The 57,671-nt window shown below is 74.4% G+C and carries 49 protein-coding genes and 4 riboswitches (2 of these 53 cut by a window edge); of the genes, 34 read left to right on the top strand and 15 right to left on the bottom strand.

Annotated elements, in window-relative coordinates; all coding sequences use genetic code 11:
• Both ACFP6A_RS07550 and mce read right to left on the bottom strand, forming a co-directional pair.
• Positions 1-2,062: the beginning of an FtsK/SpoIIIE domain-containing protein gene (locus ACFP6A_RS07550; protein WP_379602835.1), read on the bottom strand. 2,330 nt of this gene lie to the left of the window's left edge; only the first 2,062 of its 4,392 coding nucleotides appear in the window; the start codon lies at positions 2,060-2,062; its stop codon lies beyond the left edge, outside the window.
• Positions 2,063-2,313: 251 nt separating this feature from the next.
• Positions 2,314-2,778 carry a methylmalonyl-CoA epimerase gene (mce, locus tag ACFP6A_RS07545; protein WP_379602833.1) on the bottom strand — a complete coding sequence of 155 codons (465 nt, stop codon included), beginning with the start codon at positions 2,776-2,778 and terminating at the stop codon, positions 2,314-2,316.
• A 148-nt stretch (positions 2,779-2,926) separates the two neighbouring features.
• Between mce and ACFP6A_RS07540 the strand changes: the two genes are divergently transcribed.
• The 5 genes from ACFP6A_RS07540 (at position 2,927) to ACFP6A_RS07520 (ending at position 7,163) form a co-directional block, all read left to right on the top strand.
• The gene (locus ACFP6A_RS07540; protein WP_379602831.1) at positions 2,927-4,126 is read left to right on the top strand and encodes an acetyl-CoA C-acetyltransferase; all 1,200 of its coding nucleotides are present in this window, start codon (positions 2,927-2,929) and stop codon (positions 4,124-4,126) included.
• Between the two features lie 2 nt (positions 4,127-4,128).
• Positions 4,129-5,103 carry a methylmalonyl Co-A mutase-associated GTPase MeaB gene (gene meaB, locus ACFP6A_RS07535; RefSeq protein WP_379602829.1) on the top strand — a complete coding sequence of 325 codons (975 nt, stop codon included), beginning with the start codon at positions 4,129-4,131 and terminating at the stop codon, positions 5,101-5,103.
• A gap of 135 nt (positions 5,104-5,238) precedes the next feature.
• Positions 5,239-6,261: a winged helix DNA-binding domain-containing protein gene (locus tag ACFP6A_RS07530; protein ID WP_379602827.1), complete on the top strand. Its 1,023-nt coding sequence runs from the start codon at positions 5,239-5,241 to the stop codon at positions 6,259-6,261.
• Between the two features lie 5 nt (positions 6,262-6,266).
• Positions 6,267-6,587: an MTH1187 family thiamine-binding protein gene (locus tag ACFP6A_RS07525; protein ID WP_379602825.1), complete on the top strand. Its 321-nt coding sequence runs from the start codon at positions 6,267-6,269 to the stop codon at positions 6,585-6,587.
• A 216-nt stretch (positions 6,588-6,803) separates the two neighbouring features.
• On the top strand, positions 6,804-7,163 hold the full coding sequence (locus ACFP6A_RS07520; protein WP_379602823.1) for a VOC family protein: 360 nt from the start codon (positions 6,804-6,806) through the stop codon (positions 7,161-7,163).
• A 7-nt stretch (positions 7,164-7,170) separates the two neighbouring features.
• On the opposite strand, the gene mug is transcribed toward ACFP6A_RS07520, so the two are convergent.
• Positions 7,171-7,740, bottom strand: coding sequence for a G/U mismatch-specific DNA glycosylase (gene mug / locus ACFP6A_RS07515; RefSeq protein ID WP_379602821.1), 570 nt, complete (start codon positions 7,738-7,740; stop codon positions 7,171-7,173).
• 92 nt (positions 7,741-7,832) lie between these two features.
• A complete protein-coding gene (locus tag ACFP6A_RS07510) occupies positions 7,833-9,905 on the bottom strand; it encodes a beta-propeller domain-containing protein (RefSeq protein ID WP_379602819.1) in 2,073 nt (690 codons plus the stop codon).
• A 125-nt stretch (positions 9,906-10,030) separates the two neighbouring features.
• Here ACFP6A_RS07510 and ACFP6A_RS07505 point away from each other — a divergent pair, with 125 nt between their 5' ends.
• Positions 10,031-10,558 (top strand): MarR family winged helix-turn-helix transcriptional regulator, encoded by a 528-nt coding sequence (locus ACFP6A_RS07505; RefSeq protein ID WP_379602817.1) that lies wholly within the window; start codon positions 10,031-10,033, stop codon positions 10,556-10,558.
• A 9-nt stretch (positions 10,559-10,567) separates the two neighbouring features.
• Positions 10,568-12,295, top strand: a complete 1,728-nt coding sequence (locus tag ACFP6A_RS07500) for a methylmalonyl-CoA mutase (RefSeq protein ID WP_379602815.1) — start codon at positions 10,568-10,570, stop codon at positions 12,293-12,295.
• A 23-nt stretch (positions 12,296-12,318) separates the two neighbouring features.
• On the opposite strand, the gene ACFP6A_RS07495 is transcribed toward ACFP6A_RS07500, so the two are convergent.
• A complete protein-coding gene (locus ACFP6A_RS07495) occupies positions 12,319-12,759 on the bottom strand; it encodes a cupin domain-containing protein (RefSeq protein ID WP_379602813.1) in 441 nt (146 codons plus the stop codon).
• A gap of 313 nt (positions 12,760-13,072) precedes the next feature.
• Here ACFP6A_RS07495 and ACFP6A_RS07490 point away from each other — a divergent pair, with 313 nt between their 5' ends.
• The 14 genes from ACFP6A_RS07490 to cobM all read left to right on the top strand — a co-directional run bounded on the left by ACFP6A_RS07490 (position 13,073) and on the right by cobM (position 25,827).
• Complete coding sequence (locus tag ACFP6A_RS07490) at positions 13,073-13,741, top strand: hypothetical protein (RefSeq protein WP_379602811.1); 669 nt, start codon at positions 13,073-13,075, stop codon at positions 13,739-13,741.
• Positions 13,738-14,730, top strand: a complete 993-nt coding sequence (locus ACFP6A_RS07485) for a hypothetical protein (protein ID WP_379602809.1) — start codon at positions 13,738-13,740, stop codon at positions 14,728-14,730. Before ACFP6A_RS07490 ends, ACFP6A_RS07485 begins: the two co-directional genes overlap by 4 nt.
• Before the next feature lie 89 nt (positions 14,731-14,819).
• Positions 14,820-15,743 (top strand): tetratricopeptide repeat protein, encoded by a 924-nt coding sequence (locus ACFP6A_RS07480; protein ID WP_379602807.1) that lies wholly within the window; start codon positions 14,820-14,822, stop codon positions 15,741-15,743.
• Between the two features lie 39 nt (positions 15,744-15,782).
• Positions 15,783-15,893, top strand: a riboswitch (TPP riboswitch).
• The gene (gene thiE, locus ACFP6A_RS07475) at positions 15,888-16,499 is read left to right on the top strand and encodes a thiamine phosphate synthase (protein ID WP_379602805.1); all 612 of its coding nucleotides are present in this window, start codon (positions 15,888-15,890) and stop codon (positions 16,497-16,499) included. It overlaps the preceding riboswitch by 6 nt.
• Entirely contained in the window at positions 16,496-17,611 is a 1,116-nt protein-coding gene (gene thiO / locus ACFP6A_RS07470; protein ID WP_379602803.1) for a glycine oxidase ThiO, read from the top strand. Before thiE ends, thiO begins: the two co-directional genes overlap by 4 nt.
• Positions 17,608-17,856: a sulfur carrier protein ThiS gene (gene thiS / locus ACFP6A_RS07465; RefSeq protein ID WP_379602801.1), complete on the top strand. Its 249-nt coding sequence runs from the start codon at positions 17,608-17,610 to the stop codon at positions 17,854-17,856. Before thiO ends, thiS begins: the two co-directional genes overlap by 4 nt.
• Positions 17,857-17,861: 5 nt before the next feature.
• On the top strand, positions 17,862-18,620 hold the full coding sequence (locus tag ACFP6A_RS07460; RefSeq protein ID WP_379602799.1) for a thiazole synthase: 759 nt from the start codon (positions 17,862-17,864) through the stop codon (positions 18,618-18,620).
• Positions 18,617-19,201: a thiamine phosphate synthase gene (locus ACFP6A_RS07455; protein WP_379602797.1), complete on the top strand. Its 585-nt coding sequence runs from the start codon at positions 18,617-18,619 to the stop codon at positions 19,199-19,201. The genes ACFP6A_RS07460 and ACFP6A_RS07455 overlap by 4 nt, the downstream gene beginning before the upstream one ends.
• A complete protein-coding gene (gene thiD / locus ACFP6A_RS07450) occupies positions 19,198-20,019 on the top strand; it encodes a bifunctional hydroxymethylpyrimidine kinase/phosphomethylpyrimidine kinase (protein WP_379602795.1) in 822 nt (273 codons plus the stop codon). Before ACFP6A_RS07455 ends, thiD begins: the two co-directional genes overlap by 4 nt.
• Complete coding sequence (thiC, locus tag ACFP6A_RS07445; protein ID WP_379602793.1) at positions 20,019-21,758, top strand: phosphomethylpyrimidine synthase ThiC; 1,740 nt, start codon at positions 20,019-20,021, stop codon at positions 21,756-21,758. Before thiD ends, thiC begins: the two co-directional genes overlap by 1 nt.
• Positions 21,759-21,780: 22 nt before the next feature.
• Positions 21,781-21,976, top strand: a riboswitch (cobalamin riboswitch).
• Positions 21,977-22,074: 98 nt separating this feature from the next.
• Positions 22,075-22,878: a nitrite reductase gene (locus ACFP6A_RS07440; protein ID WP_379602791.1), complete on the top strand. Its 804-nt coding sequence runs from the start codon at positions 22,075-22,077 to the stop codon at positions 22,876-22,878.
• On the top strand, positions 22,875-23,543 hold the full coding sequence (locus tag ACFP6A_RS07435; RefSeq protein ID WP_379602789.1) for a precorrin-8X methylmutase: 669 nt from the start codon (positions 22,875-22,877) through the stop codon (positions 23,541-23,543). Before ACFP6A_RS07440 ends, ACFP6A_RS07435 begins: the two co-directional genes overlap by 4 nt.
• Positions 23,540-25,060, top strand: a complete 1,521-nt coding sequence (locus tag ACFP6A_RS07430) for a precorrin-2 C(20)-methyltransferase (RefSeq protein ID WP_379602787.1) — start codon at positions 23,540-23,542, stop codon at positions 25,058-25,060. The genes ACFP6A_RS07435 and ACFP6A_RS07430 overlap by 4 nt, the downstream gene beginning before the upstream one ends.
• Positions 25,060-25,827, top strand: a complete 768-nt coding sequence (gene cobM / locus ACFP6A_RS07425) for a precorrin-4 C(11)-methyltransferase (RefSeq protein WP_379602914.1) — start codon at positions 25,060-25,062, stop codon at positions 25,825-25,827. Before ACFP6A_RS07430 ends, cobM begins: the two co-directional genes overlap by 1 nt.
• On the opposite strand, the gene cbiE is transcribed toward cobM, so the two are convergent.
• On the bottom strand, positions 25,812-27,035 hold the full coding sequence (gene cbiE, locus ACFP6A_RS07420) for a precorrin-6y C5,15-methyltransferase (decarboxylating) subunit CbiE (protein WP_379602785.1): 1,224 nt from the start codon (positions 27,033-27,035) through the stop codon (positions 25,812-25,814). The genes cobM and cbiE overlap by 16 nt on opposite strands.
• A 48-nt stretch (positions 27,036-27,083) precedes the next feature.
• Positions 27,084-27,226: riboswitch (cobalamin riboswitch) on the top strand.
• Between the two features lie 28 nt (positions 27,227-27,254).
• Here cbiE and ACFP6A_RS07415 point away from each other — a divergent pair.
• From ACFP6A_RS07415 to ACFP6A_RS07385, 7 genes are all read left to right on the top strand, one after another.
• Positions 27,255-29,312 (top strand): VWA domain-containing protein, encoded by a 2,058-nt coding sequence (locus ACFP6A_RS07415; protein ID WP_379602783.1) that lies wholly within the window; start codon positions 27,255-27,257, stop codon positions 29,310-29,312.
• Entirely contained in the window at positions 29,312-29,926 is a 615-nt protein-coding gene (gene cobO, locus ACFP6A_RS07410) for a cob(I)yrinic acid a,c-diamide adenosyltransferase (RefSeq protein ID WP_379602781.1), read from the top strand. Before ACFP6A_RS07415 ends, cobO begins: the two co-directional genes overlap by 1 nt.
• Before the next feature lie 16 nt (positions 29,927-29,942).
• Positions 29,943-32,399, top strand: coding sequence for a cobyrinate a,c-diamide synthase (locus ACFP6A_RS07405; RefSeq protein WP_379602779.1), 2,457 nt, complete (start codon positions 29,943-29,945; stop codon positions 32,397-32,399).
• 10 nt (positions 32,400-32,409) lie between these two features.
• Entirely contained in the window at positions 32,410-33,450 is a 1,041-nt protein-coding gene (gene cobT / locus ACFP6A_RS07400; protein ID WP_379602777.1) for a nicotinate-nucleotide--dimethylbenzimidazole phosphoribosyltransferase, read from the top strand.
• Positions 33,450-34,481 (top strand): cobalamin biosynthesis protein, encoded by a 1,032-nt coding sequence (locus tag ACFP6A_RS07395; RefSeq protein ID WP_379602775.1) that lies wholly within the window; start codon positions 33,450-33,452, stop codon positions 34,479-34,481. The genes cobT and ACFP6A_RS07395 overlap by 1 nt, the downstream gene beginning before the upstream one ends.
• Before the next feature lie 142 nt (positions 34,482-34,623).
• Entirely contained in the window at positions 34,624-34,821 is a 198-nt protein-coding gene (locus tag ACFP6A_RS07390; RefSeq protein ID WP_379602773.1) for a CbtB-domain containing protein, read from the top strand.
• Between the two features lie 8 nt (positions 34,822-34,829).
• Positions 34,830-35,558, top strand: coding sequence for a CbtA family protein (locus ACFP6A_RS07385; protein ID WP_379602771.1), 729 nt, complete (start codon positions 34,830-34,832; stop codon positions 35,556-35,558).
• Here ACFP6A_RS07385 and ACFP6A_RS07380 read toward each other — a convergent pair.
• The 4 genes from ACFP6A_RS07380 to cobN are packed head-to-tail and all read right to left on the bottom strand — an operon-like array spanning position 35,482 to position 42,069.
• Positions 35,482-36,267, bottom strand: a complete 786-nt coding sequence (locus tag ACFP6A_RS07380; protein ID WP_379602769.1) for a cobalt-precorrin-6A reductase — start codon at positions 36,265-36,267, stop codon at positions 35,482-35,484. The genes ACFP6A_RS07385 and ACFP6A_RS07380 overlap by 77 nt on opposite strands.
• Positions 36,264-37,742, bottom strand: coding sequence for a cobyric acid synthase (locus ACFP6A_RS07375; RefSeq protein ID WP_379602767.1), 1,479 nt, complete (start codon positions 37,740-37,742; stop codon positions 36,264-36,266). The genes ACFP6A_RS07380 and ACFP6A_RS07375 overlap by 4 nt, the downstream gene beginning before the upstream one ends.
• On the bottom strand, positions 37,739-38,455 hold the full coding sequence (gene cobF / locus ACFP6A_RS07370; RefSeq protein ID WP_379602765.1) for a precorrin-6A synthase (deacetylating): 717 nt from the start codon (positions 38,453-38,455) through the stop codon (positions 37,739-37,741). Before cobF ends, ACFP6A_RS07375 begins: the two co-directional genes overlap by 4 nt.
• On the bottom strand, positions 38,452-42,069 hold the full coding sequence (cobN, locus tag ACFP6A_RS07365; protein WP_379602763.1) for a cobaltochelatase subunit CobN: 3,618 nt from the start codon (positions 42,067-42,069) through the stop codon (positions 38,452-38,454). The genes cobF and cobN overlap by 4 nt, the downstream gene beginning before the upstream one ends.
• A 36-nt stretch (positions 42,070-42,105) precedes the next feature.
• A riboswitch (cobalamin riboswitch) is annotated at positions 42,106-42,235 on the bottom strand.
• Here cobN and ACFP6A_RS07360 point away from each other — a divergent pair.
• Both ACFP6A_RS07360 and cobA read left to right on the top strand, forming a co-directional pair.
• The gene (locus ACFP6A_RS07360; RefSeq protein ID WP_379602761.1) at positions 42,234-42,812 is read left to right on the top strand and encodes a histidine phosphatase family protein; all 579 of its coding nucleotides are present in this window, start codon (positions 42,234-42,236) and stop codon (positions 42,810-42,812) included. (Overlaps the previous riboswitch by 2 nt.)
• Before the next feature lie 5 nt (positions 42,813-42,817).
• Positions 42,818-43,570 carry a uroporphyrinogen-III C-methyltransferase gene (cobA, locus tag ACFP6A_RS07355; protein WP_379602759.1) on the top strand — a complete coding sequence of 251 codons (753 nt, stop codon included), beginning with the start codon at positions 42,818-42,820 and terminating at the stop codon, positions 43,568-43,570.
• 21 nt (positions 43,571-43,591) lie between these two features.
• On the opposite strand, the gene glgB is transcribed toward cobA, so the two are convergent.
• The 4 genes from glgB to ACFP6A_RS07335 are packed head-to-tail and all read right to left on the bottom strand — an operon-like array spanning position 43,592 to position 50,996.
• Positions 43,592-45,799, bottom strand: a complete 2,208-nt coding sequence (glgB, locus tag ACFP6A_RS07350) for a 1,4-alpha-glucan branching protein GlgB (protein ID WP_379602757.1) — start codon at positions 45,797-45,799, stop codon at positions 43,592-43,594.
• Positions 45,800-45,844: 45 nt separating this feature from the next.
• Positions 45,845-47,236, bottom strand: a complete 1,392-nt coding sequence (locus tag ACFP6A_RS07345) for an aminoglycoside phosphotransferase (RefSeq protein ID WP_379602755.1) — start codon at positions 47,234-47,236, stop codon at positions 45,845-45,847.
• Positions 47,233-48,927, bottom strand: a complete 1,695-nt coding sequence (treS, locus tag ACFP6A_RS07340; RefSeq protein WP_379602753.1) for a maltose alpha-D-glucosyltransferase — start codon at positions 48,925-48,927, stop codon at positions 47,233-47,235. Before treS ends, ACFP6A_RS07345 begins: the two co-directional genes overlap by 4 nt.
• A gap of 2 nt (positions 48,928-48,929) precedes the next feature.
• Positions 48,930-50,996: an alpha-1,4-glucan--maltose-1-phosphate maltosyltransferase gene (locus ACFP6A_RS07335; RefSeq protein WP_379602751.1), complete on the bottom strand. Its 2,067-nt coding sequence runs from the start codon at positions 50,994-50,996 to the stop codon at positions 48,930-48,932.
• Between the two features lie 168 nt (positions 50,997-51,164).
• On the opposite strand from ACFP6A_RS07335, the gene glgP reads away from it, so the two are divergent.
• Positions 51,165-53,723 (top strand): alpha-glucan family phosphorylase, encoded by a 2,559-nt coding sequence (gene glgP, locus ACFP6A_RS07330; RefSeq protein ID WP_379602749.1) that lies wholly within the window; start codon positions 51,165-51,167, stop codon positions 53,721-53,723.
• A 24-nt stretch (positions 53,724-53,747) separates the two neighbouring features.
• On the opposite strand, the gene glgX is transcribed toward glgP, so the two are convergent.
• A complete protein-coding gene (glgX, locus tag ACFP6A_RS07325; protein ID WP_379602747.1) occupies positions 53,748-55,910 on the bottom strand; it encodes a glycogen debranching protein GlgX in 2,163 nt (720 codons plus the stop codon).
• 62 nt (positions 55,911-55,972) lie between these two features.
• Between glgX and ACFP6A_RS07320 the strand changes: the two genes are divergently transcribed.
• The 3 genes from ACFP6A_RS07320 to ACFP6A_RS07310 all read left to right on the top strand — a co-directional run.
• Positions 55,973-56,476: a hypothetical protein gene (locus ACFP6A_RS07320; RefSeq protein WP_379602745.1), complete on the top strand. Its 504-nt coding sequence runs from the start codon at positions 55,973-55,975 to the stop codon at positions 56,474-56,476.
• A gap of 92 nt (positions 56,477-56,568) precedes the next feature.
• Positions 56,569-57,348 carry an enoyl-CoA hydratase/isomerase family protein gene (locus ACFP6A_RS07315; protein ID WP_379602743.1) on the top strand — a complete coding sequence of 260 codons (780 nt, stop codon included), beginning with the start codon at positions 56,569-56,571 and terminating at the stop codon, positions 57,346-57,348.
• Positions 57,349-57,583: 235 nt separating this feature from the next.
• Positions 57,584-57,671: the 5' portion of an electron transfer flavoprotein subunit beta/FixA family protein gene (locus ACFP6A_RS07310; protein ID WP_379602741.1), read on the top strand. It continues 704 nt past the right edge of the window; the window shows 88 of its 792 coding nt (coding positions 1-88); it begins with the start codon at positions 57,584-57,586; its stop codon lies beyond the right edge, outside the window.

Raw genomic sequence — 57,671 nt, 5'->3', positions numbered from 1 at the left:
CCAGCAGGGTCCGCAACAGCTCCGACTTGCCGGCACCGGTCGTGCCGCCGACGAGGGCGTGCGGTCCGTCGACTCGCAGGTCCGGGGCCAGCGGCCCGTCCGTCCCCGCGCCGATCAGCGGCTGCAGCGCGCCGCTGCTGCGTGACCACACCGCGGCGACGGCCTCGGCGTCCAGCGGGTCGGTCCCGGTGTGCCGCAACAGGTCCACGAGACTGACGGAGTCGGGCAGCGCCGGGCCGTCCTGGCCGGTGCCGTCCCGCAGCGGCGCCAGCGAGCGGGCCACGGCGTGCGCCCAGCCGGCGCTCACGACGTCCGCGACGACGTGCCCGCCGTCGGCTGTGTCGATGGGGTCGTCGGGGTCGTGAGGGTCGGCTGTGTCGATGACGTCCGGTCGGTCGGTGGCCAGCCGGACCCGCAGACGGCCGCGGCTAGTTGCCACCGCCTCCACCGTCGCGGTGCACTCGATCGGCAGGCCGGCGGGGTCGGTGTCCCGGCAGACGACGAGGACGCCGACCGCCGGACCGTCTCGCAGCAGGTCGGTGACACCGGGCACCTGGGCCAGCGCCTGGTACCCGTCCAGGACGACGACGTGCCGGCGTCCGGACCACGTCGCCGGGCCGGACCCGGAAGGGGCCTGCCGGCGGCCGGCCACCTCCGCGCGCAGCTCCTCGACGACGGCTCCGGCGTCTCGCGCTCCGTCGAGGTGCTCGCGGACCGCTGCCGGCACGTGCGGCAGCCACCGGGCCCACGCCCAGGCCCTGCCCGCTGCACGGTCGGGGCAGACGATCCACAGCGACGTGTCCCGCGGGCTCTGGAGGACGGCCAGACCCAGGACGGCGAACCGCAGCACCCCGGCCAGGTCCGGGGTGCCGCCGGCCATCCCGACCACGCCGAGGTCGGCCAGCGGCACCGCGACCGGGACGTCCGGACAGCTCAGCAGGCTCTCGTCGTCCGGACTCTTCAGGTCGTCCGGGCCCTTCAGCCGGACCCGGGAGCGAGCCCGGCCGGTGCCGACCCGCAGCAGCAGGTCGTCGGCGTCCCCCGGACGGCGCTCCCACAGCCGGACCGACGGCGTCCCGGCCGCGACGGCGAGCGTCGGTGCGTCCGGGGCCAGCAGCCGCCGGCGGCGGCTCTCCGCGGCGACCGCCTCCTGGGCCCGTCGGCGGACGTCCGCGAGCTCGCGCTCGTACCGCTCCAGCGCGGCCCGGTGGGTCCGGCGGGCACCACGCCGGTCCGACACCACGGACCCGAGCACCAGCACCGGGGAGGTCAGGCCGAGCAGCAGCGCGAACGGCGACCACAGCAGGGCCATCGGGATGCTCACCGCCAGGGGGAGGAGCGCCGTCAGCCACGGCACCGGGCGGTGCTCCGGTGGCGCGGGCTCCGCCGGCACCGTCAGCGCGACGTCCTCGAGGGCGGGGACGACCCGCGGTGCCCGGCCCACCTCCACCGTCCCCTCGCCGGTCGGGTGGCACACCGCGACCCGGTACTCCGGTGCCCGGACCACCAGCGTGGTCGACCCCAGCCGCAGGCGGGCCCCGGGGCGGACCCGGGCACTGGCGTCACCCACGGTGACCCCGTCCACGGCGGTGCCGTTCGCGGAGCCGACGTCGCGGGCGAGCACGCCCTGGGGTGACACCTCCAGGACGAGGTGCTGACGGGAGACGTCGGGGTCGGTGAGACGCAGGTCCGCGTCCGCCGCGCGGCCCACCCGGTGGGTGCCGGGGCGCAGCAGGTGGACGAGGCCGGCGTCCGGGCCCTCGACGACGTGCAGCTCACCGAGTCCTCGCCGGTCCCGGCGCAGTCCCCAGGCCGTGGCCGGGTCGTCGTCCGGGGCGGTGCCGGTGACCAGCAGTGCGCCCTCGGTCAGCGGGGGCGCTCCGAGCACGTCGTCGTCCGCGACCGGCCGGCCTGCCACCCACACCGGTCCCGGCGGCGTCCCGGTGGCGGCGAGCAGGTCGGCCCGGACGGCGCCGAACGGCGTGCCCGGACGCGCCCGGACGACGACGTCGACGTCCGGGCGGCCGCCCTGCCGCCGGGTCAGCGTCCAGCGCAGCTCCACCAGGCGAAGGGTGGCAGCGACGCGGGTCCCTCCGCGCCCGCCCTGTGGACAACCCCCCCGACGCCCCCCTCCTCGTGATCATGCAATCCCGCCACCCTCTGCCCGCCACCCATTGCCCCTGCCACCCACTGCCCCCGCCACCCACTGCCCCCGCCACCCACTCGCAGAATGCTGGGTTGGTGGCGCAACACGCCGGCAGATGACGGACGAATCCAGCATTCTGCGGGCGGTCTCGCTACCTGGCCTGATGGTCAGTGGGGCGTCTTGGCTGGCTCCACGAGCTCGACGAGGACGCCGCCGGCGTCCTTGGGGTGCACGAAGTTGACCCGGCTGTTCGACGTCCCCCTGCGGGGCGCGTCGTAGAGCAGCCGCATCCCGCGCTCGCGTAGAACCGTGGACACCCGTTCGACGTCGTCGACGCGGTAGGCGACCTGCTGGACGCCGGCCCCGTTGCGGTCGAGGAACTTCGCGATCGTCGAGGTCTCGTCGAGCGGTGCGAGCAGCTGCACGCACGAGTGCGGCGCCGCCGGGTCGCCCACGCCCATCATCGCCTCGCGGACGCCCTGGTCGGTGTTCACCTCCTCGTGGAGCAGCACCATGCCGAAGGTGTCCCGGTAGAACGCGATGGCGGCCTCGAGGTCGGGGACGGCCACCCCGACGTGGTCGATCGCGGTGAACAGCGGTTCCGGCGGGTCGGTCGTGGCGGGCTCGGTCATGACGAAAGGGTGCCAGAGCCCCGGCCGTGCAGGCTGTGGCGCCGCCCACGTGGCCCTCCGTGGCACAGGCCACGGCGCTCCCTCTGGACGCCGGCCACTGCCGAAGTAGGGTGGACGTCACCGTGACGTGCCCGCCCAGGAGGTACCCGTGACCAGCCCCCGCACCAGCGTCATCGTCGCCGGCGCCCGCACCCCGATGGGGCGGCTGCTCGGCTCGCTCAAGGACTTCTCCGGCAGCGACCTCGGCGGCGTCGCCATCAAGGGCGCCTTGGACAACGCCGGCGTGGCGCCCGACCAGGTCGACTACGTGATCATGGGGCAGGTGCTGACCGCGGGTGCCGGGCAGATCCCGGCCCGCCAGGCCGCGGTCAAGGCGGGTATCCCGATGACCGTCCCGGCCCTGACCGTCAACAAGGTCTGCCTGTCGGGGATCGACGCCATCGCGCTGGCCGACCAGCTGATCCGCGCCGGCGAGTTCGACGTCGTCGTGGCCGGCGGCCAGGAGTCGATGACGCAGGCGCCGCACCTGCTGGAGAAGTCGCGGTCCGGCTACAAGTACGGCGACGTCACGGTGCGCGACCACATGGCCTACGACGGCCTGTGGGACGTGTTCACCGACCAGGCGATGGGCGGGCTCACCGAGGGCGCCAACTGCGCCGACCGGGAGTTCTCCCGCGAGGAGCAGGACGCGTTCTCCGCCCGCAGCCACCAGCTCGCCGCGCAGGCGTGGAAGAACGGCCTGTTCGACGACGAGGTCGTCCCGGTGCACATCCCGCAGCGCAAGGGGGACCCGGTCGAGTTCCGCTACGACGAGGGCATCCGCGAGGACACGACGGTCGAGTCCCTGGCGCGTCTCAAGCCCGCCTTCCGCCCCGACGGCACGATCACCGCCGGGTCCGCCTCCCAGATCTCGGACGGCGCTGCCGCCGTCGTCGTGATGAGCAAGGAGAAGGCCACCGAGCTCGGCCTGTCGTGGCTGGCCGAGATCGGCGCGCACGGTGTCGTGGCCGGCCCGGACTCGACCCTGCAGAGCCAGCCGTCGCGCGCCATCGAGGCGGCCTGCGCCAAGGAGGGCATCACCCCCGCCGACCTCGACCTCGTGGAGATCAACGAGGCGTTTGCTGCGGTCGGTCTGGCCAGCATCAAGGAGCTGGACCTCGACCCGGAGAAGGTCAACGTCAACGGCGGTGCCATCGCCATGGGCCACCCGATCGGCATGTCCGGCGCCCGGATCACCCTGCACCTCGCACTGGAGCTGCAGCGGCGGGGCGGCGGAACCGGGGTCGCGGCGCTGTGCGGCGGGGGCGGTCAGGGCGACGCTCTCGTCGTCCGCGTGCCGAGGTCCTGAGCTTGGCGGCCGGTGCCCGCGCCGACCTCTCGATCGACGACCTGGTCCGACGCGCGCGGGAGGGGTCACCGCGGGCGGTCGCCCGTCTCATCTCTCTGGTCGAGGACGCCTCACCGCAGCTGCGGGAGGTGATGGCCGCGCTCGCCCCGCACACCGGGCGGGCATGGGTGATCGGGCTGACCGGCTCCCCGGGAGTGGGCAAGTCGACGACCACGTCCATGATCGTCTCGGCTCTGCGTGCCCGGGACCTGAGGGTCGGGATCCTGGCGGTGGACCCGTCCTCCCCGTTCTCCGGCGGTGCGCTGCTCGGCGACCGGATCCGGATGCAGGACCACGTCCTGGACCGCGAGGTCTACATCCGCTCCATGGCGAGCCGCGGCCACCTCGGTGGTCTGGCCTGGTCGACCCCGCAGGCGCTTCGGGTGCTCGACGCCTGCGGCTGCGACGTCGTCCTCGTCGAGACGGTGGGTGTCGGGCAGAGCGAGGTGGAGGTTGCCCGGACGGCGGACACGACCGTCGTCCTGCTCGCGCCCGGGATGGGGGACGGCGTCCAGGCCGCCAAGGCGGGGATCCTCGAGATCGGCGACGTGTTCGTCGTCAACAAGGCCGATCGGGAGGGTGCGGACGCCACCGTGCGGGACATCCGCGGCATGATCTCGCTCGGCGAGCGGCGTCAGGCCGGGGACTGGCGCCCGCCGGTGGTCAAGTCGGTCGCGTCCCGGTCCGAGGGGGTGGACGACGTCATGGAGGCTCTGGACAAGCACTGGGACTGGCTGCAGTCCAGCGGAGAGCTCGGACGACGCCGGCACCGGCGCGCGGCTGACGAGATCGAGGCGCTGGCCGTCACCGCGTTGCGCGAGCGGATCGGCGACCTGCGCTCGGGGCGCGGTCTGGACGACCTCGCCGCGCAGGTCGTCGCAGGTGATCTCGACCCGTACACAGCCGCCGACCGCCTCGTCGCCGCGGTCGCAGGCTGAGCTCGCGGATGCGCTGGCGTCGTCGTGCGGGCCACAGCCAGTGAGGGACGCGATGACGACGCGGCACGGTGTCACCGGGTTGATCGCGACGCGACCACCCCGCTGGAAGCCGCCGCTGCCTCGCCGGCAGTCGGTGTGACTGTCCCGGTCGCGCAGCGGCTGGCGGCCCAGCTGCTGAGCGGTTCGCTCGCGACGTCGGTGACCGGCGTCGTCGATCGCGTGCTCGCCGTCCAGGCCCAGGACCTGCGCGGCGCGCGGCTTGCCGTCCGGGTGAGGTCCACGGGGCTTCGCGCGTCCGACGTCGACCGTGCGCTCACGCAGGACCGCTCTGTCGTCGTGAGCTGGCTCAACCGCGGCACCCTGCACCTCGTGCGTGCCGAGGACTACTGGTGGCTGCACGAGCTGACCACCGCGCCGCAGGTGTCCTCCAACGTGAGGCGGTTGCGGCAGGAAGGCGTGTCGCCGGAGGCGGCAGAACGCGGTGTGCAGGCGGTGGTGCGAGCGCTGGAGGGTGGTCCGCGCAGCAGGCAGCAGCTGCGGGACGTCGTCGCCTCAGTGGGAGTTCCCGTCGCCGGGCAGGCCCTCGTGCACGTGCTGCTCCTCGCCACCTTGCGGGGTCACGTCGTCCGAGGCCCCGTTGACGACGAGGAGCAGGCCTTCGTGCTGACCCGCGACTGGTTGGGCCGACCGCCCGCACCGCTCGAGCGGGACGTCGCACTCGCCGAGCTGGCTCGCCGGTACCTGGCCGGGCACGGGCCGGCGACCGCGGATGACCTGGCGCGCTGGGCCGGTATCCGGCTCGGCGAGGCGAGGCGCGGAGTGCGGGCCCTGCGCGACCTGGTGGAGATGGAGGACGGGTCGGTGGACGTGGCGCGCAGGGGGCCCGTGCCGCCGCTGCCGCCCCCACGGCTGCTCGGAGCGTTTGATCCGCTTCTGACGGGGTGGCGCTCGCGCGAGCCGATCGTCGGAGAACACCGGTCGCTGGTGACGAGCAACGGTGTCTTTCGCCCGTTCGCTCTTGTCGGCGGCCGTGCTGTCGCGACGTGGACCATCGTGCGGGGCCGGGTGTCGCTGACTCCGCTGGAGCAGGTGTCGGCGCACAACCTCGCTGCCCTCGAGGACGACGCTGTCGACGTCCTGCGCTTCCTGGCAGAGTGAGGCGCATGATCGTCGCGTTCTCCGTCGCACCGTCCGGAACCGGTGACTCCGTCAGCGCCGCCGTCGCGGACGCCGTCCGCGTGGTCCGGGAGTCGGGACTGCCGAACCGGACCGACGCCATGTTCACCAGCATCGAGGGGGAGTGGGACGAGTGCATGGACGTCGTCCGGCGCGCCTGTGAGGCGGTCGGGCGGCACGGCAACCGGGTCTCGCTCGTGCTCAAGGCCGACATCCGCCCCGGCCGCACCGGTGAGCTGCAGGGCAAGCTCGACCGGCTCGAGGCCGCGCTGGAGCGGGCCGAGGGCGAAACGGGTCCAGGCCGGTAGCCAGGTCGCGGCTGGTCGTCAGCGCGGCTGGTCGTCGGGTCGCGCTCGCTGGCGCGCCATAGGGGTCAGCTGGTGTCGGGGGTGGATCGGGGTGGGGTGGCGGGATTGCATGATCACGGATGGGGGGGCGAGGATCTCCCTTGACCCGGTCGCCGGTGCCCCCATGACGTCCGCGCGGCTCTAGTCTCGTCCCGCCGGCTCGGCTACCTTCCGGACATGGCTGTCGCCCGCTCGCCGTCCGTCGTCCTCGACTGCCCGGACCCCGCCGTCCTGGCACGCTTCTACGCCGAGCTGCTCGGCTGGACGGTGGAGGCCGGCGACGACTGGGCCGACGTCCGCCCGGCCGACGGCAGCCAGTGCCTGTCCTTCCAGCAGGTGACGGACTACCGGGCACCGCAGTGGCCGGGCCAGGACCTGCCGCAGCAGATGCACCTCGACGTCGTCGTCGACGACCTGGACGCCGCCGAACGGGCGGTCGTGGCGCTCGGCGCGACACGGCACGCCCACCAGCCGGGGACGACGTTCCGGGTGTTCCTCGACCCCGCCGGGCACCCGTTCTGCCTGTGCCTGGACTGAGGCTGCTTCAGCCCTCGACCGCACGTCGCAGCTCCGCCAGCCGGTCACTCAGCGCGTCGAGCGAGTAGTGGGCGTTGAGGCCGCTGGGGTTCGGGAGCAGCCACACCCGCGCGCCGGCGAGCCGCCGCTCCTGCGGCCCCACCGACGCCGTCCGGTCGTCGAACGCCGTGCGGTACGTCGTGACTCCCAGCACGGCGACGAACCGTGGGGCCCATCGCTGGACGTCGGCGACGAGTCGTTCGCCGCCCGCCCGGATCTCCTGCTTCGTGAGCTCGGCCGCCGTCGCGGTCGCCCGCTCCACGACGTTCGTGATGCCCAGGCCGAGGCCGAGGAGCTCGTGCTGCTCGGCGGGCGCCAGCTGCCGCGGTGTGAACCCGGAGCGGTGCAGTGCCGGCCAGAACCGGTTCCCCGGACGGGCGAAGTGGAACCCGGTCCACGCCGTCCACAGTCCTGGGTTGATGCCGCAGAAGAGGACCCGCAGACCGGGCGCGGCGACGGGCGGGACGGTGCCGCCGACGTAGCGGAGGAGCTCCTCCCTGCCCGGACCACGGCGTCCGGGCGCTGTCGATCGCGCCACGGACGCACGCTAGCGGTCCCGGCGCGGCGTGGTCCGGGCAGGCGGCGGGCGTGGGGGGTGGCGGGATTGCATGATCACGAACAGGGGAGTGATCACCGAGGGGGGAGGGGGAGGGTGTCGAGCTCGGTGAGGCCATCCGTCGCCAGCAGGGTCAGGGTCCGGCCACCGTCACCGGCACCCTCGGCGAGGACGACGACGCGCTCACCGACCGGCGTGGCGCGCAGCACCCACGCCTCGCGGTCCGTCGTCCAGCGGCCGGTCTCGGTGAGGGTGCCGTCGCGGGCGACCGACACCCCGACGACGCCGCTGCTGCCGCCCGCCGCGAGCGGCAGCAGCGCGAGCCGGCGTTCCGGCAGGTAGCTGAAGGCGCGGGACTCGCCCTCGACGTCCGTCCACGCGTCGCGGTAGGTGAGTGTGTCGATCCGCGCCGGCGCCGCCAGGTCGCGCAGGTCGAACGACGACACCTGCGCCCCGGTGACCTGGCCGGTCTCGGTCGCGTCCTGGCCCACCCCGAGCAGCAGGTCGTCGCCGAGCGGGTGCAGGTACGCCGAGTAGCCGGGGATCTTCAGCTCCCCGACCACGGCCGGGGCGGCCGGGTCGGACAGGTCGACGGTGTACAGCGGGTCGGTCTGCCGGAACGTCACGACGACGGCGAGGTCGCCGAACCAGCGGACGGCGCGGATCTCCTCACCCTTGCCCAGCCCGCCGACCGAGCCGGTCTCGACCAGATCCCCGTCGCGCTCGGCGAGCACGGTGACGACGGCCTCGGTGCCGTGCTCGGCCGACTCCGCGGTGGTGGCCACGCGCAGCATGCCGTCCTGCGCGCTCATCGCCCAGCGGCCGAGCAGCCAGCCGGGCACCGAGCCCGACCCGAGGTACTCGGTGCGCGCCGGGTCGGTGATGTCGAAGCCGTGCAGCTGCGTCGAGCTCGACACCACGGTCGTCCCGATGCGGACGTCGACCGGCACCGGGAAGCCCCAGCCGCCACGGGTGGTGGCGACGTACAGCCGGTCGGCCGAGGCGTAGACCATGCCGCCGTCCGCCGACACGGCGTCGGTGTCCACCGTCGGGACGTCGGCCGCACCGGCGTCCAGCGTCAGCACGGTGACGGTGCCGAGCCCCGCCGGGTCGACGGGGTGGGCGAGGGAGGCGCAGTCCACCGCGGGCTCGCGGGACAGCACCGAGCCGTCGGCGTCCCGGACGACGCGTTGCGGCAGCCACTCGGCGGCGGTCATGCTCTCGATCGCCGCCCGGTTCGCCTCCTCCGCGGCGTCCTCGTCGATGCTGCCGTCGGCGTCGTACTCCGGCTGGGGGAACGGGATGGCCGGTGTCGACCCCAGGACGACGCGGACGGCGTCGCCGACCACGCGCGCGGACAGGTAGGACGCCTCGACCTCCTCGGTGCGCACGAGGCGGGGACCACCGTCGGCCGTCAGGTCGAGGACGGACAGCACGGTCGTCGGTGCCCACGACTCGACGGGTGGCGGTGAGGGCACCACGGCGTCGGAGCCGCCGTCCTCGCTCGGCTCGGGCAGGCCGGGTTCGGGCAGCGGCGCCGGCTCGACCGGCTGCGGCTCGCCCTGGCCGACGACGAGGGCGCGGTCTCCGAGCAGCAGCAGCTCGCTGAGCCACTGCCCGTCGAGGGACACCGAGCCGGTCGAGCGCAGCCGCCCGCCGTCGGTGTCGACCACGTGCACCGCGTTGCCGGACAGGGTCACGACCCGGCGACCGTCCGTCTTGACCAGGTCCGGCTCGTCGACGCCCTGCTCCTGGACGTTGGTTCCCGTCTCGCCCGGGCCGACCGCGCCGCCGGTGACCCCGTCGGCGGCCTCGGCGGCGCTCTCGGCGGCGTCCTCGGCGATGCCCGCGAGCGCGTCGTCCTGACCGCCCGGCGCGCCGAGCACGCGCCCGAGCCAGCTGCCGCCGGCGTCGGGTCCCTGCAGGCCCCACGGCCCGACCAGGTCGAGCGCCTGGTCCCGGTACCACTGCTCGACGTCGTCGCAGCCGGTGAACGGCACGAGCTCGGCGGCGGCGGCCTCCGGCTCGGTGCCGGTGAGGGCCGGGACGACGAGAAGCCCGGCGGTGGCGGCCGCGACGGCGACGACGGCCCGTCGGGTCACGCGACGGCGCCGGTCGTCCGGGACAGGATCGGTCGGGCTGCTCATGGCTCCTCCTCGACGACGGGCACCGCTGTGACGCCGGCCACGTCGGCCCGGTTCCCGTCGAGACCGGATCGTGATCCGTCACGGCTGCACCGGACGCCGGCCTGCGCGCGGGTACCGTGACGGCCGTGCCCAGGCCCAGGCTCTCGTTCGACCCGGTCGCCCGCGCCGAGGAGCTGTGGTGCCAGCACTGGGGCGCCGACAGCCCGCACGACGCGATGGCCGCGGCCACGTCGGTGATGCGCGTCCAGCAGCTCCTGCTGGCCCGGTTCGACGCCGTCCTCAAACCGCTCGGGCTGACGTTCGCCCGCTACGAGGCACTGGTCCTGCTGGTGTTCAGCTCGGCCGGCGAGCTGCCGCTGTCCAAGGTGGGCGAGCGCCTCATGGTGCACCCGACGAGCGTCACGAACATCGTCGACCGCCTGGAGGCCTCCGGGTTCGTCGAGCGGGTGCCCAACCCTCGTGACGGGCGCGGCACGCTGGCGAGGATCACGCCGTCCGGCCGGGACGTCGCCGCGCGGGCGACCGAGCGCCTGCACGCGATCGAGTTCGGCCTGGAGGCCCTGGACGCCCGGCAGCGCGCCGACCTCACTGGGCTGCTGCGGCTGGTGCGGATCGGCGCCGGAGACTTCCCGGATAGTCGGACGTCCGAGTAACCTGGCGGCATGGACGCGGAGCAGATCGAGGCCGGACGACGTCGCTGGCAGGAGCGGTACGACGCCGCGCTGGCGAGCGGAAAGGTCCGGGACGCGGACTTCACCACGCTGTCGGGGACGGACGTCGACCCGGTCTACGGGCCGCCGGAGGGTGCGAGCGACCCGCGGATGGACCATATCGGCTGGCCCGGGGAGTTCCCGTTCACCCGCGGCCTGTACGCCACCGGCTACCGCGGCCGCACCTGGACCATCCGGCAGTTCGCCGGGTTCGGCAACGCGCGGCAGACCAACGAGCGCTACCGGATGATCCTCGAGCGCGGCGGTGGCGGCCTGTCCGTGGCCTTCGACATGCCGACCCTCATGGGCCGCGACTCCGACGACCCGCGCAGTCTCGGCGAGGTCGGGCACTGCGGCGTCGCGGTCGACAGCGCGGCCGACATGGACGTGCTGTTCGACGGCATCCCGCTCGGGGACGTCACCACGTCGATGACGATCTCCGGGCCCGCCGTCCCGGTGTTCTGCATGTACCTGGTCGCCGCCGAGCGGCAGGGTGTCGACATCCGCACCCTCAACGGCACCCTGCAGACGGACATCTTCAAGGAGTACATCGCGCAGAAGGAGTGGCTGTTCCCGCCGGAGCCGCACCTGCGTCTCATCGGCGACCTGATGGAGTACTGCGCGGCCAACATCCCCGCGTACAAGCCGCTCTCGGTGTCCGGCTACCACATCCGCGAGGCAGGCTCCACCGCCGCCCAGGAGCTGGCGTACACGCTCGCCGACGGCTTCGCCTACGTGGAGCTCGGGCTCTCGCGCGGCATGGACGTCGACGTGTTCGCCCCCGGACTGTCCTTCTTCTTCGACGCGCACGTCGACTTCTTCGAGGAGATCGCGAAGTTCCGTGCGGCCCGGCGCATCTGGGCGCGCTGGCTGCGAGACGTCTACGGCGCCAGGACCGACAAGGCGCAGTGGCTGCGCTTCCACACCCAGACGGCCGGTGTGTCACTCACCGCCCAGCAGCCCATGAACAACGTCGTCCGGACGGCGGTGGAGGCGCTCGCCGCCGTTCTCGGCGGCACGAACTCGTTGCACACCAACGCCCTTGACGAGACCCTCGCCCTGCCGACGGAGGAGTCGGCGGAGGTCGCGCTGCGGACCCAGCAGGTGCTGATGGAGGAGACCGGTGTCACGAACGTCGCCGACCCTCTCGGCGGGTCCTGGTACGTCGAGGCGCTCACGGACCGGCTCGAGGCCGAGGCCGAGCGCATCTTCGAGCGAATCCGCCGGATGGGGGAGCAGGGCCGGACGCCGAACGCCGACGGGGTCGTGGAGCACGAGATCGGGCCGATGACGTCCGGGATCCTGCGCGGCATCGAGGACGGCTGGTTCACCGGCGAGATCGCCGACGCGGCCTTCGCCTACCAGACCGCGCTGGAGAAGGGCGACAAGAAGATCGTCGGGGTCAACTGCCACACGCAGACGACGGCCCGCGAGCTGGAGATCCTGCGCGTCAGTCACGAGGTCGAGCGCGAGCAGGTCCGGGTGCTGGCGCAGCGCCGGCAGGCTCGCGACGACGCAGCGGCGCGCGCCGCGGTGCGCCGCATGGTCGAGGTGGCCCGCACCGACGGCAACCTCGTCGAGCCGATGCTGGAGGCCGTGCGGGCCGAGGCCACCCTCGGTGAGATCTGCGGGGCGCTGCAGCAGGAGTGGGGCGGGTACACCGAGCCGGCCCGGTTCTGAGCCCTCACGGAGCATCTGAGCCCTCACGGAGCCGTGGTACCCGCGCGGCCGTAGGCGTCGCTGAGCCGGACGACGTCCTCGCGCCAGCCCGGCGCCGCGGTCGAGCACTCGGCCACGACGAGCTCGGTCGTCGCCGCGACCCGGTGCACCACCCCGGCCGGGACGTGCACGGTGTCGCCGGCGCGGACCACCACGGCCTCCAGGTGCTCGGCGTCCGGGCCGTGCTCGACGACTCCCTGGCCGGAGACGACGTAGAGGGTCTCGTCCTTCTCCCGGTGGAACTGGCAGGACAGGCAGTGACCGGCGTGCACGGTGATGAGCTTGCCGGCGTAGCACCCGTCGACCAGAGCGAAGAGCACCTCGTGCCCCCACGGCTTGGGCTGTGTCCCCGCCCGGCCGAAGACCGCCGCCCGTCTCGCGGGTGCCGCCGGGCTCGCCTGGGCTGCCTCTGTCGGCTGGGTCACCGGTGCCTGCCGGTCCGTCGTCGTGCCCACCCTGGTGCCTCCGTCTCGTCCGGTCCGGGACGTCTGCCCCGTCCTCGCCGACGGTAGGTGGGGCGGCGTCCGGCCGTGGCGGAAACGTCAGACTCACCGGTGCACCCCGGCCACGGTTTGACGAGTCGTGCCCGTGCCCTCACTGTCCGTCGCCACGGTTCGCCGTCCCGGGTCACGGCGTCCGACCGCGGCGTCCGACCGCGGCGCGCCGGCCTGGTGACGCCCACCTATCCTGATCGTCGGCCCGACCCCGACCCGAGCCCGACCCCGAGGAGCAGCACCCGTGCAACGCGTCCTGCTGGCCGTGCTGGCCGGGCTGCTCGCGCTGGCCGGGGTCGCCGCGCTCGCGGTCGGTATCGCCCAGCGCACCGTGTGGCTGCCTGAGGACGAGGTGAGCGCCACCGCGACGCTGCCCTCCGACGTCCCGCTGGCCGTCACCGAGCCGGGCGTGCTGGAGATGCGCGAGGGCCCGGTGACGGTGACGGTCACGGCCGGTGAGAACGACACCCCGGTCGTCCTCGCCGTCGGCCGCACCGCGGACGTCGAGGCGTGGGTGGACGGCGCTGCCCACGCCAGAATCGGCGGTCTGCGGACGCCGGAGAGGCTCGCCGTCCGGACCGTGGACGGCGAGACGGAGGTGCCGGACCCCGGCACCACCTCCGACCTGTGGACCGAGCAGGAGGTCGGGACCGGTGGTGCGACGTTCGTCTACGACCCGCCGCCGGGCAGCTGGGCCCTGCTCGCCGCCACGAACGGCACCGTCCCCGGCCCCGCACGGCTGACGTTGACGTGGCCGCGGGAGGTCACCACGCCGTGGTCGGTCCCGCTCATCGTCCTCGGTGGCGTCCTGCTGGGGACCGGGGGCGCCGCGCTGGCCTGGATGTGGGTGCGCGGCGAGCTGTCCCCGGTGCGGGCCGGCCGCCCCCGTCACGACCGGCAGGTGCAGCGGTGAGCCGCTCCGTGCTTCGCGCTGCCGCCGCCGGGCTGGCCGCCGGCGCGCTGCTCGCCGGGTGCGCGCAGGAGCCGCTGCCCGAGCCGCGCCCGGTCGAGGTGACCGAGCCCGTGCCCGTCGTCGACGACGGGCAGGCCGTCATGGTGCGCGAGCGGGTGCTCGACGTCCTCGCCTCCGGGGACGAGGCCCTGGACGCCGCGCCGCTGGAGTCCCGGGTGACCGGTCCGGCGCTCGAGGTGCGTACCGCCCGGTACACGCTGCGCCGTCAGCTCGAGGACCGCCCGGAGCTCCCCGACCTCGGCGGAGAGCTGCTGCTCACGGCCGCACCCGAGGCCGACGGGTGGCCGCGGTGGTTCCTCACCGCCTCGCGTCCGGCGCCGGACGCCGCCCCACAGCTCCAGGTGCTCACTCAGGAGTCCCCGCGGGAGATGTACCGGTTGACCGCCTGGGTGACGATGCTGCCGGGCACGACCCTGCCCGAGCTGCCCTCCGGGGAGCCGGTGCAGGCCCTCGACCCGGCCGAGCAGAGCGGCCTGGTGGCCGCTCCGGCGCAGGTCGTCGCACGCTACGCCGACGCCCTCGCCCTCGGCGACGACAGCGAGCACGCGGAGTTCTTCGCCGACGACGTCCTGCGCGCCCAGGTGGTCGCTGAGCAGGAGGCCGAGCGGGAGGCGGTCAGTGAGTTCTTCGACTACGACGTCACGCACACCCCCCGCGAGGGGCAGGTGTGGGCACTGCGCACCAGCGACGGGGGCGCCGTCGTCCTCGGGGCGATCGAGAGCAGGCGCGCCTTCGCCGTCACCGCCGAGGGCGCCCGGCTCCCGCTGCCGGAGGACCTCGCCGTGCTCGCCGGCACCGAGGAGGCCACCGAGGCGGCGACGGTCACCTCGTTGCAGATGGTCGCCTTCGCCGTCCCGCCCGAGGGCTCGTCGGAGCCGGTGACGGTGCTCGGCGGTGAGCGCGCCGTCCTCGCCGCGACCGCCACCTGACCCCCACCGTCCCGCGTGACCCCCACCGCCCCGCGCCGAACCGCACCGACCACACTGCAGAACCGGACCCGAGGAGAGGACCTCCCCCGATGACCCAGCCCCCCAGCCAGCCCGGACCGCGCCTGGACCTGCGTGGCGCCGTCGACCTGTCCCGCCTCAGCCAGCAGGCGCCGTCGTCGGGTTCCGGCGGCGGCGGGCGGTTCGTCCGCGACGTCACCGAGGCCGACTTCGCCGACGTCGTCCAGCTGTCGATGACCGTGCCGGTCGTCGTCGACCTGTGGGCCACCTGGTGCGGCCCGTGCCGTCAGCTGTCCCCGGTGCTCGAGCGGCTGGCCGAGGACTACGGCGGCCGGTTCCTGCTGGCCAAGGTGGACGTCGACGCCAACCCGCAGATCTCCCAGGCGTTCCAGGTGCAGTCCATCCCCACCGTCGTGGCCATCCTGCGCGGCCAGCCCGTCCCGCTGTTCCAGGGAGCCGTGCCGGAGCCGCAGGTGCGCCAGGTCCTCGACGAGCTGCTGCGGGTCGCCGCGGAGAACGGCGTGACCGGCACCCTGGACGGTACCGAGCAGGCCGGTGAGGCCGACGACCAGCCGGCGCCGCTGCCCCCGCTGCACCAGGAGGCGTACGACGCCATCCAGCGTGGCGACCTGGAGGCTGCGGCGGACGCCTACCGCCGGGCACTCGCCGAGAGCCCGGCGGACGCCGACGCCCGGGCGGGCCTCGCGCAGGTCGAGCTGATGGCCCGGACCCGGGACCTGGACCCCGAGGCCACCCGCAGGGCCGCTGCGGACGACCCGACGGACGTCGAGGCCGGCATGCGCTGCGCCGACCTCGACGTGCTCGGCGGCCACGTCGAGGACGCGTTCACCCGGCTCGTCGACCTCGTCCGGATCACCTCCGGTGAGGAGCGGGAGACCGTCCGCCGGCGGATGCTCGACCTGTTCGAGGTCGTCGGCCCGGACGACGAGCGGGTGCTCGCCGCCCGCAGGGCGCTGGCCAACGCCCTGTTCTGACCTCTTCACGACCCACCCGCCCGCCTGCTACGTTTGTCGCGATTCCACCGCGGGAGTCCGAGGCATCGGGCTGAGAGGGAGCTGGAGCCGCTCCGACCGCTGAACCTGATCCGGGTCATGCCGGCGAAGGAAGTGAGGAGCGACGTGCTACCCCGCATCCACTGCATCACCGACTTCCCGTCGTACGACGCCCTGGCGCTGACCGTGCTGGAGGCGGTCGTCCAGGCCGGCGTGGACGCCGTCCAGGTCCGGGCCAAGTCGCTGCCCGACCGCGAGGTCCTGGCCTTCACCCGGGCGCTCGTGGACCGTCTCGCCGGGACGCCGGCCACGGTGATCGTCAACGACCGGCTCGACATCGCCCTGGCCGCGGGGGCGCACGGCGTCCACCTCGGGCTCGACGACCTCCCCGTCGCGGAGGCCAGGCGTCTCGCCCCACCAGGCTTCCTCGTCGGCGGGACCTGCCGGCACGCGGGGCACGCCGAGGACGCCAGGGCGCAGGGCGCCGACTACGCCGGCGTCGGACCGGTCCACCGCACCACCACGAAGGCGGGCCTGCCGGCCCCGATCGGCCTGGACGCCCTGCGTGAGGCTGCCGGCGTCCTGCCCGCGATCGCCGTCTCCGGCATCACCGCCGAGCGCGTCCCCGAGGTGATGGCCGCCGGCGCCTACGGCGTCGCCGTCGCCTCAGCCATCTGCCGGTCCCCCCGGCCCGAGCTCGCCGCCAGGGGGCTCGTCGACGCCGTCGCACGCGGATGAGGGCGGCCGTGATCGGCGCCGGCGTCGTCGGCCTCGCCTGCGCCGAGGAGCTGGCCCGCGCCGGCCACGAGGTGCGGGTGTTCGACCCCGACCCCGGCGCCGGGGCGACCCGTGCCGCGGCCGGCATGCTGGCCCCCGCCGGGGAGGCCTGGCACGGCGAGGCGGACCTGCTCCGGCTCGGCGTCGCCTCGGCCCGGCTGTGGCCGCAGTACGCCGCGCGACTGGGCGCGGCCTCCGGTGTGGACGTCGACCTGCGCACCGCGGGCACGCTGCTGGTCGGGCAGGACCACGACGACCTGCGGCAGGTCCGACGCTCGCTCGAGGTGCTGGCAGCCGAGGGCCTGCGCTTCCAGGAGCTCGGCCCGCGAGAGGCGCGGGCCCAGGAGCCCACGCTGTCCCGCGTGGCCGGCGCGGCACTCCTGCCGGACGACCACAACGTCAACCCCCGCAAGGTGGTGCGCGCCCTGCTGCAGCTGCTCGGTGACCGCCTCGTGGCGGCGCGAGCGGCCGTGGACGCCGCCGGCGTGGTGACTGCGGACGGCACCCGGTTCGACTGCGACGCCGTCGTGGTCGCCACCGGTGCCGAGGCCCGGACCGCGGTGCCGCAGGTGCGTCCGGTGCGCGGGGAGACGATCCGGCTGCGGGCGGGCGACCCGCCGTCGCGGGTGCTGCGTGCCCGGGTGCACGGCCAGCCGGTCTACGTCGTCCCTCGCGCCGGCGGCGAGGTGGTCGTCGGCGCGTCGGAGGAGGAGCACGACGCCGAGCCCGTCGCCGGCCTCGGCACCGTCGTCCGGCTGCTGCACGCAGCACGGACCCTGGTCCCCGGGCTGGAGACCGCCGGCGTCCTCGAGATCACCGCCCGGCACCGGCCCGGCACCCCGGACAACGGGCCCCTCATCGGGCCGCGCGCCCACAGCGGCCCGGTGCGCGAGGTGCTCGCCGTCGGCCACTACCGCGGCGGCGTCCTGCTCGCCCCGGTGACCGCCCAGGCCGTGCGGGCCCACGTCGAGGGCTCCGACGTGCCGGCCGTCGCCCGGCCCTTCGTCCCGAGCCGCTTCACCCACCCGCAGCACGTCACACCGACCGGTCAGGGGAGGGCCCTCACCACATGAGCACCGACCACACCATGAGCACCGACCACGCCATGAGCACCGACGCCACGAGCAGCATCGACATCACCCTCAACGGGCAGCCGCGGGTCGTGGACGACCGCACGACGCTGCACGAGCTCGTGCCCTCCGCCCAGGGGGTCGCGGTCGCCGTCAACGGTGCCGTCGTCCCGGCGTCCTCCTGGCGCAGCACGCGGCTGTCACCGGGCGACGTGGTCGAGGTCGTCACGGCCTACCAAGGAGGGTGAGCCCGATGCAGCTGGCGGGGGTGGAGCTGCCCGGCCGCCTGTGGGTCGGCACCGGTGGGTTGACGAGCATCAGCACGGTGCGCGACGTCGTCGCCGCCGCTGCCCCCGGACTGGTCACCGTGTCGATCCGGCGCACGTCCGACCAGGGCAGCGGCGGGCTCCTGGACGCCCTGCGCGACACCGGCGTGCGCGTCGTGCCCAACACGGCAGGGTGCCTCAGCGCCCGGGAGGCCGTCCTCACCGCCCAGCTGGCCCGTGAGGCACTCCAGACGGACTGGGTGAAGCTGGAGGTCGTCGGCGACGAGACGAGTCTGCTGCCGGACGTCGTCGAGCTGCTCGACGCGGCGGAGACGCTGGTGGACCAGGGGTTCACGGTGCTGCCCTACACGACCCCCGACCCGGTGGTGGCCCGGCGGCTCGAGGACGTCGGGTGCGCCGCCGTCATGCCGCTCGGGTCACCCATCGGTTCCGGCCGCGGCATCGACGACCCGCACGCGATCGAGGCCGTCCGCGCCGCGGTGGCGGTCCCCGTCGTCCTGGACGCCGGCATCGGCACCGCCAGTGACGCCGCCCTGGCGATGGAGCTCGGTTGTGACGCCGTCCTCGCCGCCACGGCGATCACCCGCGCGGACCGGCCGGTGCAGATGGCCGCGGCCCTGCGCGCGGCGGTCGAGGCCGGCGAGCTGGCCCGGCTCGCCGGCCGCATCCCGCGGCTCGCCACGGCCCGTGCGTCGAGCCCCATGGCCGGGCGGGTCGGCACGTGAGGCTCCCTCGCGTGCTCGTCCTCACCGACCGTCGCCAGCTGCCCGCCGGCCACGACCTCGTCGGCGCCGTGACGGCGTGCGTCCAGGCGGGACTGGGCGCCGTCGTGCTCCGCGAGCTGGACCTGCCCCGCGGTGAGCGCCAGGAGCTGGCCCGCGCCGTCGGCGCCACCGGGGTCACGACGATCACGGCACGCACCTGGCTGGAGGGGGCCGCGGGCGTCCACCTTGCGGCGGCACAGCAGGTTGCCGACGCGGGGCCGGCCGCCTTCCACGGACGCTCCTGCCACGACGACGAGGAGGTCGCCCGAGCCGTCGGCGGCGGAGCGGCGTACCTGACGATCTCGCCGGTCGGCGCGTCGGCGTCCAAGCCGGGGTACGGCCCGCCCCTCGGAGCGGCCGGCGTGCGCCGCGCGGTGCGGCTCGCCGGGGACGTGCCGGTGTTCGCCCTCGGGGGCGTCGACGCCCGCAACGCCGCCGCGGTGCGCGACGCCGGCGCCTACGGCGTCGCCGTCATGGGAGCGGTCATGCGCGCCGCTGACCCGGCCGCCGCGTTCGCCGGGATCGCGGAGGTCCTCCGGTGACACGCACCCGCACCCCGCTGGTCGCGCTGACCGTCGCCGGGACCGACTCCGGCGGCGCGGCCGGCGTGGCGGCCGACCTGACCACCTTCGCGGCCCTCGGTGCCCACGGCACGTGCGCGGTCACCGCCGTGACCGCCCAGGACACCACCGGTGTGCACCGCGTCGTCCAGCTGTCGGCCGAGGACGTCCAGGCCCAGGTGGACGCGGTGCTCGGCGACCTGCCCGTCGCGGCGGTCAAGACCGGCATGCTCGGCACCGCGCAGGTCGCGAGGGTCGTCACCGGCCTGCCGGCGCACCTGCCCCTGGTCGTCGACCCCGTGCTCGTGGCGACCAGCGGCGCCGAGCTCGGTGACGAGGCGGTGGTCGCCGCCTACCGCGACCACGTGCTCGCGAGGGCCACGGTCGTCACCCCCAACGACGACGAGGCACGCCGGCTCGTCGGCGCCGGCCCGGACGAGGCGCGTGAGGACGTCGCTCTCGCCCTGCACGCCCTCGGTCCCGCGGTGGTCCTCACCGGTGGCGACCCCGGGGCGGCCACCTGCCGCGACGTCGTCGTCGACGAGCGGGGGCACGTGCGGGTCCTCGAGCACCCCACCGTGCCCACCACCGGCGACCACGGCACCGGGTGCACGTTCTCCGCGGCCCTCGCCGTCCACCTCGGCCGGGGCCGGCCACTGGTGGACGCCGCCGCCGCGGCCCAGTCCTTCGTCGCGGCAGCACTGCGCCGCAGCGCCGGCTGGCACCTGGGCCGTGGCCACGGCCCCGTCGCCCACACGTGCCCGCGAGACCCTTACCCGCGAAACCCTCAGGAGAGCTGATGCACCTCCACCCCAGCCACAGCACCGTCCACCGCAGCGGTACCCGCCCCGACCTGCGCGTCCCGTTCACCCGGGTCGCCCTGACCAACGGCGAGACGTTCGACCGGTACACCACCGCCGGCCCCGGCGGCGACCCGGAGGCCGGCCTGCCGCGGCTGCGCGCCGCGTGGGTCGCCGAGCGTGGCGACACCGAGGAGTACGACGGCCGCCGGCCGCAGCTCGTCGACGACGGCAAGGCCGCCGTGCGCCGCGGCGAGGGCCGGCAGCAGTGGCGAGGGCCCCGGTGGCGGCCCCGCCGCGGCACCGGCACCGTCACCCAGATGCACTACGCGCGCCGGGGGGTCGTGACCCCGGAGATGGAGTACGTCGCGCTCCGTGAGGGCTGCGACGTCGAGCTGGTGCGCTCCGAGGTGGCGGCCGGCCGGGCCATCATCCCCGCGAACGTCAACCACCCTGAGGCCGAGCCGATGGTCATCGGCCGGCGGTTCCTCGTGAAGGTGAACGCCAACATCGGCAGCTCGGCCGTGACGAGCTCGATCGCCGAGGAGGTGGACAAGCTCACCTGGGCGGTGACGTGGGGCGCGGACACCGTGATGGACCTGTCCACCGGCGACGACATCCACACCACCCGGGAGTGGATCCTGCGCAACGCCCCGGTCCCGGTCGGCACCGTCCCGATCTACCAGGCGCTGGAGAAGGTCGGCGGTGACGCGAGCCGGCTGACCTGGGAGGTGTTCCGCGACACCGTGATCGAGCAGTGCGAGCAGGGCGTGGACTACATGACCATCCACGCCGGGGTGCTGCTGCGGTACGTGCCGCTGACCGCGCAGCGCGTCACCGGGATCGTCTCGCGCGGCGGCTCCATCATGGCCGGCTGGTGCCTGGCCCACCACGAGGAGAACTTCCTCTACACGCACTTCGACGAGCTGTGCGAGATCTTCGCCAGGTACGACGTGTCGTTCTCCCTCGGCGACGGGCTGCGGCCCGGCTGCACGGCGGACGCCCACGACGAGGCGCAGCTGGCCGAGCTGCGCACCCTGGCCGAGCTCACCCGGCGGGCGTGGTCGCACGACGTCCAGGTCATGGTCGAGGGCCCAGGGCACGTGCCGCTGAACCTCGTGGCGGAGAACGTCACCCTCCAGCAGGAGTGGTGCCACGGCGCGCCGTTCTACACGCTCGGACCGCTGACCACCGACATCGCCCCCGGCTACGACCACATCACCTCCGCGATCGGTGCGGCGGTGATCGCCATGCACGGCACGGCGATGCTGTGCTACGTCACCCCCAAGGAGCACCTGGGGCTGCCCGACCGGGACGACGTCAAGACCGCAGTGGTCACCTACAAGCTGTCCGCCCACGCCGCGGACGTCGCCAAGGGGCACCCGGGGGCCCGCGACTGGGACGACGCGTTGTCCAGGGCGCGTTTCGAGTTCCGCTGGCACGACCAGTTCGCGCTGTCCCTCGACCCGCACACCGCCGAGGCCTTCCACGACGAGACCCTGCCGGCCGAGGCCAGCAAGACCGCGCACTTCTGCTCGATGTGCGGGCCGAAGTTCTGCTCGATGCGGATCAGCCAGGACGTGCGCCGGTACGCCGCGGAGCACGGCCTGGACGACGAGTCCGCGCTCGTGGACGGCATGCGCGCCAAGTCCCAGGAGTTCGTCGAGCTCGGCGGCTCGGTGTACGTGCACGGCTCGGTGCGCGGGGACGGCGCGGTGCACGGGGACAGCCCGGGCTGAGGGCCCGCCCCGCGCGCCCTGCGGTAGCGTGGGCAGCGCCAGTCGTGCTCCACGAGGTGGAGTCAGGGAACCCGGTGGGAGTCCGGGACTGACGCGCAGCGGTGAGGGTGACGGGCGGGGCACGCCGGCCGACGGCAGCCACTGGAGTCCACTCCGGGAAGGCGCCCCGCTCCGGTCGATCCCGAGTCCGAAGACCTGCTGGCCCTAGCGGTGACCGCCGCCAGGTCAGAAGCGGGCCCCGCGACAGGGCCCATGACCAGATGGGGTACCGAGCGTGCCAGTCGTCCGAGACCGACGAGATCGTTGCCCCGGCGCGGTGCGGCCCTGGCCCGCCGAGGACGGCCTGCTCGTGCGGCTTCGGCTGATCGGCGGCCACGTGCGGTCCAGGCAGCTCGAGGAGCTCGTCGGCGTTGCCCGACGGTACGGCGACGGCTACGTCCACGTGACTTCTCGCGCCAACCTCCAGGTCCGGGGGCTGCCGGGGGCAGACGGCCACCTCGACCCGACGGCGCTGACGGCCCTGGAGGCGACCGGGCTGCTGCCCACCCGGACGCACGAGCTGGTGCGCAACGTGATGGCGTCGCCGCAGACCGGGTGTAGCGGCGGCCGCGCCGACCTGCGACCGGTCGCTCGAGAGCTGGACGACCTGCTCTGCTCCGAGCCACGGGTGGCCGGGCTGCCGGGACGGTTCCTGTTCGTCCTGGACGACGGCCGAGGCGACCTGTGCGACCGGCCCTGCGACCTCGGTCTCGTCGCCCTGGACGCCGCGACGGCCCAGCTGCGGGTCGGGCCGGCATGGGGGCCGGTGGTGGGGTTGCGCGACGCCGCTCGCGCCCTCGTGGCCCTCGCCGTCCGGTTCATCGACGTGCGCGGCGAGCTGTCGAGCGCGCCGTGGCACGTGGCCGAGCTCGGCCGCCCGCTCACCGACGAGCAGCAGCCCGACCCTCGGCTGCCGCCGCCGGCGGCCCCGCTGCCGTTCGGTGACGTCCCGGGGGGTCGCCACGTCGCGGTCCCGCCGTCCGGGCTCGACCACGCCGCCGTCACCGAGCTGACGTCGGGCACCGATCGCCTCGTCGTCACCCCGTGGCGCGGGGTACTGGTCCCGGAGAACGACCGGTGAGACAGCCGAGAAGGCCCGTGCGGCGCTACGACTACGTCTCCTCCGGTCCGGAGATCTACACCGACTCCTTCGCCACCATCCGTCGTGAGGCTGACCTCAGCCGCGTTCCCCCGGACGCCGAGAAGCTCGCCGTCCGGATGATCCACGGCAGCGGCCAGGTCGACCTGGCCGCCGACCTCGTCGTGCACCCTCGACTGGTGGTCGCTGCCCGTGCCGCGCTGGAGGCCGGTGCGCCGATCCTGTGCGACACCACGATGGTCGCCACCGGTGTCACCCGCAGCCGCCTGCCCAACACCAACGAGGTGCTCTGCTTCCTGCACGACGAGCGGGTCCCGGTTCTGGCGCAGCAGTGGCGGACCACCCGCACCGCTGCCGCGGTGTCCCTGTGGGAGCCGTACCTCGACGGTGCTGTCGTGGCCATCGGCAACGCCCCCACTGCGCTGTTCCACCTGCTCGAGATGGTCCTGGACGGCGCGCCGCGCCCCGCCGCTGTTGTCGGCTGCCCAGTGGGCTTCACCGGCGCAACCGAGTCCAAGCAGGCCCTCGTCGACCTGGGTGACCGGCACGGCGTCGACCTGCCGTACGTCACCGTCCGCGGGCGTCGAGGTGGGTCGGCGATGACCTCCTCGGCGCTCAACGCGCTGGCCCGGGAGGAGGAGGAGTGACCGGTCACCTCTACGGCGTCGGCGTCGGGCCCGGCGACCCCGACCTCATCACCCGCAAGGGCGCCCGACTCATCGCGAGCGCGGACGTGATCGCCTACCACGCCGGCGCCGGCAAGGAGTCCAACGCCCGCCGCACCGCCGCGGGACTGTTCCCCCAGGGTGTCGTCGAGGAGGAGCTCCGCTACCCGGTGACGACGGGGGCGACCGACCACCCCGGCGGCTACGCCGGCGCGCTCGCCGACTTCTACGAGCAGTCCGCCGCCCGGCTGGCGGCGCACCTCGACGCCGGGCGGGACGTCGTCCTGCTCGCCGAAGGCGACCCGCTGTTCTACGGCTCGTTCATGTACATGCACGACCGGCTGGCCGGCAGGTACCCGACCGAGATCGTCCCCGGGGTGCCGGCGTTCGCTGCCGCCACCGCTGCCGCGGCTGCGCCGCTGGTCCGCCAGACCGACATGCTGACCGTGCTGCCGGGCACGATGCCTGAGCCCGAGCTCGCCCGTCGCCTGGCGGACACCGACGCCGCGATCGTCCTCAAGCTCGGCCGCACCTTCCCGGCCGTCCGCAGGGCGCTGGAAGCCGCCGGACGGCTGGACCACGCGCTCTACGTCGAGCGGGTGTCGATGCCCGGGCAGCGCTGGCTGCCGGTCGCCGAGGTCGACGCCGACACGGTGCCGTACTTCGCGCTCGTCGTGGTCCCAGGAGACACTCGCAACGGACGGCGCTCCCGGCAGCGCGGCGCCGTGGTCGAGGCGGACGCCGGGCGCTCGGTGCGGGACCAGCCGGCGGCAGAGCTGCTCGTGGTCGGTCTCGGTCCTGGTCCGGACGGCTGGCTCACCCCTGAGGCCTCGGCCGCCCTGGCGCAGGTGGACCACGTCGTCGGCTACGGCCCGTACCTGGACCGCGTACCTCAGCGCAGCGGCCTGACCCGGCACGCGAGCGGCAACACCGTCGAGCTCGACCGCGCCCGCCACGCCCTCGACCTCGCCCGGGCCGGTGAGCGGGTGGCCGTCGTCTCCGGCGGCGACCCCGGGGTGTTCGGCATGGCGGCCGCCGTCTTCGAGGCGGCCGAGGACCCGGCCTACGCCGACGTGGCCGTCCGCGTCCTGCCGGGTGTCAGCGCGGTCCAGGCGGTCGCCGCCCGGGCCGGTGCCCCGATCGGGGCCGACTTCGCCGTCGTGTCCCTCTCCGACCGGCTCAAGCCGTGGACGGTCGTCGAACGGCGTCTTCGGGCCGTCGCCGCGGCCGACCTCGTGCTGGCGATCTACAACCCGGCGTCACGGTCGCGGACCCACCAGGTCGCGACGGCGCAACGGGTCCTGCTCGAGCACCGCAGGCCCGACACCGTCGTCGTCGTGGGCCGCGACGTCGGCCGCGCACAGGAGTCGCTCACCGTGACGACGCTGGCCGGTCTCGACCCGGCCACGATCGACATGAGGTGCCTGCTCATCGTGGGCGCCGACGCCACGCGCGTCACCAGGGCGGGTGTCTGGACGCCGCGGTGGGTGCAGGGCTGATGGTCGTCCACTTCGTGGGCGCCGGGCCCGGCGCGGCCGACCTGCTGACGGTTCGAGCGACCCGGTTGCTGGCCGAGGCCGACGTCGTGCTCTACCCGGGGACGTACCTCGACCCGCAGGTCCTGGACCACGTCAGCCCGCAGGCCGAGCTGGTCGACACCCAGCACCTTGACCTCGACCGGATCACCGAACGGCTGACGGCCGCCCACCACGAGGGCAAGGACGTCGTCCGTCTCACGTCCGGCGACCTGTCGGTGTACTCGGCGCTGGCCGAGCAGACCCGCCGGCTCGACGCCGCGGGCGTGGCCTGGGACGCCACGCCCGGCGTACCGGCGTACGCCGCCGCAGCGGCCGCAGTGGGCCGGGAGCTCACCGTCCCGCTCGTCGCGCAGTCCGTCGTGCTGACTCGTACCCGGGCCCGTTCCAGCCCGATGCCCGCCACCGAGGCGCTGTCCGCGTACGCCGCGACCCGTGCGACGCTCGTGCTGCACCTGGCGATCACCCGGACCCGTGAGCTCATGGCGGAGCTGGAACCGGAGTACGGCGCCGACTGCCCGGTCGTGGTCGTCTACCGGGCCAGTCAGCCGGGCGAGGTCGTCCTGCACGGCACGGTCGCCACCATCGCCGACGCCGTCGAGGCTGCTGCGCTGCGGCAGGCCGCGGTCATCCTCGTCGGTCGGGCTCTCGACCCCCGGCCCGGCGGGGAGTCGTTCCTCTACGACCCGCGCCGCGACCGCCGGGTACCCCCAGGTCAGCCGCGCACGTAGGCCCACTGGGTGACCGACCTGGCGGGCGTCCAGCCGGTGAACGAGCCGATCGGGGCCGCCACCTCGACACCGACCCGGGTCAGTTCCCCGCCGTGGTCGCGGTAGAGGTCCGCCAGCAGCCGCTCGGTCTCCAGGGTCACCCCGTGGACGACGACGCGTCCGCCGGGCGGCAGCGCGGCCAGGCAGGTCTCGAGGACGCCGGGCGTGGTGGCACCGCCGCCGACGAACACCGCGTCGGGGGCCGGCAGGTCGGCGAGGGCCTCCGGTGCGGTGCCGTGGACGACGCGCAGGCCGGGCACCCCGAGGCGGTGGGCGTTGCGGGTGATCCGCTCCGCGCGCTGGGCATCGGCCTCGACGGCAGTCGCGGAGCAGGTCGGGTGGGCGCGCATCCACTCCACCCCCACCGAGCCGGCGCCCGCCCCGACGTCCCACAGGTGAGCTCCGGGCACCGGCGCGAGGCGGGCCAGCGCAGCGGCGCGCAGGTCCCGCTTGGTGAGCTGCCCGTCGTGGTCGAACAGGTGGTCGGGCAGACCGGCGACCCAGGCACCGTGCGCGGGACCGTCCAGCTCCAGCCCGACGACGTTGAGCCGCGGACAGACGGCCGACCAGGTGCCGGCTGTGCCGTCCACCCGGGTGAAGCGGTCGGAGCCCAGGTCACCGAGGACGTGCACCCGCGACGCGCCGTACCCGGCGGCGGTCAGCAGCCGCGCCACCTGCGCGGGGGTGCTCTCGTCGGAGGACAGCACGAGCACTCGCCGGCCCGGCGCCAGCTCGCGCAGGACCAGTGCCGGGCTCCTGCCCACGACGCTGACCACCGCGCAGGACTCCGCCGGCCAGCGCAGCTCGGCCCGGGCGAGCGCGACCGAGGAGGTCGCCGGGTAGATCTCCACCCGGTCCTCACCGAGCAGGTCGACGAGGGTCGACCCGACGCCGGAGACCAGCGGGTCACCGGAGGCCAGCGCGACGACCGGTCCCTGCGTCAGCGTGGCGAGCAGGTCCGGCAGGCCGTCGCGCAGCGGTGTCGGCCACCGTTCGCGTCGCTGCCCGGGCCGCGGCGGCACCAGGTCCAGGTGTCGCTGCCCGCCGACCAGCACCCGGGCGTCGAGCAGCAGTCTGCGCACGTCGTCGGTGAGCCCGCTCCAGCCGCGGGCGCCGATGCCGACCACCGTGAGCGTCGGCTGCGGGCGAGGGCTCGTGGGTGCCGGCACGGCTTCGCACGCTATCGTGGCCACCGTCACGAGGTGCCTCTGAGACCGAGCCGTCGGAAACGGCGGGGCTGGCGACGAGGAGAATCTGGGAAGCCGGTGAGAGTCCGGCACAGGCCCGCTGCGGTGAATCGGGCCCCTGGCGACGGGGGACCCGACAAGTCCGAAGACCGGCCTCGGGACCGGACCGTGTTCCATGGCGCAACCGAGCGGGAGCCTCGTATGCCGGTGCAGTACCCCTTCTCAGCCGTCCTCGGGTGCGAGGCCGACGCCCTGGACGACATGGGGCTGGCCCTCGTCCTGACCGCCATCTCGCCGGAGATCGGGGGCGTGCTCGTCCGCGGCGAGAAGGGGACGGCCAAGTCCACCGCCGTCCGCGCGCTGGCGGCGGTCCTCCCACCGATCCACGTGTACGCGGCCGACCGGTTCTCGGTCGACCCGGCAGACTCCTGCGCGGTCTCGCCGGACGGCCCGTTCGGCGGCGACGCCGAAGTGGTCACTCGCCCGGTTCGTCTCGTCGAGCTGCCCGTCGGTGCGACGGAGGACCGCGTGCTGGGCTCCCTGCACCTCGGACGCGCACTGTCCCAGGGCTCCGTGGAGTACGAGCCCGGCCTGCTCGCGCGCGCCCACCGCGGCATCCTCTACGTCGACGAGGTCAACCTGCTGCACGACCACCTCGTCGACCTCCTGCTCGACACCGCGGCCATGGGCCGCGCCACGGTCGAGCGGGACGGCGTCTCGGTGGAGCACGCGGCTCGGTTCGTCCTCATCGGCACCATGAACCCCGAGGAGGGGGAGCTGCGCCCCCAGCTCCTCGACCGTTTCGGGCTCACCGTCGAGGTCCGGGCACCGCGCGACCCGGCGGTGCGGGCCGACGTCGTCCGGCGCCGGATGGCGTACGACGCGGACCCGGTGGGGTTTGCGGCGCGTTACCGCGCAGCCGACCAGGCGCTCACCGGACGGATCGCGAGCGCCCGTGAACGGGTCGCCACCGTGCGGCTGACCGAGTCCGCCCTGCTGACGGTTGCCGAGGTCTGTGCCGCGTTCGAGGTGGACGGCCTGCGCGCGGACATCGTCACCGCACGCACCGCCGTGGCCCACGCCGCGTGGGCGGGGCGCGACGAGGTCACCACGGCAGACATCCGCCGGGCCGCGCTGCTGGCTCTGCCGCACCGCAGGCGGCGCACGCCGTTCGACGCGCCAGGGCTGGACGAGGACCTGCTCGACCAGGTCCTCGGCGACGGTCTGCCTCCGGACCCGCCAGAAGGCCCGGGCCCGGGGGGGTCCCCGGGGCAGGACCGCGGCGCCCAGCCGGACGGCGGCGAACAGCCGGACGGCGGCGCCCAGCCGGACGGCGGCGCCCAGCCGGACGGCGGCGAACAGCCGGACGGCGGCGAACAGCCGGACGGCGGCGGACAGCCGGACGGCGAGCGTGCCGGGGCCGGTACGCAGACGGTCGTCCAGGCCGGCGCGCCACAGCGCCCGCGACTGCTCACCGTCGACGGTGTCGGCTCGGGGGCGACCGGTCGCCGCAGCCGCGCCATCTCCAGCAGCGGCAGGCGTGTCGGCTGCGAGCCCGGTGACAGCGGTTCGCTCCACCTGGTCGAGACGTTAAAGGCGGCCGCCGCTCAGCAGCCCGTCCGCCCCCGGGCAGGCGGCCGGGTGGACCTGCGGGCCGAGGACCTGCGGATCGCGGTCCGTGAGGGCCGGGAGGCCAACCTCGTCCTGTTCTGCGTCGACGCGTCCGGGTCGATGGCGGCGCGCAAGCGGATGACCCAGGTGAAGACCGCGGTCCTCTCGCTGCTGCTGGACGCCTACCGCCGGCGCGACAAGGTCGGCCTGATCACCTTCGGTGGCGGCGGCGCCGAGCTGGTCCTGCCGCCGACCCACAGCGTCGAGATCGCCGCCCGCCGCCTCGACGAGCTCCCCGCCGGCGGTCGGACACCGTTGGCCGAGGGCCTCCTGGAGGCGGCCCGGGTGCTGGAGCGCGAGCGCCTGCGGGACCCGCGCCTGCGCCCGCTGCTCGTCGTGGTGACCGACGGGCGCGCCACCGCGGGAAAGGACGCGGTCGCCCGGTCGGGTGAGGCTGCCGAGCACGTCGCCCGCCTGAGCGTGACCACGGTCGTCGTCGACGGGGAGAGCGGCCCGGTGCGACTCGGCCTGGCGACCCGGCTGGCGAGCCTGCTGCGGGCCGAGCACCTGCCCGTGGCGGAGGTGACCGCCCAGACCCTGACCGGCTCGGTCCGGCGCCACACCCGCGCGACGAACGGAGCAGCCTGATGCCCGAGGGCCGACCCACCACGATCCCGGACGACGGGCTCACGACGCGGCAGCGTCGCAACCGCCCGCTCGTCGTGGTCCACACCGGCGACGGCAAGGGGAAGTCGACCGCGGCCTTCGGGCTCGCTCTGCGCGGCTGGAACCAGGGCTGGCGTATCGGGGTCTTCCAGTTCGTGAAGTCCGCCAGGTGGCGTATCGGTGAGCAGACGGTCCTGGAGCGGCTGGGGGCCCTGCACCGCGAGACCGGAGAGGGCGGGCCGGTCGAGTGGCACAAGATGGGCTCCGGCTGGTCCTGGAGCCGCAAGCAGGGCGACGCCGAGGACCATGCCGCGGCCGCCCTCGAGGGGTGGCGCGAGGTCAAGCGTCGTCTCGCGGACGGTGCTCACGACCTGCTCGTGCTGGACGAGTTCACCTACCCGATGACGTGGGGGTGGGTGGACGTGGATGACGTCATCACCACGCTCCGGCGGCGACCAGGTCACCAGCACGTGGTGATCACCGGCCGCAACGCCGACCCCCGGCTCGTCGAGGCCGCCGACCTGGTCACCGAGATGGCCAAGGTCAAGCACCCGATGGACGCCGGCCAGAAGGGGCAGAAGGGCATCGAGTGGTGAGCCGGCGGGGGCCGGTGTGGTGACCCTGCCGCGGCTCGTCGTCGCGGCGCCGTCCACGGGCCAGGGCAAGACGACCGTCGCCACCGGCCTGATGGCCGCTCTGGCCGCCGCCGGGCACCGGGTGAGCGGGCACAAGGTCGGCCCCGACTACATCGACCCCGGCTACCACGCGCTCGCCACCGGCCGACCCGGGCGCAACCTCGACCCGCACCTCGTCGGCGAGGAGCGGATCGTCCCGCTCCTGCTCCACGGGGCGGCCGGCGCGGACGTCGCGGTGGTCGAAGGCGTCATGGGACTGTACGACGGTCGGCTGGGCACCGACGGGTTCGCCTCCACCGCGCACGTCGCCGCCCTGACCCGCTCACCGGTCGTCCTCGTCGTCGACGTCGCGCGGCAGTCACGCACCGCCGCTGCGGTCGCCGCGGGGATGGCGGCGTTCGACACCGGCGTCGACATCGCCGGCGTCGTCCTGAACCGCGCTGGCTCGGCGCGCAACGACGCCGAGGTCATCAGGGCGCTGGAGCGCGTCGGGCTGCCGGTTCTCGGGGTGCTCCCGCGGTCCGAGGAGCTGACCACGCCGTCGCGGCACCTCGGCCTCGTGCCGGCGGCCGAGCGCGACGTGTCGGCAGCGGTGGTCGCCCGGCTCGGGGAGCAGGTCCGGCGCCACCTCGACGTGGACGCCGTCCTGCAGGTGGCCCGGAGCGCTGTGGACCTGCCCGGCCGGGCGTGGGACCCCCGCGACGACGTCCATCCCCCCGGTGGCGGCAGGCCCGTCGTCGCGGTGGCGGCGGGGCGAGCCTTCACCTTCCGGTACACCGAGACCGACGAGCTGTTGCAGGCGGCGGGCTGCCAGGTCGTGCCCTTCGACCCCCTCGCCGACCCGGCGCTGCCCGAGGGGACGGCAGGTGTCTACCTCGGCGGCGGCTTCCCCGAGGTGTACGCCGCCGAGCTCGCTGCCAACCACAGCCTGCTCGAGGACCTGCGTGCCGCCGTCGAGGCCGGCGTCCCGACCGTCGCCGAGTGCGCCGGCCTGCTCTACCTGTCGAGCACGCTGGACGACGTCCCGATGGCCGGGGTCGTCCCCGCGACGGCGGCCATGACGGACCGGCTGACCTTGCGCTACCCGGACGCGGTCGCACCGGCCGACTCCCTCCTGGCGCGGGCGGGGGACCGGGTGACCGGTCACGAGTTCCACCGCACCCGGACCACCCCGGTGGCGGGCGGCTGCCCGGCGTGGGAGATCGACGGCGAGGCAACGGGTTTCGCCACGGCGACGCTGCACGCGTCCTACCTCCACGTGCACTGGGCGGGGCACCCGCGCACGGCACAGCGGTTCGCCGACGCCGTGCACGCGGCCACTCCCCACCGCCACACCCACCACCACCCGCGCCACCACCCGCGCCGGCCCAGGCCCGTCCTGCCTGCGGCGTCGTCGTCGCGGGACCCGCTGCTCCAGCCGCTGCGGCACCACGGTGACGCCGAGACCGGCGAGGCGCTCGTCGACCTGGCGGTCAACGTGTACGACGGCGACCGGCCACCGTGGCTGGAACGAGCGCTGCGGGAGTCGCTGACCGACGCGGCGTCCTACCCGGACGCGTCCGCCGCCGCCGCCGTCGTCGCCCGGCGGCACGGCCGGGAGGCCGACGAGGTGCTGCCGACCGCCGGGGCGGCCGAGGCGTTCACCCTCCTGGCGCGTCTCGAGCCGTGGCGCCGGCCCGTCGTCGTGCACCCGCAGTTCACCGAGCCGCACGTGGCGCTGGAGCAGGCGGGGCGAGCGGTCACGACCGTGCTGTGCAGGCCCGAGAACGGTTTCGCGCTCGACCCCGACGCCGTCCCGCAGGACGCGGACCTCGTCGTCGTGGGCAACCCGACCAACCCGACCGGGGTCCTGCACCCTGCGAGCGCCCTGAGACGCCTGCGCCGCCGCGGCCGGCTCGTGGTGGTGGACGAGGCCTTCATGGACGCCGTGCCCGGCGAGGCGGAGTCGCTCGCCGGGGAGCGGCTCGCCGGCCTGGTGGTGGTTCGGAGCCTGACCAAGCACTGGTCCGTGCCGGGCATCCGCGCCGGGTACGTCGTCGGTGATCGCTCGGTCGTGCGCCGGCTCGCCGCGGTCCAGACCCCCTGGGCGGTGTCGTCACCGGCGATCGCCGCCACGGTCGCGTGCTGCGGACCGGCCGCCGCAGCCGAGGGCTCTCGTCGCGCCCAGTCGGTGGTGCGCCGCCGAGAGCTTCTCGAGGACGGACTGCGCCGCCGCGGCATCGACGTCGTCCCGTCAGCGGCTCCGTTCGTCCTGGCCCGCCCGGGCACCGGGGTGCACGCGGCCCTGCGCGAGCGCGGTGTCGCCGTCCGCCGTGCCGACACGTTCCCGGGCCTGGACGGCAGCTGGGTGCGGATCGCCGTCCGCCGGCCGGCCGTCACCCTGCGGCTCCTCGAGGAGCTCGACCGACTGTCCGCCAACCGTTCCCACCTGTGACAGGAGTCCGATGCCTGCCGTGTCCACCCCCTCCGCCGTCGCCCGCGATCACGCCGCCAGGCGGCTGGCGGCGCTGGCGACCCCGCCCGGTGCCCTCGGCCGCCTCGGGGAGCTCGCCGTCTGGGTCGCCGCCTGTCAGGGCCAGGTGCCACCACGGCAGGTCGACGACGTCCGTCTGGTCATCTTCGCCGGCGACCACGGCGTCGCCGCCCACGGCGTGTCAGCGTTCCCGCCCGCCGTCACCGGCGCCATGGTCCGGGTCTTCCTCGCCGGCAGGGCCGGCGTCAGCGCGCTGGCGGCCACGCACGGCGTCACCGTCCGCGTCCTGGACCTCGGGGTCGACGAGGCCTTCGACGACCTGGACGACGCGACGAGGTCCGCGCTGACGGCGCACAAGGTCCGGCGCGGCAGCGGCGCCATCCACCTCGAGGACGCGCTGACCGCCGACCAGACCCGCGCCGCCCTGGACGCCGGGGCCCGGGTGGCACGCGAGGAGATCCAGGCCGGCGCGCAGCTGCTCATCAGCGGTGACATGGGCATCGGCAACACCACTCCCGCCGCCGCCATGGTCGCCGCCGCGCTCGGCGTGCCCGCATCCGAGGTCGTCGGCCGCGGCACCGGCATCGACGACGAGACGCTGAGGCGCAAGACCGGCGTCATCGACGCGGCCCTGACCCGCGCCGGGACCAGGGTGTCCGACCCGGTCGAGACGCTGACGGCGCTCGGCTCGGCGGACCTGGCAGCCGCCACGGGCTACCTGCTCGCAGCAGCCCAGGACGGCGTCCCGGTACTGCTCGACGGGCTGATGAGTGTCGCGTGCGCCGTGACCGCCGACCGGATCGAGCCGGGCGCGGCGGCCTGGTTCGCCGCCGGGCACCGGTCCACGGAGCCTGCGCAGTCCCTCGCGCTGGGCAAGCTCGGGCTCGAGCCGCTGCTCGACCTCGGCCTGCGGCTGGGAGAGGGGTCAGGCGCGGTCGCCGCCGTACCGGTCCTGCGCAGCGCGGTCGCGCTGCTGCGCGACGTCGCCCTGCTCGAGGAGATCCCCGCCTGATGCCGCCGGACGCCCCGGGACCACGGGTGCCGGCACGTGCGGCCGGCATCCTGCTGGGGTTCGCCGCGGACCGCCTCCTGGCAGACCCGCGGCGGTACCACCCGGTGGCCGGCTTCGGTCGGGCCGCCGCAGCCGTCGAGCGCCGGCTGTACGCCGACTCGCGCGCTCGGGGCGCAGCCCACGCCGCGGCGCTGGTCGGGGCAGCGGTGGCGCTCGGTGTCGCCGCCGAGCGCCTCACGGTCCGCCCGACCGCCCGGGCCGTGGTCACCGCCGTCGCGACGTGGACGGTCCTGGGCGGGCGCACCCTCGACCTCGAGGCCGGCGCGGTCCAGGGCCTGCTCCGCAGCGGCGACCTGCCCGCGGCGCGAACCCGGGTCCGACGTCTCGTCGGCCGGGACACCGGCGGGCTCGACGTGCCGGAGGTCTCCCGGGCCGTGGTCGAGTCGGTCGCGGAGAACACGTCCGACGCGGTCGTGGCCCCCCTGGTGTGGGGCGCAGTGGCCGGCGTCCCGGGGCTGCTCGGGTACCGCGCCGTCAACACCCTCGACGCGATGGTTGGCCACCGCAACGCCCGTTACCAGCGCTACGGCTGGGCCTCGGCCCGACTGGACGACCTGGTGAACCTGCCGGGATCGCGGCTCACCGGTGTGCTGACCCTCGTCGCCAGCCCGGCTCGGGCCGGGGACGCGTGGCGCACCTGGCGTCGGGATGCCGGGCGCCATCCGAGCCCGAACGCGGGCGTGGCGGAGGCCGCGTTCGCGGGTGCGCTGGGCGTCCGGCTCGGCGGCACGAACCGCTACGACGGCAACCGCGTGGAGCACCGCGCCGTCATGGGGGACGGCCGTCCGCCACGGCCCCAGGACATCACGCGTGCGCGGCGCCTCGCCGGGCGCGTCGGGGCCGGGGCCGCGCTGACCGCCGCCGTGACGGCGGCCGTGCTGGGACGCAGGCAGTGGGGCTACCGGTCGTCCTGCTCGGCACGTCGGCGACCGACCCGTGCCCTCTGGCGCCGGCTGCGGCCGGGCGGCTAGAGTCGCCGTGCGGTCGCAAGGAAGCCGGTGGGAGTCCGGCACAGTCGCGCTACTGTGACATCGCCTCGGCGGTGGAGTCAGACCCGAGCGGCCGTCACTCAGCCCATCGACAGGGACGCACGAATCCCTGAGAGGACACGCCATGTCGCACTCCGCCGTCATCCCGGTCACCGAGCCGGTCGCCGTCCCCACCGTCCCGATGCGGGAGCTGGCGCCCTGGGCGCTGTTCCTCGGCCTCCTCGCCGTGCTCGCGCTGTTCTTCGCCACCACCGACCAGGGCGCGGTGGTCCACGAGTGGGTCCACGACGGCAGCCACCTGCTCGGCTACCCCTGCCACTGACGCCCGCTGTGAGCGCACGGGCGCTTCTCCTGCGCGGGCTCGCCGCCGGACTGGTCGCCGGGCTTGCCGCCTTCGTCGTCGCCTCCGCCGTCGGAGAGCCACAGGTCGAGGCTGCCGTCGCCCTGGAGGGAGCGGGTGCCACCGGCGGCGGGATCCCACGAGACCTGCAGGCGACCTGGGGACTGCTCACCGCCACGACGGCGGTCGGCCTGGCCCTCGGCGGAGCGGTCGCGCTCGTCGTCGCGGGCACGCTGGGCCGGCTGGGCCGCCTGCGGCCCGGGCAGTCCACCGCACTCGTGACCCTGCTCGGGTTCGTCTCGGTCGCGCTGGTCCCGTTCCTCAAGTACCCCGCGTCACCCCCTGGGGTCCACGACGGCGAGACGATCGGCCAGCGGACCGCGCTCTTCTTCGGTTTCGTGCTGGTGTCGGTCGCGGCGGCCGCTCTCGCCACCCGCGGTGCCCTGTGGGTGCGCCAGCGGGTCGGCACCTACGGCGGCGTCGTGGCCGGGGTGACCGGCTACCTGGTCGTCGTCGTGCTGGCCGGCCAGGTCCTCGCGCCGGCCGAGGGGACCGGCGACTTCCCCGCCGACACGTTGTGGTCCTTCCGGCTGGCGTCGTTCGTCACCGTCGCCACCCTCTGGGGCGTCATCGGTCTGGTGCTCACGGGTCTGGTGTCGCGGCTCGACGCCGTCGAGACGGCACCGGCCGCGCGGCGTGAGACGGTCGCCGGCCTCTGACCCACTCGACGGCCTCGTCGACGGTGGCGACGGTCGGGACGCCGACCGGCCCGGCGGGACGACGGACGACGACGACCGCGGCGCCGAGCTCGGCGGCGGCCTGCAGCTTGGGCCAGGTGAAGGTGCCGCCGGAGTCCTTGGTGACCAGGACGTCGGTGCCGTGACGGCCCATCAGCCCTCGCTCGCCCTGCACGGTGTACGGGCCGCGGCTGGTGACGAGCTGCCAGGAGCTGGGCCACACCTGCTCCGGCAGCTCCACCACACGGGCCAGGACGGCGCGGTCCCGCAGCGCGGGGACGAACCGACCGAGCTCCTGGCGTCCGACCGTGAGGAACGGGCGCCGTCCGAGGTCGGCCGCGGCGTGGGCCGCCTGCTCGGACGTGTCGACGTAGGTCCAGGACGGCTGCGGCGTCCAGGCCGGCCGCTCCAGCCTCAGCAGCGGCACTGCCTGGGCCGCGCAGGCCGCGGCGGCGTTGCGGCTGATGCCGACTGCGAACGGGTGGGTCGCATCGACCACCGCGTCGTAGTCGGCGAGGGCTGCGCGCAGCCCGTCGACGCCGCCGAAGCCACCGACCCGGACCGCGCCGAGCGGCAGCTGCGGCCGGGTGACCCGCCCGGCCAGGGAGCTGGTGACGTCGATCCCGTCGGTGGCCAGCCGGGCCGCCAGCGCGCGGGCCTCGCTCGTACCGCCGAGCAGGAGCAGCCTCACGCGGCACCACCGGGCGGCAGCACCGGCAGGCCGGAGGGCGCGCCGTGCCGGGCCAGGTCGAGCAGGGCGTCGACGTCGAGGTGCTGCTCGACCAGGTCGCCCAGCCGGTCGAGCCGCCGTGCCCGGGCCTGCGGGAAGGACGCCTCGGACGGCGGCAGGCCGAGGGTCGCGGCGAGGAAGGCGCGACGCAGCTCGTCCCCCTCGAGGGTGCCGTGCCACATCGTCCCGAAGACGTTGCCGGCGCGCACCCCACCTGCGAAGGCCTCGCCGGACCCGACGGTGATGCGGCCGTGGTGGATCTCGTAACCGCTCGCCGGGACGCCGAGGGCCTCCCCGACGGGCAGCCGCAGGCACTTGTCGGTCTCGAACTCGGTGCGGACGTCCAGCAGGCCGAGGCCGGCGACCGCCGTCCCCGCAGCACCCTCGACGCCGTGCGGGTCGCTGATCGTGCGGCCGAGCATCTGGAAGCCGCCGCAGACGGCGAGCAGGGGGCGTCCGCGACGGACGTGGTCAGCGACGGCGACGTCCAGACCCCGCGAGCGCAGCCAGGCCAGGTCGGCGATCGTCGAGCGGGTGCCGGGGAGCACGAGCAGGTCCGCGTCGGCGACGTCGCGCGGGTCCGTGGCAAAGGTCACGTCGAGGGTGGGTTCCAGGCCGAGCGCGTCGACGTCGGTGACGTTGCTGATCCGGGGCAGCCGGATCACGACGACCTTGCGGACGCCGTCCGTGGTCGCGCGCCGGCTGGGGATGTCCAGGGTGTCCTCGGAGTCCAGCCACAGGCCCGGGTCCCAGGGCAGCACGCCGAGGACGCGTCGCCCGGACAGCCGTTCCAGGGACTGCAGCCCCGGGGCCAGCAGCGCAGGCTCTCCGCGGAACTTGTTGACGACGAAGCCGGCGACGAGGCGCTGGTCGCCGGGGTCCAGCAGGGCGACGGTGCCGAACAGCGCGGCGAAGACACCGCCGCGGTCGATGTCCCCGACGACGACGACGGGCAGGTCGGCGTGCCGGGCCAGGCCCATGTTCACGTAGTCGCCGCGGCGCAGGTTCACCTCGGCCGGGCTGCCGGCACCCTCGGCGACCACCACGTCGAACCGGGAGGCCAGGTCGTCGTACGCGGCGTGCGCGGCCGCGGCGAGGTGCCGACGTCCGGCCACCCAGTCGGTCGCGCTGACCTCCCCCGCGGGGCGCCCCATGAGCACGACGTGGCTGCGCCGGTCGGAGCCCGGTTTGAGGAGCACCGGGTTCATCGCCGGTTCCGGGACGACCCCCGCCGCGAGCGCCTGGACCCACTGGGCGCGGCCGATCTCGGCGGTCGAGCCGTCCGGGCTGGCGCAGACCATGGAGTTGTTCGACATGTTCTGCGCCTTGTACGGCGCGACGCGGACGCCGCGGCGGGCGAAGGCGCGGCACAGGCCGGTCACCACGGCGCTCTTGCCGGCGTCGGAGGTGGTGCCGGCCACGAGCAGGCCGCTCACTCGGGTGCCCTCAGCAGGTACACGTCCATCACCCAACCGGCGCGCTGCCTGGCCCGCAGCCGCGCGTCCTCGAGGTGGCCGGCGACGTCGCCCACCCGCCCGGCGGCCAGCTCCTCGGAGTCCGTGCCGAGGTTGGCGCCCCACCAGATCGACCAGTCGTCGAGGCCGGTGAGGTCGAGCGAGCCGGTGAGCATGACGCACAGGTTCCTCTGGCCGGCGGTGACGTCCTCGCGCAGGCGACGGGCCGTGGTGACGTGGACGGGTCGGCCGACCGGGTGCAGCACGATCCGGTGCCGTGCGGCGAGGAGCTGCGGCGCGCTGATGCCGGGCAGCACGTCGTACTCGACCGGCAGGCGCTCCGCCAGCGACTCGACGACCCGGATCGTCGAGTCGTACAGCGACGGGTCGCCCCACACCAGGAGCGCTGCTGTGCCACCGCGTGCCCGCAGGACGTCCTCGTACACGGCGACCCGCGCCCGGTGCCAGTCGCGCACCGCCTGCTCGTAGTCGCCGGGGGCACGGTCCCGGTCCGGGTCCGGGACGACGACCACCGGGACGCCGTGCGCCGCCGCGACCTCCCGGCGCGCGGCCAGCAGCCCGTCGTCCGCGGACTTCTCGGTGGCGAGTACGTAGTCGCACGCGCGCAGCGCGTCCGCGACCTCGCAGGTGACGTGGTGCGGCCCCATGCCGACCCCGAGGATGCGGACCCTCACACCGGCCTCGCCCGCTGGACGCCGTCCTCGAGGTCGCCCTCGACGTCCAGGTAGACCTGCTGCAGGGCGGCGAGGGTGTCGGGGTCCGGCTCGGCCCACATGCCACGCTCGGCGGCCTCGTGCAGCCTTTCCACGATGCCGCGCAGGGCCCACGGGTTCGAGGTGCGCATGAACTGCTGGTTCGTCTCGTCCAGGACGTACTCCTGGGCGAGTCTCTCGTACATCCAGTCGTGCACGACGCCCGTGGTGGCGTCGAACCCGAAGAGGTAGTCGACGGTGGCCGCCAGCTCGAACGCGCCCTTGTAGCCGTGGCGCTGCATCGCCGCCACCCAGCGGGGGTTGACCACCCGCGCCCGGAACACCCGGGCGGTCTCCTCGCTGAGGGACCGGGTGCGGACCGAGTCCGGCGAGGTGGAGTCGCCGACGTAGGCCTTCGGGTCGGTGCCGGTCAGGGCACGGACCGTCGCGACCATCCCGCCGTGGTACTGGAAGTAGTCGTCGGAGTCGGCGATGTCGTGCTCGGCGGAGTCCACGTTCTTGGCCGCGACCTTGATGCGCCGGTAGTTGGCGCGCATGTCGTCGGCCGCGGGGGCACCGTGCAGGTCGCGGCCGTAGGCGAAACCGCCCCAGGCGGTGTAGACCTCGGCCAGGTCGGCGTCGTCGCGCCAGGAGCCCGACTCGACCACCTGGAGGATGCCGGCCCCGTAGGACCCGGGCCTGGAGCCGAAGATGCGGGTCGACGCGCGTCGAGGGTCGCCGTGCTCGGCCAGGTCGGCGAGGTAGCTGGCCCGCACGAAGTTGCGGTCCTCCGGCTCGTCGAGGTCCGCCACCATCCGGACGGCGTCGTCGAGCATGGTGACCACGTGCGGGAAGGCGTCGCGGAAGAACCCGGAGATGCGTACCGTCACGTCGATCCGGGGCCGCGACAGCTCGCCGAGCGGGACCACCTGCAGGCGGGTGACCCGGCGGGAGGCCTCGTCCCACTCCGGGCGCACGCCGAGCAGGGCGAGTACCTCGGCGACGTCGTCGCCGCTGGTCCGCATCGCCGAGGTCCCCCAGACCGACAGGCCGACCGACGTCGGGTAGGTCCCCGTCTCCTCGAGGTACCTCGCCAGCAGCGAGTCGGCCATCGCCTGGCCGGTCTGCCAGGCCAGCCGCGAAGGCACTGCCCGTGGGTCGACGGTGTAGAAGTTGCGGCCCGTCGGCAGCACGTTGACGAGTCCGCGCAGGGGGGACCCGGAGGGGCCGGCGGGAACGAAGCCGCCGGCCAGGGCGTGCACGACGGCGTCGATCTCCTCGCCGGTCCTCGCCAGCCGGGGCACCACCTGCTCGGCGGCGAACGCCAGCACCCGCCGGACCTCAGGGTCGTCGTGCAGGGCCGAGACCGCCGCCGGGTCCCAGCCGCTCGCCTCCATCGACTCCACGAGGGCCCGGGCCTGGGCCTCGGCCGCGTCGACGGCCTGCAGGTCCGTGCCGTCCCGCAGGCCGAGCGCCGTCCGCAGGCCGGGCACGGCGTTGCCGGCGCCGCCCCACACCTGGGCGGCGCGCAGGATCGCCAGCACGAGGTTGACGCGCGCCTCGCCGGTCGGCGCCACGCCGAGGACGTGCAGCCCGTCGCGGATCTGGGCGTCCTTGATCTCGCACAGCCAGCCGTCGACGTGCAGGAGGAAGTCGTCGAACTCCTCGTCGTCCGGGCGTTCCTCCAGCCCGAGGTCGCGGTGCATCTGCGCTGACCGCATGAGCTGCCAGATCTCACCGCGGACGGCGGGCAGCTTGGCCGGGTCCATCGCCGCGATGTTGGCGTGCTCGTCGAGGAGCTGCTCCAGGCGGGCGAGGTCGCCGTACGTCTCGGCGCGCGCCATCGGCGGGACGAGGTGGTCCACGACGGTGGCGTGGGCACGCCGCTTCGCCTGTGCGCCCTCGCCGGGGTCGTTGACCAGGAACGGGTAGACCAGCGGGAGGTCGCCGATCGCCGCGTCGGGCCCGCAGGACGCGGAGAGTGCGGCGTTCTTGCCGGGCAGCCACTCCATCGAGCCGTGCTTGCCGAGGTGGACGACGGCGTCGGCGCCGAAGCCGTGCTCCAGCCAGCGGTAGGCGGCGAGGTAGTGGTGGCTCGGCGGCAGGTCGGGGTCGTGGTAGATCGCCACCGGGTTCTCCCCGAAGCCTCGCGGCGGCTGGATCAGGACGACGACGTTCCCGGCCCGCAGGGTGGCCAGGACGAGCTCGCCGGCGTCGTTGACGAACAGACGTCCCGGGGCGGCGCCCCAGGCCTGGACCACGGCGTCCCGCAGGTCCGCCGGCAGGTCGGCGGTCCAGGCGTCGTACTCGGCCGGTGTGATCCGTACGTGCGCGTCGGTGAGCTGGGCACCGGTGAGCCACTCCTCGTCCTGCCCGCCGGCCGCGACGAGGGCGTGGATGAGGGCGTCCCCCGCGACCGTGTCGTCGTCGAGGTCGAGCAGGGCGGTGACCTCGTTCTCGCCGCCGAGGTCGTAGCCCTCCTCGCGCAGTCGGCGCAGCAGCCGGACGGCGGAGACCGGGGTGTCCAGGCCGACGGCGTTGCCGATGCGCGCGTGCTTGGTCGGGTACGCCGACAGCACGAGGGCGATCCTCTTCTCGGCGTTGGCCGTCCTGCGCAGGCGAGCGTGGTTGACGGCCGTGCGAGCCACCCGGCCGGCGCGCTCCGGATCGGCGACGTAGTGCGGCAGCCCCTGCTCGTCCAGCTCCTTGAACGAGAACGGCACCGTGATGATGCGGCCGTCGAACTCGGGGATCGCAATCTGTGTCGTCGAGTCCAGCGGGTTCACCCCCTCGTCGGAGGCTTCCCACTGGGCGCGGCTCGTGGTCAGGCACAGTCCTTGCAGCACGGGGATGTCGAGGGCGGCGATCCGCTCGACGTCCCACGCCTCGTCGTCCCCGCCCGCGCTCGCCGTGGCCGGCGCCGAGCCTCCCGCCGCCAGGACGGTGACCACCAGGGCGTCCAGCGTGCCGAGCGCCTCGTAGAGGTCGTCGGGCGCCGAGCGCAGCGACCCGGCGAAGACGGGTACGCCGACGGCCTCGCCGGTCGCGTCGATCGCGTCGGCCAGAGCGTGGGCGAACGCGGTGTTGCCGCTGGCCTGGTGCGCCCGGTAGTACAGCACTCCGACACGCGGCAGACCGGGGTCGGCTGAAGCCGGCCGCTCGGCGAACCCCCAGGCGGGTACAGCGACGGGTGGCTCGAACCCCTGGCCAGTCAGCAGCACGGTGTCGGAGAGGAACGCGTGCAGCTGGGTGAGGTTCGCCGGACCGCCCTCGGCCAGGTAGTGGTGCGCCTGCGTCGCCACGCCCATCGGCACGCTGGACAGCTCCATCAGCTCGGCGCTCGGCTGCTGCTCACCACCAAGGACCACGACCGGGGTGCCGCGCTCGCGCACCGAGCGCAGACCCGGCCACAGGTCGTGCGGGGAGCCGAGGAGTCGTACGACGACGACATCGGCGTCGGCGACCGTGGCCGTCAGCTCGGCCTCCGTGGCGCGGCTCGGGTTGGCCCAGGTGTACCTCGCGCCGCTGGCGCGCGCGGACAACAGGTCGGTGTCGGACGTGGACAGCAGCGCGACGTGCGCCGGCGACTCGGCCATCTGCCGGGATCCTCCTCCGGGGTTCTCGCCCCGTCGTGCGGTCGGACAACCCGTGAGCAGTGTCTGGCTACGTCGTCAGTCGACGTCACAGTGGCGGAACCGCCCCGGAGTCGCACCGGGTTCCTGGTCCACGGGCACGACGCAGCCTACGGGAGGATGGCCCCGTGAGCCGTCCGGTGTACCTCGTGCGACACGGTCAGTCGCAGTGGAACCTCGCCCGTCTGACCCAGGGACAGACCCCCCACCCCCGGCTCACCGACCTCGGCCGGCGGCAGGCCGCCGCGGCGGCGAGGACCATCGCCTCGGACGTGTCCCGGCTCGGCCTGCGGGTCGAACGAGTCGTCACCAGCGACCTGACACGCGCGGTGGAGACCGCGGACGTCGTGGCTGCCTGCTTCGGCGTCACCCTGACCTGCGACGTGCGACTGCGCGAGCAGCACCTCGGGGCCCTGCAGGGCCGCCGCTACGAGGAGACCTGGGCCGTGGCCGGTGCGACGGACTGGTCGGACCCCACCCAACCGGTCTACGGCGGCGAGTCGCCGATGGACGTCTACCACCGCATGCGAGCCGTCCTCGACGGCCTGGACCGTTCAGCGGTGACGGTCCTGGTGTCCCACGGCGACGCCATCCGGGCCGCGTTAGCCCACCTCGACGGCGTCACGCCGGACCAGACCCAGTGGCTCGACGTCCCGAACGGCGCGGTGGCCCGGGTCGGCGACGACGTGACCTGGCTCGGACAATGACCGGTATGACGGGGCGCAGCATGACCGTGGAACCGGACGGGTTCCCCGGCGTCACCCTGGTCGGTGGCGGGCCGGGCGACCGGGACCTGATCACCGTCGCCGGGCTGCGGGCCGTGCTCGGCGCCGACGTCGTGGTCACCGACCGGCTGGCCCCGGCCGGCCTGCTCGCCGAGCTGTCGCCGGGGGTCGAGGTGATCGACGTCGCCAAGGTCCCCCGGGGCCGCTCGACCGCGCAGGAGCGGATCAACGAGCTGCTCGTCGACCGGGCGAGGGCCGGGCGCAGCGTCGTGCGGCTCAAGGGTGGCGACGGCTACGTGTTCGGCCGAGGCTTCGAGGAGGTGCTCGCGCTGCAGGATGCGGGGGTCCCCGTCCGGGTGATCCCGGGGCTGTCGTCCTCGCTCGCCGTCCCGGCGCTCGCCGGGATCCCCGTCACCCACCGGGGCGTCGTCCACGACTTCACGGTCGTGTCCGGTCATCTGCCGCCCGGCCACCCGGACAGCCTCGTCGACTGGGCCGCGGTCGCTGCCCTGCGCGGCACCCTCGTCCTCATGATGGCGGTGGAGAACGGCGGTGCGATCGCTGACACGCTGCTCGCTGCGGGACGCCCGGGCAGCCAGCCAGCCGCCGTGGTCTGTGACGGCTCGCTGCCGACCGAGCGGGTGGTGCGCACCACCTTGGCCGACCTCGGCCGGGTCATCGCGACGGAGAGGATCCGTCCGCCGGCGGTCGTCGTGGTCGGAGAGGTCGCCGCCCTGTGAGCCGCCCCGTGAGCGGACTGCTCAGTCCCTGGCCCGGCGCAGCCACAGCGCGCCGAGCGGGGGTACCCGCAGCGTGGCCGAGGCGGCCATCCCGTGCCACGGCGTCTCCTCGGCCTGGACCCGGCCCAGGTTGCCGACCCCCGAGCCGCCGTACCCTTCGGCGTCGGTGTTGAGCACCTCGTCCCAGGCGCCGGCAGCGGGCATGCCCACCCGGTAGCCCTCGTGCGGGACGCCGGCGAAGTTCACCACGCAGACGAGCTCGTCGCCCTCCCGGTCGCGGCGGACGAACGAGAACACGTTGTGGGTCGTGTCGTTGGCGTCGATCCACTCGAAGCCGGCCGGGTCGAAGTCCAGCCCCCACAGGGCCGGGGTCTGCCGGTACAGCCGGTTCATGTCCCGCACCATGGCGTGCGCGCCGGCGTGCAGCGGCTGGTCGAGCAGCCACCAGTCCAGGCTGCGGGACTCCGACCACTCGGCCTCCTGCCCGAACTCCGCGCCCATGAACAGCAGCTGCTTGCCGGGGTGCGCCCACATGAACGCGAGGTAGGCGCGCAGGTTCGCCAGCTGCTGCCAGCGGTCGCCCGGCATCTTGCGCAGCAGCGAGCCCTTGCCGTGCACGACCTCGTCGTGGCTGATCGGCAGGACGAAGTTCTCGCTGAACGCGTACATGAGCGAGAACGTCATCCGGTGGTGGTGGTACTGCCGGTGCACCGGGTCCTCGGCGACGTAGCCGAGGGAGTCGTGCATCCAGCCCATGTTCCACTTCAGCCCGAAGCCCAGGCCGCCCACGTGGGTGGGCCGGGTGACGCCCGGCCAGGCGGTGGACTCCTCGGCGACGGTGACGATGCCCGGGACGCGCTTGTAGGCGGTGGCGTTGACCTCCTGGAGGAACTCGATCGCCTCCAGGTGCTCCCGGCCCCCGTACCGGTTCGGCACCCACTGCCCGTCCTGGCGGGAGTAGTCGAGGTAGAGCATCGAGGCGACCGCGTCCACCCGCAGCCCGTCGACGTGGAACTCCTCCAGCCAGTACAGGGCGTTGGCGACGAGGAAGTTGCGGACCTCCTTGCGCCCGTAGTCGAAGACCAGCGTGCCCCAGTCCGGGTGCTCTCCCTTGCGCGGGTCGGGGTACTCGTACAGCGGCTCGCCGTCGAAGCGCGCGAGCGCGAAGGAGTCCTTGGGGAAGTGCGCGGGCACCCAGTCCATGATCACGCCGATCCCGGCCTGGTGCAGCCGGTCGACGAGGTACCGGAAGTCGTCCGGGTGCCCGAACCGCGCCGTCGGGGCGTAGTAGCCGGTCACCTGGTAGCCCCACGACCCGCCGAAGGGGTGCTCGGCGACGGGCATGAGCTCGACGTGCGTGAAGCCGGTGTCGACGACGTAGTCGACGAGCTGGTCGGCGAGCTCGCGGTAGCCCAGGCCGACCCGCCACGACCCGAGGTGCACCTCGTAGACGCTCATCGGTCCGGTGTGCGGGTCGGTGCGGGCGCGCCGGTCCATCCACTCGGCGTCCTGCCACTCGTAGTGGCTCTCCACGACGACGGAGGCGGTGGACGGCGGGACCTCGGTGCCCTGGGCCACCGGGTCGGCCTTCTGCCGCCACTGGCCGTCGCGGCCGAGCAGCTCGTACTTGTACCGGGTGCCCGCGCCGGTGCCCGGGACGAAGATCTCCCACACCCCGGTCGAGCCCAGCGAGCGCATCGCGTGCGAGCGCCCGTCCCAGTGGTTGAAGTCGCCGACCACGCGGACGGCCTGCGCGTTGGGTGCCCACACCGCGAACGACGTGCCGGTGACCTCGCCGAGCGGCCCGGAGTAGTGGCGCACGTGGGCCCCGAGCACGGTCCACAGCTGCTCGTGCCGGCCCTCCCCGATGAGGTGGAGGTCGACCTCGCCGAGCGTCGGCAGGAACCGGTACGGGTCGTCCACGAGCTGCGGGTCGTGGCCGGCGTAGACCACCTCGAGCCGGTAGTCGGGCACCTCGGGGACGCCGAGCACACCGACCCACACGCCCTCGGCCTCGTGCCGCAGCGGGGTGCGCCCGGCGTCGGTCACGACGGTGACGGACTCCGCCAGCGGGCGCAGCGTCCGCACCGTCACCGCACCCTCGTGCACGTGCGCGCCGAGCACCGAGTGCGGCATCCAGTGCGAGCCCGAGGCGACGCGGTGCAGCTCCTCGACGGCGACCGGCCGCGGCGTGGGCGTGGGAGTGGCGGAGCGGGGGTCGTCAGCCATGCCTGTCAGTCTGTCGGTCCCGGGCACCGGCGGCAAAGGGAGTGCTCAGCCGAGCAGCCGGCGCACCGCGTGCAGGGGGACGTCGACCCACGCCGGCCGGTTGCGGCTCTCGTAGACCACCTCGTACAGGGCCTTGTCCAGCTCGAGCGCCGCGAGCAGGTCCTCGTGCTCCCGCGGGTCACGGCCTGCCCGGGCGGCGTAGCCGTCGCAGAACGCGTCCCGGGCGGCGTCCGCCCACGCGTCGGCGGCCGCCTCGGCCCCCGGGTCGTCCCGCCCGACGGTGACGTGCCGGGCGGCGTAGTCGAAGGACCGCAGCATCCCGGCGACGTCGCGCAGCGCCAGGTCCGGGCGGGTCCGCTCCTCGAGCGGACGCAGCGGCTCCCCCTCGAAGTCCAGCAGCACCCACCCGCGGCCTGGCGCGTGCAGGACCTGGCCGAGGTGGTAGTCGCCGTGGACCCGCTGCAGCGGCGGCAGGTCGGTGAGCAGGTCCAGGCGGTCCCGGTGCGCGCGGAGCTGCTCCGCCCACGCGCCGAGGGCGTCGCTGGAGCGCTGCGCCCAGGCGATCCGGTCGCGCAGCCCGGCGAGGAGCGTGGCGCGGACCTCCTCGTCGGCCTCGGTGGTGCCGAACGCCTCGGCCAGGGCCAGGTGGACCTCGGCCGTGGCCTCGCCCAGGCCGCGCGCCTCGACGGTGAAGTCCCGCCCCTGCTCGACCGCCGCGGTGGCCTCGCGCCAGGCGTCCTGGCTGCCGGGGAGGAACTCGGTGGCCACCGCCAGGTGCCCGGACTGCTCGGTGCCGTCCCCCGCCGTCCACCGGCCCTCCAGCCAGCCGACCAGGCCGGGCACGTGCCGGGTCCCCTGCGCGGCCAGGGCGGCGAGCACCTCGACGTCCGGGTTGGCCCCGGGGTGCAGGGTGCGGAACACCTTGACGATGAGCGGGTCCGCCGGCCGGCCGTCGTCCAGGGGGGTGTCCCCGACGATGATGCTCGTGTTCGACTGCTCCCCGGACAGCACCCGCGAGACCGCGCTGCCCTGCCAGCCGGTACGACCGGGTGCCGGCTCCAGCGCGCCGAGCAGGGCGTCGACGAACGCGGGGTCGTGCGGTCCGTCGTAGACCCAGGCCGGGCCGGTCCCGAGGCGGTCGGTGCGGCCCAGCAGCGCCGGCCCGGCGCCGTCCAGCGGACGGGAACGGAACGTCAGCGGCACCTGGACGACGTCCCGGCGGTCGCCGGAGTCCAGCTCGACGACCACCGTCTCCACGACCGCGTCCGGGTCGGGGGACGGCAGCGCCAGCGTGCCGGCCCGGCGCAGCGCCACGCCGCGTCCCTTGGCCGGGTACCAGCGCTGAGCGGGCATCCACCGGTGCAGCAGCCGGTCCAGGTCCTCGACCGGCGGGTCGGGCACGGCGCCGTCGCCACCAGGGGCGGCGTCGCCGGTCACGTCGTCACCCGCAGCCAGAAGAAGTCCCGGGACCCCAGCGTCATCGGCAGCCTCCCGTCGTCGCCCACCTTGGGGAAGCCGGCCCCGCCGAAGAGGTCCTCGAGCTGGGCGCCGGCGTGGTCGGGCAGCTGCAGGGTCGTCGCCTGCGGTGTGCTCGACAGGTTGTTGACGCACAGCACGGTCTCGGCCTCGCCGTCCTCGCCCTCGGCCGGCCGGTGGACCCGCAGGTAGGCGAGCACGGCCTCGTTGTCCGCCGGGACCGCGGCGAAGTCACCGAGGCCGAACACCGGGTGCCGCCGGCGGACGGCGAGCATGCCGCGGACCCAGTGCAGCAGCGACGACGACGTCGCCAGCTGCGCCTCGACGTTGACGTTGTTGTAGTGGTAGACGAGCGACTGCACGACCGGCAGGTACAGCTTGCCCGGGTCGGCCGTGGAGAATCCCGCGTTGCGGTCCGGGGTCCACTGCATCGGGGTGCGCGAGGCGTCCCGGTCCGGCAGCCAGATGTTGTCCCCCATGCCGATCTCGTCGCCGTAGTAGAGGCACGGGCTGCCGGGCAGGGAGAGCAGCAGCGCGTTGATGAGCTCGATCTCGGCGCGCGAGCCGTCCAGCAGCGGCGCCAGCCGGCGGCGGATGCCGATGTTCGCGCGCATCCGGGGGTCCGGCGCGTACCAGCCGTACATCGCCGCCCGCTCCTCGGTGGTGACCATCTCCAGGGTGAGCTCGTCGTGGTTGCGCAGGAACGTGCCCCACTGGCCGCTGCGAGGGATCCGCGGGGTGTCGGCGAGGATGTCGAGGATCGGCGCGGCCTTCTGGTCGCGCATGGCGTAGAAGATCCGCGGCATCACCGGGAAGTGGAAGCACATGTGGCACTCCGGCTCCTCCTCGGAGCCGAAGTACTCCACGACGTCCCTGGGCCACTGGTTGGCCTCGGCGAGCAGCACCCGCCCGGGGTACTCCCGGTCCACCATCGCCCGCAGGTCCTGCAGCAGCCGGTGGGTGCGGGGCAGGTTCTCGCAGTTCGTGCCCTCCTGCTCGAACAGGTACGGCACGGCGTCCAGCCGGAAGCCGTCGATCCCCAGGTCCAGCCAGAACCGGACGACGTCGAACACCGCCTCCACGACGTCCGGGTTCTCGAAGTTGAGGTCGGGCTGGTGGCTGAAGAACCGGTGCCAGTAGTACTGCCGGCGGACCGGGTCGAACGTCCAGTTCGACGTCTCGGTGTCGACGAAGATGATCCGGGCGTCGGAGTACCGCTGGTCGGTGTCGCTCCACACGTAGAAGTCACCGTACGGCCCGTCCGGGTCGCTGCGGCTGGCCTGGAACCAGGGGTGCTGGTCGGAGGTGTGGTTCATCACCAGGTCGGTGATGACCCGCAGCCCGCGGGCGTGCGCCTGGGAGACGAGCTCGGTGAAGTCGGGCAGGGTGCCGAACTCCGGCAGCACGGCGCAGTAGTCGCTGATGTCGTAGCCGCCGTCCCGCAGCGGGGAGGCGTAGAACGGTGGCAGCCACAAGCAGTCGACGCCGAGCCACTGCAGGTAGTCCAGCTTGCCGATCAGGCCGGTGAAGTCCCCGGAGCCGGACCCGTTGGAGTCGGCGAACCCGCGGACGAGCACCTCGTAGAAGACTGCCTTCTTGTACCAGTGGGGGTCGTGTCGCAGACCGGGCGCGGTGACGTTGAGCCCCTCCACGCTCAGGCCCTCCTGACGTGGACGACGTGCGCAGGGTTCTCCGGGTCGAGGCGGATGAACACGTGCTCGCCCCAGCTCCAGGTGTGCTCGCCCAGCAGGTCGTGGGCGACGAAGGTGTCGTGCCAGTCCAGTCCGAGCGCGGGCATGTCCAGGTGCAGCATCGTCTCCCGGGTGGAGTGCGGGTCGAGCAGGACGACGGTGACGACGACGTCCTCGACGCCGGTGGGGGACTGGTCGGCCGGCACCCGGCGGGAGTAGGCCAGGACGGCGTCGTCGTCGGTGCGGTGCACGACCGCCCCCCGCAGCCGCTGCAGCGCCGGGTGGGCCCGGCGGATGGCGTTGAGCCGGGTGAGCAACGGCTCCAGGCTGCTGCCCCGCTCCAGCGCACCCTGCCAGTCCCGGGGCCGCAGCTCGTACTTCTCGTTGTCAATCTGCTCCTCGGCGCCGGGCCGGGCGACGTTCTCGACCAGCTCGTAGCCGGAGTAGATCCCCCAGGTGGGGACCATGGTCGCGGCGAGCACCGCGCGCAGCCGGAAGGCGCCCGGTCCGCCGTACTGCATGTACGGGGTGAGGATGTCGTGCGTCGTGGGCCAGAAGCTCGGTCGCAGGTAGTCGGCGGTCTCCTCGGACAGCTCGAGGAGGTAGTCGCCGAGCTCCTGCTTGGAGTGCCGCCAGGCGAAGTAGGTGTACGACTGGTGGAAGCCGACCTTGGCCAAGGTGCGCATCATCGCCGGCCGGGTGAACGCCTCGGACAGGAACACGACCTCGGGGTGCCGGGCGGTCACCTCGGCGATGAGCCACTCCCAGAACTCGACCGGTTTGGTGTGCGGGTTGTCGACGCGGAACAGCGTCACCCCGTGGGACACCCACAGCAGGACGACGCGCAGCACCTCCTCGTAGATGCCGCGGGGGTCGTTGTCGAAGTTCAGCGGGTAGATGTCCTGGTACTTCTTCGGCGGGTTCTCGGCGTAGGCGATCGACCCGTCGGCGCGGGTGGTGAACCACTCGGGGTGCTCGCGCACCCAGGGGTGGTCGGGGGAGCACTGCAGGGCGAGGTCGAGGGCCACCTCGAGGCCGAGCTCGCGGGCCCGGGCGACGAAGGCGTCGAAGTCCTCGAACGTGCCGAGGGTCGGCTCGATGGCGTCGTGGCCACCGTCCGGCGAGCCGATCGCGTAGGGGGAGCCGGGGTCGCCCGGCTGCGCGGTCAGCGCGTTGTTGCGGCCCTTGCGGTTCGTGGTCCCGATCGGGTGCACCGGGGTGAGGTAGACGACGTCGAAACCCATCCCGGCGATCCGGGGCAGCGCCTCGGCCGCGGTGCGCAGGGTCCCCGAGTGCCACTCGCCGGTGGTCGGGTCGCGCTGCGCGCCGTGCGAGCGCGGGAAGATCTCGTACCAGGAGCCGACGAGCGCCCGCTCCCGCTGCACCCGCAGGCCGAGCGGCTCGCTCTGGGTGACGTGGTTGCGCACCGGCAGCCGGGTCAGCGCGGCGTGCACCTCGGGGGAGGTGCCGGCGGCGAGCCGGGCCTGGGCCGGCCGGTCGGTGTCCCGCAGGCCCGCCACCGCCGCCCGCAGCACCGCCGCTCCCTCGGCGTCGCGGCCCTCCTGGGTGGCGGCGCGCTCGAGCAGCAGCGCGCCCTCGGTGAGCATGAGTTCGGTGTCGACGTCCGCGGCGACCTTGATCACTGCGTCGTGCTCCCAGGTGCCGTACGGGTCGTCCCAGCCCTCGACCCGGAAGGTCCACTCGCCCTCGGCGTCCGGGACGACCCAGGCCCGCCACCGGTCGGTGCCGGGCTCGGTCGGCTGCATCCGCACCCGGGTGTGCTCCGAGCCGTCGGGCCGCAGCAGCACGGCGGTCGCGGCGACGGCGTCGTGCCCCTCGCGGAAGACCGTCGCGGTCACCGGCACGGCCTCGCCGACGACGCAGCGGGCCGGCCAGCGGCCGCAGTCCACGCTCGGGCCGACGTCCAGGACGGGGATCCGGCCGACGCGGGTGCCGGTCGCCGGGTGAGGGGGTGCGGGAGCGGTGACCTCGCTCCGGTGGGACCGGCGTGGGGTGCGTGTGTCGCTCACCCGCGGAAACCTACCGAGACGGGGCGGGCACCGGCACCCGCACGGCACCGCCGCGCCGGTACGCCGGTGCGCCGGCCGCCACCAGGGGGTGAAAGATTTTGCGGTCGAAGCAAGGAGACGGCACCGGGGTGGTCTGCGAGCGACCGCGGGCGCGTACCCTGACCGCCCGTGAGAGCGATCCGCCGGTTCACCGTCCGCACCGTCCTGCCCCAGCCCGTCGAGGCGCTCGGCGAGCTGGCCCTCAACCTGCGGTGGTCGTGGCACCAGCCGACCCGGGACCTCTTCGCCGCCATCGACCCGGCCCGCTGGGAGGCCGTGCACCGGGACCCGGTGGCCCTTCTCGGTGACCTGCCGCCGGAGCGGCTCGAGGAGCTCGCCGCCGACGACGCGTTCGTCGCCCGCGTCCAGGACGCCGCCGCGGACCTGCACCGGTACCTGACCGAGCCGATGTGGTACCAGGGGCTGGAGGGCTCCCCGCCGGCGGCCATCGCCTACTTCTCCCCGGAGTACGGCATCACCTCCGTCCTGCCGCAGTACTCCGGCGGCCTCGGCATCCTGGCCGGGGACCACCTCAAGAGCGCCTCGGACCTCGGCGTCCCCGTCGTCGGGGTCGGCCTGCTGTACAAGAGCGGCTACTTCAAGCAGGCGCTGACCCGCGACGGGTGGCAGACCGAGACCTACCCGGTCACCGACCCCGACGGGCTCCCGCTGACCCTGCTGCGGGACGCGGACGGCACGCCCGCCTCGGTCACCGTCGAGCTGCCCGGCGGCCGTGAGCTGACCGCGCACGTGTGGAAGGCCGACGTCGGACGGGTCCCGCTGCTGCTGCTCGACTCCGACGTCCCGTCCAACGACGAGGCCGCCCGCACGGTCACCGACCGGCTCTACGGCGGCGGCGGGGAGCACCGGCTTCAGCAGGAGATGCTGCTCGGCATCGGCGGGGTCCGCGCGCTGCGGCTGTGGTCGCGGCTGTCCGGCGCCCCGGCCCCGGAGGTGTACCACACCAACGAGGGCCACGCCGGCTTCCTCGGCCTGGAGCGGATCCGCGAGCTCGTCGCCGCTGGCCTCGAGTTCGACGCGGCGCTCGAGGCGGTCCGGGCCGCCACCGTGTTCACCACCCACACCCCGGTGCCCGCCGGGATCGACCGGTTCGGCCGGGACCAGGTCCAGCTGTACCTCGGCGACTCCGACGTCCTGGCCGGCGTCCCGGTCGAGCGGGTGCTGGCACTCGGCGCGGAGGACTACGCGGGCGGCGACCCGACGGTGTTCAACATGGCGGTGATGGGTCTGCGGCTGGCCCAGCGCGCCAACGGCGTCTCCCAGCTGCACGGCCACGTCAGCCGGGCGATGTTCAACGGTCTGTGGCCGGGGTTCGACCACTCCGAGGTGCCGATCACCGCGATCACCAACGGCGTGCACGCCCCGACCTGGGTGGACCGCCGGGTCTACGAGCTGGCAGCCGAGCACGTCGGTGGCCCGCCCGGGTCGCGCTCGTTCGAGCACGTCGACTCCGTCCCCGCTGCCGCCATCTGGAACGCCCGCCGAGAGATGCGCGAGCAGCTGGTCCGTGACGCCCGCCGGCGGGTGCGGGCCTCCTGGCGGGAGCGCGGGGCCACGGACGCCGAGCTCGGGTGGGTGGACGACGTCCTGGACCCCGACGTGCTGACCATCGGCTTCGCCCGCCGGGTCCCGACCTACAAGCGGCTCACCCTCATGCTGCGCGACCCGCAGCGGCTGCGCTCGCTCCTGCTCGACCCGGAGCGGCCCGTCCAGATCGTCATCGCCGGCAAGTCGCACCCCGCTGACGAGCAGGGCAAGCGGCTCATCCAGCAGATGGTGCGGTTCGCCGACGACCCCGAGGTGCGCCACCGGATCGTGTTCCTGCCGAACTACGACATCGAGATGGCGCAGACCCTCTACCCGGGCTGCGACGTCTGGCTCAACAACCCGCTGCGACCGCTCGAGGCGTGCGGCACCTCGGGGATGAAGGCCGCCCTCAACGGGTGCCTGAACCTGTCCATCCGCGACGGGTGGTGGGACGAGTGGTTCGACGGCGAGAACGGGTGGGCGATCCCGACCGCCGACGGGGTGGAGGACCCGGACCACCGTGACGACCTGGAGTCCGCGGCCCTGTACGAGCTCATCGAGTCCCAGATCGCCCCCCGGTTCTACGACCGGGACGCCGACGGGCTGCCGCGGCGCTGGCTGGAGATGGTCCGGCACACCCTGGCCAGCCTGGGCCCCAAGGTGCTCGCCACGAGGATGGTCTCCGACTACGTCCGGCAGCTCTACCTGCCGGCCGCGCACGCCCAGCGGTCGCTCAACGGCCCGCGGTACGCCGGCGCCGCCGAGCTCGCCGCCTGGAAGCGGCGGCTGCGCGCGGGCTGGCACGGCGTCCGCGTCGACCACGTCGAGTCCTCCGGGCTGGGCGACTCCCCGCAGGTGGGTGAGGTGCTGCACGTCAACGCCTACGTCTCGCTCGGCGACCTCGACCCCCGGGACGTCGCCGTCCAGGTGGTCCACGGCCGGGTCAGCGAGAACGACGAGCTGACGGACGTGCGCACCGAGACGCTCGCGCACGTCGAGGCCTACGAGGCGGGGCGGCACCACTTCGCCGGCGACGTCACCCTGCGCCGGACCGGCCCCTTCGGGTACACCGTGCGGGTCGTGCCCCGGCACGAGCACCTCGCCAGCGTCGCCGAGACCGGTCTGGTCGCGAACGCCTGACCGGGGCGGGGCGCGCTGCCCGGCTCAGCCAGCGGTGCGGTAGAGCCGCATCGACAACGCCGTCACCGGCACCGAGGTCCCGCCGGCCTGCGTCTCGCCGTCCTGCCCGGCGTCCCGGGGGCTGCGCCAGGCGCTGTCCCACAGCAGCTGCCAGGCCCGTGCCCACGGCGGGCCCGGCAGCAGCACCGGCCCGTCGTCCAGGTCCCCGTGCAGGACCAGCAGCAGCGAGGTGCCCGGTCCCTCGCCGTCCAGGTAGGCCTGCAGGGTGCGCAGGCCCGGGTCGTGCCACCGGGCGTGGTCGATCGGGGTCGCGTCCGGCCCGAACCAGGCCAGGTCCCGGGTGCCGTCGGGGTGCACCGGCCGGCCCGCCCAGAAGGTGTCCCGGCGCAGGACGGCGTGCTCGCGGCGCAGCCGCAGCAGCTCGCGGACGGTGGCGAGCAGGTCCTCCCGCCAGCTGCCCGGCACCGCCGCCCAGTCGAGCCACGTCGTCGCGTCGTCCAGGCAGTACGCGTTGTTGTTGCCGAGCTGGGTGCGGCCGATCTCGTCGCCGGCGGTGAGCATCGGCACCCCGGCGGACAGCAGCAGGGTGCCGAGCAGGTTGCGCGCCGAGCGCCGCCGGACGTCCTCGATGACGTCGCCGTCGGGCCCCGGCGGTGCCCAGCCCTCGGTCCCGTGGTTCCAGCTGCGGTTGTCGGGGTGGCCGTCGCGGTTCCCCTCGCCGTTGGCCTCGTTGTGCTTGTGCTCGTAGGCGGTGAGGTCGGCCAGGGTGAAGCCGTCGTGCGCGGTGACGTAGTTCACCGAGGCGTGCGGTCCCCGGTCGCCGGCGGTGAACAGGTCCGCCGAGCCGGCGACCCGGGTGGCGAGCTCGCGGACGCCGTGGCCCGGGCCGTGCCCGCGCTCCAGGCGCGCCGGGTCGGCCAGCCAGAAGGTGCGCACCCCGTCCCGGAACCGGTCGTTCCACTCGGCGAACGGCGGCGGGAACTGCCCGGTCCGCCACCCGTGCGGCCCGACGTCCCACGGCTCGGCGACGAGCTTGACGTCGGCGAGCACCGGGTCGGCGCGGGCCGCGACGAGAAAGGGGTGGTCCGGGTCGAAGCCGTTGCGCCCGCGTGCCAGCGTCGTGGCCAGGTCGAACCGGAACCCGTCCACGCCGAACGCCTGCACCCAGTAGCGCAGCGAGTCCAGGGTCAGCTGGACGACCCGCGCGCTGGTGAAGTCGAGGGTGTTGCCGCAGCCGGTGACGTCGACCGCGCCGCCCGAGCCGTCGAGCAGGTAGTGCGCGGCGTGGTCGACGCCCTTGAGGCTCAGCACCGGGCCGTGCGGACCTCCCTCGGCGGTGTGGTTGTAGACGACGTCGAGCAGCACCTCCAGCCCGGCGGCGTGCAGGGCGCGGACCGCGTCGCGCAGCTCGTCGAGCACCGCCTGCGGGCCCGCCGCCCGCGCCGCCGCGCTGGCGTACCGCGGTTCGGGGGCGAAGAACGCCAGGGTGTTGTACCCCCAGTAGTTGCGCAGCCCCCGCCGGACCAGCGCCGGCTCGTCGGCGATCGCGTGGACCGGCAGCAGCTCGAGCGTGGTGACACCCAGGTCGAGGAGGTGGCCCACCACCGCCGGGTGCGCTAGCGCCGCGTAGCTGCCGCGCAGCTCCTCCGGGACGTCCGGGTGTCGCATGGTCAGGCCGCGCACGTGCGCCTCGTAGACGACCGTGTCGGCCCACGGCACGCGCGGCCGCTCGGCCGGGTCCGCCACCGGCGCCCGGACGACGACCCCGTGCGGCACGTGCCCGGCGGAGTCCCGCTCGTCCCGCACGTCGCCCGGCCGCGGCGCCCAGGTGACCGGGTCGACCTGCTGGCCGAACACCTCCGGCCCCCAGCGCACCTGACCGGTCACCGCCCGGGTGTACGGGTCCAGGACGAGCTTGGCGGGGTTGAACCGGTGCCCCGCGCCCGGGTCCCACGGGCCGTGCACCCGCAGGCCGTACCGCTGGCCCTCGGCGACGCCCGGGAGCACGTCGTGCCACACGCCGTGAGTGCGCCGCCGCAGCGGCAGCCGGCGCTCGGTGAGACCGCCTCCGGGACTGTCGTCGAGCAGGGCCACCTCGACGGCGTCGGCGTGCGGGGCGTGGACGGCGACGTGCGCGCCACCGTCCCGCAGGTGCAGGCCGAGCGGCCAGGGACCGGAGCGTTCCACGGCGCGCAAGTCTGCCCCAGGGCCGGTCCCGGGCCGTGCCCGGCCGCGGCTACGGTGGACCGGTGAGCGATCCCACCGCGCTGCCGAACTTTCCCCCGCCGGAGAGCGAGCACCCGCTGCGAGGCCGGGTGCTCGACGCGCTCATCGACCTCGGCCAGCAGCCGAACGTGGACGCCCAGGGCGACGTGTCGGTCACCGTCCAGCAGCAGAAGCTGTTCGTCCGCTGCGCCGACAAACCGCTCCCGCTCATGCGGGTGTTCGGGCAGTGGCGGATCGGGGAGTCGGTACCGGCAGACCCGCTGACCCGGCTGCGCGCCGCGAACGACCTCACCGCGCGGAGCAACCTCGTCAAGGCGACCGTCCACGACGACGTCCTGCTCGTCGCCGTCGACCTCGTCGTCCCGCAGCCGGCGCCGCTGCGCCAGCTGCTCCAGGGAGCGTTCGCCGGGATCTTCCAGGCGGTCAAGACCTGGCACGTCGCCGCCGGCGGCACCGCCCCCGGTGACACCGGCTCCGGTCCCCAGGACCCCGGCGGGTCGCCCGGGGGCGACGACCCCCGGGCCTGAGGCCCGGCCACCATCCCTGCTCCGACCACCATCCCTGCTCCGACCACCATCCCTGCTCCGACCAGCACCCCTGCGACGAACTGGAGGCACCGTTGGGCGAGTACGTCAGGCTCGAGGTCGACGGCGGTATCGGCACCATCCGGCTGGACCGACCGCCGATGAACGCGCTGAACTCTCAGGTCCAGGAGGAGCTGCGGGCCGCCGCGACGGAGGCCGCCGAGCGGCGCGACGTCGCCGCCGTCGTCGTCTACGGGGGCGAGAAGGTGTTCGCCGCCGGAGCGGACATCAAGGAGATGCAGGCGATGTCGTACACCGACATGGTCGAGCGCTCCACGGCGCTGCAGTCCGCGTTCACCGCCGTCGCGCGGATCCCGAAGCCCACCGTGGCGGCGGTGACCGGCTACGCCCTCGGCGGCGGCTGCGAGCTGGCGCTGTGCTGCGACATGCGGGTGGCCGGCGAGTCCGCCCGCCTCGGCCAGCCGGAGATCCTGCTCGGCATCATCCCCGGCGCCGGCGGCACCCAGCGCCTGCCGCGGCTCGTCGGCCCCTCGCGGGCCAAGGACCTGATCTTCTCCGGCCGGCACGTGACGGCCGACGAGGCGCTGCGGATCGGTCTGGTCGACCGCGTCGTCCCGGACGACGAGGTCTACACCGCCGCCCGGCAGGGCGTCGAGAGGTACGTCGGGGCCGCCTCGTTCGCCCTGCGAGCAGCCAAGGAGGCCGTCGACCGGGGACTCGAGGTCGACCTGGACACCGGGCTGGCGATCGAGCGGATGCAGTTCACCGGCCTGTTCGCCACTGCCGACAAGGACACCGGCATGAGGTCGTTCGTCGAGGAGGGGCCCGGCAAGGCCCGCTTCGAGGGGCGGTGACCTCCGGCGGCGAGCACTCCGCTGCGGCCCGGGCGGAGTGGGAAGGGTCACGCCGGCACCGGTTGAGCCGGAGGCTACTCGTAAGTAACGATGGGTCGGAAAGGACGGGTCTCGAGAGCACCGTCACATTCCCGGGACGGTTCCGATCTGGCACCCTGACCCGGGTCCACGGGACCGCCCGGTCCCGCGTCGGCGCACCGCCGACGACGCGAGCACAGGAGGTCGGCCCACGGCCATGAAGATCGTCGTCTTGGTCAAGCACGTCCCTGACGCCCAGGGCGAGCGCACGTTCAACGCCAGCGACAACACCACCGACCGCACTG

The sequence above is a fragment of the Quadrisphaera sp. GCM10027208 genome (assembly GCF_042658805.1).
Lineage (GTDB): Bacteria > Actinomycetota > Actinomycetes > Actinomycetales > SCSIO-59966 > SCSIO-59966.
This window is presented reverse-complemented; position numbering and strand designations above follow the sequence as displayed.

Bases quoted from the DNA above. Each gene is read 5' to 3' on its own strand.
- mce (WP_379602833.1), bottom strand. From the start codon at position 2,778: ATGACCGAGCCCGCCACGACCGACCCGCCGGAACCGCTGTTCACCGCG.
- ACFP6A_RS07525 (WP_379602825.1), top strand. From the start codon at position 6,267: ATGATCGTCGCGTTCTCCGTCGCACCGTCCGGAACCGGTGACTCCGTC.
- ACFP6A_RS07520 (WP_379602823.1), top strand. From the start codon at position 6,804: ATGGCTGTCGCCCGCTCGCCGTCCGTCGTCCTCGACTGCCCGGACCCC.
- ACFP6A_RS07510 (WP_379602819.1), bottom strand. From the start codon at position 9,905: ATGAGCAGCCCGACCGATCCTGTCCCGGACGACCGGCGCCGTCGCGTG.
- ACFP6A_RS07500 (WP_379602815.1), top strand. From the start codon at position 10,568: ATGGACGCGGAGCAGATCGAGGCCGGACGACGTCGCTGGCAGGAGCGG.
- ACFP6A_RS07480 (WP_379602807.1), top strand. From the start codon at position 14,820: ATGACCCAGCCCCCCAGCCAGCCCGGACCGCGCCTGGACCTGCGTGGC.
- thiO (WP_379602803.1), top strand. From the start codon at position 16,496: ATGAGGGCGGCCGTGATCGGCGCCGGCGTCGTCGGCCTCGCCTGCGCC.
- thiS (WP_379602801.1), top strand. From the start codon at position 17,608: ATGAGCACCGACCACACCATGAGCACCGACCACGCCATGAGCACCGAC.
- ACFP6A_RS07460 (WP_379602799.1), top strand. From the start codon at position 17,862: ATGCAGCTGGCGGGGGTGGAGCTGCCCGGCCGCCTGTGGGTCGGCACC.
- thiC (WP_379602793.1), top strand. From the start codon at position 20,019: ATGCACCTCCACCCCAGCCACAGCACCGTCCACCGCAGCGGTACCCGC.
- cobM (WP_379602914.1), top strand. From the start codon at position 25,060: ATGGTCGTCCACTTCGTGGGCGCCGGGCCCGGCGCGGCCGACCTGCTG.
- ACFP6A_RS07415 (WP_379602783.1), top strand. From the start codon at position 27,255: ATGCCGGTGCAGTACCCCTTCTCAGCCGTCCTCGGGTGCGAGGCCGAC.
- cobO (WP_379602781.1), top strand. From the start codon at position 29,312: ATGCCCGAGGGCCGACCCACCACGATCCCGGACGACGGGCTCACGACG.
- cobT (WP_379602777.1), top strand. From the start codon at position 32,410: ATGCCTGCCGTGTCCACCCCCTCCGCCGTCGCCCGCGATCACGCCGCC.
- ACFP6A_RS07395 (WP_379602775.1), top strand. From the start codon at position 33,450: ATGCCGCCGGACGCCCCGGGACCACGGGTGCCGGCACGTGCGGCCGGC.
- ACFP6A_RS07390 (WP_379602773.1), top strand. From the start codon at position 34,624: ATGTCGCACTCCGCCGTCATCCCGGTCACCGAGCCGGTCGCCGTCCCC.
- cobN (WP_379602763.1), bottom strand. From the start codon at position 42,069: ATGGCCGAGTCGCCGGCGCACGTCGCGCTGCTGTCCACGTCCGACACC.
- cobA (WP_379602759.1), top strand. From the start codon at position 42,818: ATGACGGGGCGCAGCATGACCGTGGAACCGGACGGGTTCCCCGGCGTC.
- glgB (WP_379602757.1), bottom strand. From the start codon at position 45,799: ATGGCTGACGACCCCCGCTCCGCCACTCCCACGCCCACGCCGCGGCCG.